At 67.7% G+C, this 55,454-nt stretch carries 50 protein-coding genes and 1 other RNA gene (1 of these 51 running past the window's edge); 24 read left to right on the top strand and 27 right to left on the bottom strand.

Annotated elements, in window-relative coordinates; translation table 11 throughout:
* The 4 genes from edd to LGM42_RS22950 form a co-directional block, all read left to right on the top strand.
* Window positions 1–1,626, top strand: partial view of a phosphogluconate dehydratase gene (gene edd, locus LGM42_RS22965; protein WP_059638116.1) — the 3' portion only. Its footprint begins 231 nt before the window's first position; the window shows 1,626 of its 1,857 coding nt (coding positions 232–1,857); its start codon lies beyond the left edge, outside the window; it ends in the stop codon at window positions 1,624–1,626.
* 19 nt (window positions 1,627–1,645) lie between these two features.
* Window positions 1,646–2,272, top strand: coding sequence for a bifunctional 4-hydroxy-2-oxoglutarate aldolase/2-dehydro-3-deoxy-phosphogluconate aldolase (gene eda / locus LGM42_RS22960; RefSeq protein WP_006483410.1), 627 nt, complete (start codon window positions 1,646–1,648; stop codon window positions 2,270–2,272).
* Between the two features lie 214 nt (window positions 2,273–2,486).
* Window positions 2,487–3,848 (top strand): GntP family permease, encoded by a 1,362-nt coding sequence (locus LGM42_RS22955; protein ID WP_059638118.1) that lies wholly within the window; start codon window positions 2,487–2,489, stop codon window positions 3,846–3,848.
* A 13-nt stretch (window positions 3,849–3,861) separates the two neighbouring features.
* Window positions 3,862–4,365 carry a gluconokinase gene (locus LGM42_RS22950; protein WP_059581058.1) on the top strand — a complete coding sequence of 168 codons (504 nt, stop codon included), beginning with the start codon at window positions 3,862–3,864 and terminating at the stop codon, window positions 4,363–4,365.
* Window positions 4,366–4,441: 76 nt separating this feature from the next.
* On the opposite strand, the gene LGM42_RS22945 is transcribed toward LGM42_RS22950, so the two are convergent.
* On the bottom strand, window positions 4,442–5,089 hold the full coding sequence (locus LGM42_RS22945) for a TetR/AcrR family transcriptional regulator (RefSeq protein WP_226233265.1): 648 nt from the start codon (window positions 5,087–5,089) through the stop codon (window positions 4,442–4,444).
* A 284-nt stretch (window positions 5,090–5,373) separates the two neighbouring features.
* Here LGM42_RS22945 and LGM42_RS22940 point away from each other — a divergent pair, with 284 nt between their 5' ends.
* Window positions 5,374–6,795, top strand: a complete 1,422-nt coding sequence (locus LGM42_RS22940; protein WP_060312646.1) for an NAD(P)/FAD-dependent oxidoreductase — start codon at window positions 5,374–5,376, stop codon at window positions 6,793–6,795.
* 78 nt (window positions 6,796–6,873) lie between these two features.
* On the opposite strand, the gene purB is transcribed toward LGM42_RS22940, so the two are convergent.
* Window positions 6,874–8,262 (bottom strand): adenylosuccinate lyase, encoded by a 1,389-nt coding sequence (gene purB, locus LGM42_RS22935; RefSeq protein ID WP_059581065.1) that lies wholly within the window; start codon window positions 8,260–8,262, stop codon window positions 6,874–6,876.
* 254 nt (window positions 8,263–8,516) lie between these two features.
* Here purB and LGM42_RS22930 point away from each other — a divergent pair, with 254 nt between their 5' ends.
* A complete protein-coding gene (locus LGM42_RS22930; RefSeq protein ID WP_059581067.1) occupies window positions 8,517–9,482 on the top strand; it encodes a LysR substrate-binding domain-containing protein in 966 nt (321 codons plus the stop codon).
* 7 nt (window positions 9,483–9,489) lie between these two features.
* Here the strand turns inward: LGM42_RS22930 and LGM42_RS22925 are convergent, their stop codons facing one another.
* Window positions 9,490–9,687 carry a hypothetical protein gene (locus LGM42_RS22925; protein WP_226233264.1) on the bottom strand — a complete coding sequence of 66 codons (198 nt, stop codon included), beginning with the start codon at window positions 9,685–9,687 and terminating at the stop codon, window positions 9,490–9,492.
* Window positions 9,688–9,780: 93 nt separating this feature from the next.
* On the opposite strand from LGM42_RS22925, the gene LGM42_RS22920 reads away from it, so the two are divergent.
* From LGM42_RS22920 to LGM42_RS22900, 5 genes are all read left to right on the top strand, one after another.
* Window positions 9,781–11,067, top strand: a complete 1,287-nt coding sequence (locus tag LGM42_RS22920; RefSeq protein WP_059581070.1) for a Glu/Leu/Phe/Val family dehydrogenase — start codon at window positions 9,781–9,783, stop codon at window positions 11,065–11,067.
* 275 nt (window positions 11,068–11,342) lie between these two features.
* The gene (locus LGM42_RS22915) at window positions 11,343–12,236 is read left to right on the top strand and encodes a glutamate/aspartate ABC transporter substrate-binding protein (RefSeq protein WP_059581206.1); all 894 of its coding nucleotides are present in this window, start codon (window positions 11,343–11,345) and stop codon (window positions 12,234–12,236) included.
* A gap of 84 nt (window positions 12,237–12,320) precedes the next feature.
* Window positions 12,321–13,061, top strand: coding sequence for an amino acid ABC transporter permease (locus tag LGM42_RS22910; protein WP_059581071.1), 741 nt, complete (start codon window positions 12,321–12,323; stop codon window positions 13,059–13,061).
* On the top strand, window positions 13,061–13,738 hold the full coding sequence (gene gltK, locus LGM42_RS22905; RefSeq protein WP_059581074.1) for a glutamate/aspartate ABC transporter permease GltK: 678 nt from the start codon (window positions 13,061–13,063) through the stop codon (window positions 13,736–13,738). The genes LGM42_RS22910 and gltK overlap by 1 nt, the downstream gene beginning before the upstream one ends.
* Window positions 13,735–14,460, top strand: coding sequence for an amino acid ABC transporter ATP-binding protein (locus LGM42_RS22900; RefSeq protein WP_059581077.1), 726 nt, complete (start codon window positions 13,735–13,737; stop codon window positions 14,458–14,460). The genes gltK and LGM42_RS22900 overlap by 4 nt, the downstream gene beginning before the upstream one ends.
* Before the next feature lie 82 nt (window positions 14,461–14,542).
* On the opposite strand, the gene LGM42_RS22895 is transcribed toward LGM42_RS22900, so the two are convergent.
* Window positions 14,543–19,774, bottom strand: a complete 5,232-nt coding sequence (locus tag LGM42_RS22895) for an autotransporter outer membrane beta-barrel domain-containing protein (protein WP_226233263.1) — start codon at window positions 19,772–19,774, stop codon at window positions 14,543–14,545.
* A gap of 616 nt (window positions 19,775–20,390) precedes the next feature.
* On the bottom strand, window positions 20,391–21,305 hold the full coding sequence (locus LGM42_RS22890; protein ID WP_059500989.1) for a class II glutamine amidotransferase: 915 nt from the start codon (window positions 21,303–21,305) through the stop codon (window positions 20,391–20,393).
* Window positions 21,306–21,510: 205 nt separating this feature from the next.
* Between LGM42_RS22890 and pyrC the strand changes: the two genes are divergently transcribed.
* The 3 genes from pyrC (at window position 21,511) to rnpB (ending at window position 23,886) form a co-directional block, all read left to right on the top strand.
* The gene (pyrC, locus tag LGM42_RS22885; protein ID WP_059638126.1) at window positions 21,511–22,575 is read left to right on the top strand and encodes a dihydroorotase; all 1,065 of its coding nucleotides are present in this window, start codon (window positions 21,511–21,513) and stop codon (window positions 22,573–22,575) included.
* Entirely contained in the window at window positions 22,572–23,462 is an 891-nt protein-coding gene (locus LGM42_RS22880) for a DUF3025 domain-containing protein (RefSeq protein ID WP_226233262.1), read from the top strand. Before pyrC ends, LGM42_RS22880 begins: the two co-directional genes overlap by 4 nt.
* Window positions 23,463–23,474: 12 nt before the next feature.
* An RNA gene (rnpB, locus tag LGM42_RS22875) (RNase P RNA component class A) lies at window positions 23,475–23,886 on the top strand.
* A 66-nt stretch (window positions 23,887–23,952) separates the two neighbouring features.
* On the opposite strand, the gene LGM42_RS22870 is transcribed toward rnpB, so the two are convergent.
* Both LGM42_RS22870 and LGM42_RS22865 read right to left on the bottom strand, forming a co-directional pair.
* Complete coding sequence (locus LGM42_RS22870; protein ID WP_012492957.1) at window positions 23,953–24,417, bottom strand: OsmC family protein; 465 nt, start codon at window positions 24,415–24,417, stop codon at window positions 23,953–23,955.
* Between the two features lie 410 nt (window positions 24,418–24,827).
* Complete coding sequence (locus tag LGM42_RS22865; RefSeq protein WP_059581090.1) at window positions 24,828–25,133, bottom strand: DUF1090 family protein; 306 nt, start codon at window positions 25,131–25,133, stop codon at window positions 24,828–24,830.
* A 311-nt stretch (window positions 25,134–25,444) separates the two neighbouring features.
* On the opposite strand from LGM42_RS22865, the gene rplM reads away from it, so the two are divergent.
* The 3 genes from rplM to erpA all read left to right on the top strand — a co-directional run bounded on the left by rplM (window position 25,445) and on the right by erpA (window position 26,877).
* A complete protein-coding gene (gene rplM, locus LGM42_RS22860; RefSeq protein ID WP_009687896.1) occupies window positions 25,445–25,873 on the top strand; it encodes a 50S ribosomal protein L13 in 429 nt (142 codons plus the stop codon).
* 11 nt (window positions 25,874–25,884) lie between these two features.
* Window positions 25,885–26,277: a 30S ribosomal protein S9 gene (gene rpsI / locus LGM42_RS22855; protein WP_011883283.1), complete on the top strand. Its 393-nt coding sequence runs from the start codon at window positions 25,885–25,887 to the stop codon at window positions 26,275–26,277.
* 228 nt (window positions 26,278–26,505) lie between these two features.
* Window positions 26,506–26,877, top strand: coding sequence for an iron-sulfur cluster insertion protein ErpA (erpA, locus tag LGM42_RS22850; protein WP_034187117.1), 372 nt, complete (start codon window positions 26,506–26,508; stop codon window positions 26,875–26,877).
* Window positions 26,878–26,984: 107 nt separating this feature from the next.
* Here erpA and LGM42_RS22845 read toward each other — a convergent pair whose 3' ends face one another.
* Window positions 26,985–28,133 carry an anhydro-N-acetylmuramic acid kinase gene (locus LGM42_RS22845; RefSeq protein WP_059638132.1) on the bottom strand — a complete coding sequence of 383 codons (1,149 nt, stop codon included), beginning with the start codon at window positions 28,131–28,133 and terminating at the stop codon, window positions 26,985–26,987.
* A gap of 142 nt (window positions 28,134–28,275) precedes the next feature.
* Here LGM42_RS22845 and tyrS point away from each other — a divergent pair, with 142 nt between their 5' ends.
* From tyrS to LGM42_RS22830, 3 genes are read left to right on the top strand one after another with little or no spacing between them, the layout of a single operon-like run.
* Window positions 28,276–29,517: a tyrosine--tRNA ligase gene (gene tyrS / locus LGM42_RS22840; RefSeq protein WP_226233261.1), complete on the top strand. Its 1,242-nt coding sequence runs from the start codon at window positions 28,276–28,278 to the stop codon at window positions 29,515–29,517.
* Window positions 29,514–29,972, top strand: a complete 459-nt coding sequence (dtd, locus tag LGM42_RS22835; RefSeq protein ID WP_006483442.1) for a D-aminoacyl-tRNA deacylase — start codon at window positions 29,514–29,516, stop codon at window positions 29,970–29,972. The genes tyrS and dtd overlap by 4 nt, the downstream gene beginning before the upstream one ends.
* A gap of 23 nt (window positions 29,973–29,995) precedes the next feature.
* Window positions 29,996–30,661 (top strand): histidine phosphatase family protein, encoded by a 666-nt coding sequence (locus LGM42_RS22830; protein WP_226233260.1) that lies wholly within the window; start codon window positions 29,996–29,998, stop codon window positions 30,659–30,661.
* A gap of 61 nt (window positions 30,662–30,722) precedes the next feature.
* Here the strand turns inward: LGM42_RS22830 and LGM42_RS22825 are convergent, their stop codons facing one another.
* The 10 genes from LGM42_RS22825 to LGM42_RS22780 all read right to left on the bottom strand — a co-directional run bounded on the left by LGM42_RS22825 (window position 30,723) and on the right by LGM42_RS22780 (window position 41,269).
* Complete coding sequence (locus tag LGM42_RS22825; RefSeq protein WP_226233299.1) at window positions 30,723–31,847, bottom strand: ParB/Srx family N-terminal domain-containing protein; 1,125 nt, start codon at window positions 31,845–31,847, stop codon at window positions 30,723–30,725.
* 147 nt (window positions 31,848–31,994) lie between these two features.
* A complete protein-coding gene (locus LGM42_RS22820; RefSeq protein WP_226233259.1) occupies window positions 31,995–32,948 on the bottom strand; it encodes an oxygenase MpaB family protein in 954 nt (317 codons plus the stop codon).
* Between the two features lie 24 nt (window positions 32,949–32,972).
* Complete coding sequence (ruvB, locus tag LGM42_RS22815; protein ID WP_059581103.1) at window positions 32,973–34,043, bottom strand: Holliday junction branch migration DNA helicase RuvB; 1,071 nt, start codon at window positions 34,041–34,043, stop codon at window positions 32,973–32,975.
* Window positions 34,044–34,151: 108 nt separating this feature from the next.
* A complete protein-coding gene (gene ruvA, locus LGM42_RS22810) occupies window positions 34,152–34,733 on the bottom strand; it encodes a Holliday junction branch migration protein RuvA (RefSeq protein ID WP_031402135.1) in 582 nt (193 codons plus the stop codon).
* 183 nt (window positions 34,734–34,916) lie between these two features.
* Entirely contained in the window at window positions 34,917–35,459 is a 543-nt protein-coding gene (gene ruvC / locus LGM42_RS22805; RefSeq protein ID WP_059638140.1) for a crossover junction endodeoxyribonuclease RuvC, read from the bottom strand.
* A gap of 154 nt (window positions 35,460–35,613) precedes the next feature.
* A complete protein-coding gene (gene purH / locus LGM42_RS22800; RefSeq protein ID WP_059581113.1) occupies window positions 35,614–37,179 on the bottom strand; it encodes a bifunctional phosphoribosylaminoimidazolecarboxamide formyltransferase/IMP cyclohydrolase in 1,566 nt (521 codons plus the stop codon).
* A gap of 44 nt (window positions 37,180–37,223) precedes the next feature.
* Window positions 37,224–37,457, bottom strand: a complete 234-nt coding sequence (locus LGM42_RS22795; protein WP_006476892.1) for a Fis family transcriptional regulator — start codon at window positions 37,455–37,457, stop codon at window positions 37,224–37,226.
* Window positions 37,454–38,521 carry a tRNA dihydrouridine synthase DusB gene (dusB, locus tag LGM42_RS22790; RefSeq protein WP_060312656.1) on the bottom strand — a complete coding sequence of 356 codons (1,068 nt, stop codon included), beginning with the start codon at window positions 38,519–38,521 and terminating at the stop codon, window positions 37,454–37,456. The genes LGM42_RS22795 and dusB overlap by 4 nt, the downstream gene beginning before the upstream one ends.
* A gap of 137 nt (window positions 38,522–38,658) precedes the next feature.
* Window positions 38,659–39,846 (bottom strand): UbiH/UbiF/VisC/COQ6 family ubiquinone biosynthesis hydroxylase, encoded by a 1,188-nt coding sequence (locus LGM42_RS22785; RefSeq protein ID WP_226233258.1) that lies wholly within the window; start codon window positions 39,844–39,846, stop codon window positions 38,659–38,661.
* A gap of 37 nt (window positions 39,847–39,883) precedes the next feature.
* Window positions 39,884–41,269 carry an aminopeptidase P N-terminal domain-containing protein gene (locus LGM42_RS22780; protein ID WP_226233257.1) on the bottom strand — a complete coding sequence of 462 codons (1,386 nt, stop codon included), beginning with the start codon at window positions 41,267–41,269 and terminating at the stop codon, window positions 39,884–39,886.
* Window positions 41,270–41,457: 188 nt separating this feature from the next.
* On the opposite strand from LGM42_RS22780, the gene LGM42_RS22775 reads away from it, so the two are divergent.
* Complete coding sequence (locus LGM42_RS22775; RefSeq protein WP_059581211.1) at window positions 41,458–42,069, top strand: glutathione S-transferase family protein; 612 nt, start codon at window positions 41,458–41,460, stop codon at window positions 42,067–42,069.
* Window positions 42,070–42,185: 116 nt separating this feature from the next.
* Here the strand turns inward: LGM42_RS22775 and LGM42_RS22770 are convergent, their stop codons facing one another.
* From LGM42_RS22770 to LGM42_RS22760, 3 genes are all read right to left on the bottom strand, one after another.
* Window positions 42,186–43,805 carry an FMN-binding glutamate synthase family protein gene (locus tag LGM42_RS22770; RefSeq protein ID WP_226233256.1) on the bottom strand — a complete coding sequence of 540 codons (1,620 nt, stop codon included), beginning with the start codon at window positions 43,803–43,805 and terminating at the stop codon, window positions 42,186–42,188.
* A 120-nt stretch (window positions 43,806–43,925) separates the two neighbouring features.
* Window positions 43,926–45,131 (bottom strand): tRNA 2-thiouridine(34) synthase MnmA, encoded by a 1,206-nt coding sequence (mnmA, locus tag LGM42_RS22765; protein WP_226233255.1) that lies wholly within the window; start codon window positions 45,129–45,131, stop codon window positions 43,926–43,928.
* Window positions 45,128–45,637: an NUDIX hydrolase gene (locus LGM42_RS22760; protein WP_059501004.1), complete on the bottom strand. Its 510-nt coding sequence runs from the start codon at window positions 45,635–45,637 to the stop codon at window positions 45,128–45,130. Before LGM42_RS22760 ends, mnmA begins: the two co-directional genes overlap by 4 nt.
* Before the next feature lie 282 nt (window positions 45,638–45,919).
* Here LGM42_RS22760 and LGM42_RS22755 point away from each other — a divergent pair, with 282 nt between their 5' ends.
* Genes LGM42_RS22755 through LGM42_RS22745 form a run of 3 tightly spaced genes read left to right on the top strand, consistent with a single transcriptional unit; the run spans window position 45,920 to window position 48,848 of the window.
* Window positions 45,920–47,059, top strand: coding sequence for a Re/Si-specific NAD(P)(+) transhydrogenase subunit alpha (locus LGM42_RS22755; protein WP_059581130.1), 1,140 nt, complete (start codon window positions 45,920–45,922; stop codon window positions 47,057–47,059).
* Between the two features lie 11 nt (window positions 47,060–47,070).
* Window positions 47,071–47,397: an NAD(P) transhydrogenase subunit alpha gene (locus LGM42_RS22750; protein WP_006476884.1), complete on the top strand. Its 327-nt coding sequence runs from the start codon at window positions 47,071–47,073 to the stop codon at window positions 47,395–47,397.
* Entirely contained in the window at window positions 47,394–48,848 is a 1,455-nt protein-coding gene (locus LGM42_RS22745; protein WP_059581136.1) for an NAD(P)(+) transhydrogenase (Re/Si-specific) subunit beta, read from the top strand. Before LGM42_RS22750 ends, LGM42_RS22745 begins: the two co-directional genes overlap by 4 nt.
* Before the next feature lie 103 nt (window positions 48,849–48,951).
* Here the strand turns inward: LGM42_RS22745 and LGM42_RS22740 are convergent, their stop codons facing one another.
* From LGM42_RS22740 to LGM42_RS22715, 6 genes are all read right to left on the bottom strand, one after another.
* Window positions 48,952–49,224 carry a T6SS amidase immunity protein Tai4 family protein gene (locus LGM42_RS22740; protein WP_226233254.1) on the bottom strand — a complete coding sequence of 91 codons (273 nt, stop codon included), beginning with the start codon at window positions 49,222–49,224 and terminating at the stop codon, window positions 48,952–48,954.
* Entirely contained in the window at window positions 49,218–49,358 is a 141-nt protein-coding gene (locus tag LGM42_RS22735; protein ID WP_226233253.1) for a hypothetical protein, read from the bottom strand. The genes LGM42_RS22740 and LGM42_RS22735 overlap by 7 nt, the downstream gene beginning before the upstream one ends.
* Window positions 49,359–49,764: 406 nt before the next feature.
* On the bottom strand, window positions 49,765–50,451 hold the full coding sequence (locus LGM42_RS22730) for a helix-turn-helix transcriptional regulator (RefSeq protein WP_059581139.1): 687 nt from the start codon (window positions 50,449–50,451) through the stop codon (window positions 49,765–49,767).
* Between the two features lie 73 nt (window positions 50,452–50,524).
* On the bottom strand, window positions 50,525–50,929 hold the full coding sequence (locus LGM42_RS22725) for a VOC family protein (RefSeq protein WP_059581142.1): 405 nt from the start codon (window positions 50,927–50,929) through the stop codon (window positions 50,525–50,527).
* 314 nt (window positions 50,930–51,243) lie between these two features.
* The gene (locus LGM42_RS22720; RefSeq protein WP_226233252.1) at window positions 51,244–52,545 is read right to left on the bottom strand and encodes a THUMP domain-containing class I SAM-dependent RNA methyltransferase; all 1,302 of its coding nucleotides are present in this window, start codon (window positions 52,543–52,545) and stop codon (window positions 51,244–51,246) included.
* Between the two features lie 158 nt (window positions 52,546–52,703).
* On the bottom strand, window positions 52,704–54,833 hold the full coding sequence (locus LGM42_RS22715; RefSeq protein WP_226233251.1) for a site-specific recombinase: 2,130 nt from the start codon (window positions 54,831–54,833) through the stop codon (window positions 52,704–52,706).
* Window positions 54,834–55,454: the final 621 nt, after the last annotated feature.

Raw genomic sequence — 55,454 nt, 5'->3', positions numbered from 1 at the left:
AACGAGATGTTGTCCGCGCACGCGCCGTACAAGAATTTCCCCGACATCATCAAGGCGGCCGCGCGCGAGAACGGCGGCGTCGCGCAGTTCGCCGGCGGCGTGCCGGCGATGTGCGACGGCGTCACGCAGGGCAACCCGGGCATGGAGCTGTCGCTGTTCTCGCGCGAGGCGATCGCGATGGGCACGGCGATCGCGCTCACGCACAACATGTTCGATGCGGCGCTCTGCCTCGGCATCTGCGACAAGATCGTGCCGGGCCTCTTGATCGGCGCGCTGCAGTTCGGCCACCTGCCGACCATCTTCGTGCCGGCCGGCCCGATGACGAGCGGGCTGTCCAATGACGACAAGGCGAAGATCCGCCAGCAATTCGCGACCGGCCAGGTCGGCCGCGACGCGCTGCTCGAAGCCGAATCGGCCGCCTATCACGGCCACGGCACCTGCACGTTCTACGGCACCGCGAACAGCAACCAGATGCTGATGGAGCTGATGGGCCTGCACCTGCCGGGCTCGGCGTTCATCCATCCGCACACCCCGCTGCGCGACGCGCTGACGGCCGAGGCCGCGCGCCGCGTGCTCGACCTGACCGTCGAGCGCGGCCAGTACACGCCGATCGGCCATGTGATCGACGAGAAGGCGATCGTCAACGGAATCGTCGCGCTGCTCGCGACGGGCGGCTCGACCAACCACACACTGCACCTGGTCGCGATCGCGCGCGCGGCCGGCATCCTGATCGACTGGAACGATTTCGACGAACTGTCGGCCGTCGTGCCGCTGCTCGCGAAGATCTACCCGAACGGCAAGGCCGACGTGAACCATTTCCACGCGGCGGGCGGTGTCGCGTTCCTGGTGCGCAACCTGCTCGAAGGCGGGCTGCTGCACGAGGACGTGACGACGGTCGCGGGCAAGGGCCTGTCGCACTACACGAAGGAGCCGAAGCTGATCGACGGCAAGCTGACGTGGGTCGACGGTACGGCCGAGAGCCACGATACGAAGGTGCTGCGCGGCATTCGCGACCCGTTCCAGCCGGACGGCGGCCTGCGCCTGATGCAGGGCCGGCTCGGCCGCGGCGTGATCAAGATTTCGGCGGTCGCGCCGGAGCACCGCAAGGTGACGGCGCCCGCGATCGTGTTCGACTCGCAGGAAGCCGTGCAGGAAGCGTTCGATCGCGGCGAGCTGAAGCGCGATTTCGTCGCGGTGGTGCGCTTTCAGGGCGCGCGCGCGAACGGCATGCCCGAGCTGCACCGTTTGACGCCGCTGCTCGGCGTGCTGCAGGATCAGGGCTTTCACGTCGCGCTGGTGACCGACGGCCGCATGTCGGGCGCGTCGGGCAAGGTGCCGGCCGTGATCCACGTGTCGCCGGAAGCGCTGCTGGCCGGCCCGATCGGCAAGGTGAAGACGGGCGACATGCTCGTGATCGACGCGGAAGCCGGCGTGCTCGACATCGAGGTCGACGACGCCGAATGGCTCGCGCGCCCGGTCGCGCAGCCGCAGCATCAGGCCGAGAACGAAGTCGGCTTCGGGCGCGAACTGTTCGGCGTGTTCCGCGCGGCCGCGGCGCCGGCCGAGCAGGGCGCATCGGTTTTCGGGACGCTGGTCGGCGAAACGGCCGTCGGCGTCGCCGCATGAATTTCAAGGAGCCAATTCAATGAAGACGATTGCTGAAATCGTGAAGCTGGGCCCGGTCATTCCGGTGCTCGCATTCGACTCGGTCGAGCAGGGCGAAAACGTGTCGCGTGCATTGCACGCGGGTGGCGTGAAGGTGCTCGAGATCACGCTGCGCACGCCGGCCGGCCTGGAGGCGATCCAGCGCGCGAGCCAGCTCGCGGACGACATCGTCGTCGGCGTCGGCACGATCACGAAGCCCGAGCACTGCGCGCAGGCGAAGCGCGCGGGCGCCACGTTCGGCGTGTCGCCGGGCCTGACGAAGGAACTGCACCTCGCGTCGCTCGACGCGGGCCTGCCGCTGCTGCCGGGCGTGATGACGCCGAGCGACATCATCCAGGCGCTCGAATTCGGCTACGACATCGTGAAGTTCTTCCCCGCGCAGCAGGCGGGCGGCGTGCCGATGCTGCAGGCGTTCCACGGCCCGTTCCCGGCGCTGAAGTTCTGCCCGACGGGCGGCATCACGGTCGACACCGCGCCGAACTTCCTGAAACTGCCGAACGTCGTGTGCGTCGGCGGCTCGTGGCTCACGCCGAAGGCCGCGCTCGCCGCGCAGGACTGGGCCGAAGTCACGCGCCTCGCGCAAGCAGCGAGCCAGTTGCCGCGCTAATACTTGTATCAAACGACGATTCAGCCCTCGGAAAACAAGCGTTAGTGCTTGTTTTACCGAGGGTTTTTGCTGATGGAACCGGTTCTATCCGCGGATCGCAAAGATAAGTAAAATTCAGCGTCCTGACGGGGGGGTACCCCCGTGTTTCGGAGACCTGCATAGCCGGGCATACTCGCAACGCGCCCGGTTCGAACAATTCTAGGAGGAGTGCCACATGGCGGCCGTCCAAGGCAGCATGCTGCTCGTATTCACGCTGATCGCGATTGCCGCGCTGATCCTGATGATCGCGCGCTACAAGATCTACCCGTTCCTGGTGCTGATCATCGTTTCACTCGGCCTCGGCCTCGTCGTCGGCATGCCGATGGACAAGATCGTCAAGTCGTTCGAGACGGGCACCGGCGGCACGCTCGGCCACATCGCGATCGTCGTCGGCCTCGGCACGATGCTCGGCAAGATGATGGCCGAATCGGGCGGCGCCGAACGGATCGCGACCACGCTGATCGACTGGTTCGGTGAAAAGAACATCCACTGGGCGATGATGTTCGTCGCGATCATCGTCGGCCTGCCGGTGTTCTTCGAAGTCGGCTTCGTGCTGCTGATCCCGATCGCGTTCAACGTCGCGAAGCGCACCGGCAAGTCGCTGCTCGTCGTCGGCCTGCCGATGGTGGCAGGCCTGTCGGTCGTGCACGGGCTGATCCCGCCGCACCCGGCCGCGCTGCTGGCCGTCCAGCAATACGGCGCCGATATCGGCAAGACGATCGCGTTCGGCCTGATCGTCGGCGTGCCGACCGCGATCATCGCCGGTCCGCTGTTCGCGCTGGTGATCTCGAAGTTCGTGAAACTGCCGGAAAACAACCCGCTCGCCGCGCAATTCGTCGATTCGCGTGCGGATGGCGGCAAGCGCGAACTGCCGAGCTTCGGCATCACGCTGTTCACGATCCTGCTGCCCGTCGTGCTGATGCTCGTCGGCAGCTGGGCCGACCTGGTGTTCACGCCGAAGTCGCTGCCGAACAACCTGCTGCGCTTTGCGGGCAACTCGGACGTCGCGCTGCTGATCGCCGTGCTCGTGAGCTTCTGGACCTTCGGCGCGAAGCAGGGCTTCAACCGCGATCAGATCCAGAAATTCTGCGGCGAGTGCCTGGCGCCGATCGCCGGCATCACGCTGATCGTCGGCGCGGGCGGCGGCTTCGGCGGCGTCCTGCGCGACAGCGGGATCTCGCAGCAGATCGTCGAGACCGCGAAGCACGCGCACCTGTCCCCGCTGCTGCTCGGCTGGTTCGTCGCGGCGCTGATGCGTCTGGCCACGGGCTCGGCGACGGTCGCGATGACGACGGCCTGCGGCATCGTCGCGCCGATCGCGGCGGCGGCCGGCACGACGGTCAGCCCGGAGCTGCTGGTGCTCGCGACGGGCTCGGGCTCGCTGATCTTCTCGCACGTGAACGACGGCGGCTTCTGGCTGATCAAGGAATATTTCGGGATGACGGTCGGGCAGACGTTCAAGACCTGGTCGCTGCTTGAAACCATCATCTCGGTGCTCGGTCTGAGCTTTACGCTGCTGCTGAGCCTGGTTCTGTAACAAGGGGTAGTCAATGATTCTGATCGCAATGGGCGTGTCGGGCGCGGGCAAGTCGCGAATCGGCGAAATGCTGGCGGAACGCCTGTCGTGCAGCTATACCGACGGCGACGCGTTTCACAGCGCGGCGAACAAGGAAAAGATGCACCACGGCATTCCGCTGACCGATGAAGACCGCTGGCCGTGGCTGCGCACGATTCGCGCGGCCATCGAGGAAAAGCAGCGCGCCGGCGAGACGGCCGTGTTCACGTGCTCGTCGCTGAAACGGTCGTACCGCGACGTGCTGCGCGGCACCGACACCGACGTGCGGTTCGTGTATCTGAAGGGTTCGTTCGAGGTGTTGCAAGAGCGCCTGAAGAGCCGCACCGGCCATTTCTTCGATCCGTCGCTGCTGAAGAGCCAGCTCGATACGCTCGAGGAGCCGGGCCCGGATGAAGCGATCGAGGTCAGCATCGAGCTGACGCCCGAACAGATCGTCGATCAGGTCATGCTGAAGATCGGCCTCGCGCATCAGCACTGAGCGCGGTTCGCGGCCATCGTCATGGAAAGGCGCCTTCATTCGGGCGCCTTTTTCGTTGGCGGCGCGTATGCCGATGTCAGGCCGCGCGCGCGCGTTGCGCGATGCCGTCGAGCAGCACGTCGAGCATCGTGTCGTGCACGACGGCCGGATCGAGCTGCGCATAGAGCGGGGCGGCCGACTTGACAAGCGGATGCGCGGTGTCGGACAGCGCGTGCATTTCCGCGAGCTCGACGTCGTTCGCGGCGCGCGTGAGGCCGCCCGCTTCGGCGGCGGCGAGGCCGATCACGGCCGCGTACCAGCCGACGCATACCGACGGCAGCGCCGCGCGCGGGATGCCGGCGTCGGTCAGCGCGCGATGCACGGCCTCGATGTGCGCGAGATCGGCCGGCCCCGTGCTCATGTGCCGCCGCAGCAGCGCGAAGGCGGCCGGGTAGCGCAGCGCGAGCGCGCGGTACTGGCGCGCGAGGTCGCGCAGCCGTTCGCGCCACGGCTGCGACGGATCGACCGGCACGAGCGAGCGCGACAGCGCATTCGCGATCGCGCGGCTCAGGCCGTCCTTCGACTTGAAGTGATACAGCACGCTCATCGGGTCGCAGCCGACCGATTGCGCGAGCTTGCGCACGCTGAACGCGGCCTCGCCGACGTCTTCGAGCAGCGCGAGCGCGGCCGCGACGATCGCGTCCTTGTCGAGGCCGCGCGGCCCCTGGGTGGGTGTGTCTTTCATCGAGGCAGGCTGGCAGGCGCGGCATCGCGCCGACTGTAAACTTGACGAAAGCTTATTCTACACTGTAGAATTATTTCTGCGGTGTAGAAATTGGGTGTCCCGGCACCTTTCAATACGTGCTTTCGCACAGTCCGGGATTCAGGCAGACGCGAGCGTGTCTGCCGTCAACACGGGCCATCGCGCCCTTATCTCGTTGACACCCAAGTGGAACCGGCTGCCCCACCCGCGAAGCCCCGAAGCAACGGGGCGCTTCGACAGGCGGCCAAGACCATGCAAGTGCAATCATGACTTCCAATCACAAGCCCCTGATCCAGGGCGAATCGCGTTTCGAGCAAACGCAACTGAATATCGAGAAAGACAACTGGAACTGGTGCGATCCGGCCCGCTACGACGGCGAGCGCCCGGCGAACTGGTACGAGGCGTCGCTGTCGCGCCATGAAAACAGCGCGCCGCTCGCGCAAGACGCCGTCTGCGACGTGCTCGTGATCGGCGCGGGGCTGCTCGGCGCATCGGCCGCGCTGCATCTCGCGGAAGCGGGCGTCGACACGATCCTCGTCGACAAGCATCACGTCGGCTCGGCCGCGTCGGGCCGCAACGGCGGCCAATTGACGCCCGGCCTCGCGCGCTGGGAAGCGGCCGACATGATCGAGAACCTGTCGCACGACGATGCGAAGCGGTTGTGGCGTTTCGCGTCGGCCGAGTCGATGGACCTGATCGACGGGATCGGCGCGCGTTACGCGCTCGATCTCGATCGCAAGCGCGGCCACGTCACCGCGGCGGTTCACCCCGGCCACATGAGCGCGCTGCTCGACGGCGCGGATGCGCGCCGCCATCTGGGCGATGCGGGCGTGACGCTCGTCGGCCGCCATCAGCTGCACGACGAATACGTGCGCTCGGGGCTGTATCACGGCGCGGCGATCGACGCGATCGGCGGGCAGATCCATCCGCTCGCGCTCGTGCGCGGCCTCGTGCACGGCTTCCGGCTGAACGGCGGCGCGCTGTTCGAGGGCACCGAGGTGCTGGAGCTCGACGAGACGCCCGCGGGCGTCGTCGCGACGACGCCGGGCGGCACGATCACCGCGCGCCGCGGCGTCGTGCTCGCGCTGCACAACACGACGTTCCGCCTGCTCGACGACGGCGCGGCGACCACGGTGCCGTTCTTCACGTACGTGAGCGTGACGGCGCCGCTCGACGTCGACGTCGCGACGCTGATGCCGGCAGGCATGCCGGTGTACGACACGCAGTTCCAGATCGACTACTACCGGCCGGTGCGTGGCAATCGCCTGCTGTTCGGCGGGCAGGGCACCGGCAGCTGCTGGGCGCAGTCGGACGTGAACGCGTACTTGCTGACGCGGCTGAACACGGTGTTTCCGCAGCACGACGGCGGCTTCGCGCTCGACTACTGCTGGAGCGGCGTCAGCGACTTCACGCTGAACGGCGCCACCGACAGCCGCAAGACCGACGGCCGCGTGCCGATGTACATGGTGCAGGGCTGGAGCGGCCACGGCGTCGCGCAGACGGTGCGGATCGGCAAGGCGATCTGCGACGATTTCGTGGGCCGCAACGACGATTTCTCGATGCTCACGGGCATCGATCATCGCGCGATTCCGCTCGGCCGGCAGCTGTCGCCGATCGCGATCCCGGCCGCGAAGGCGGCGATGAGCGTGATGAGCGCGCTGAACCCGGGGCGGATGATTTCGTTCTGACCGGCTGCGGCAGGCAACAAAAAAGCCCGATGCGAATCGCTTCGCATCGGGCTTTTTTTCGTCCGGCGACGGCGGCGCTTACGCGATCCGCTTCGCGAGTTCGACGGCCTTGCCGATGTACGACGCCGGCGTCATCGCCAGCAGGCGATCCTTCGCATCCTGCGGGATCGCGAGCGTGCCGACGAATTCCTGCAGCGCTTCGCGCGTGATGCCCTTGCCGCGCGTCAGTTCCTTCAGTTGCTCGTACGGGTTCTCGATGCCGTAGCGGCGCATCACCGTCTGCACCGGCTCGGCAAGCACTTCCCAGCAGTTGTCGAGATCTTCGTTCAGGCGCTGCGGGTTCACTTCGAGCTTGTCGAGGCCGCGGATCAGCGAGTCGTACGCGAGCAGCGAGTAGCCGAGCGCGACGCCCATGTTGCGCAGCACCGTCGAGTCGGTCAGGTCGCGCTGCCAGCGCGACACCGGCAGCTTGTCGGCGAGGTGGCGCAGCGTCGCGTTCGCGAGGCCGAGGTTGCCTTCCGAGTTCTCGAAGTCGATCGGGTTCACCTTGTGCGGCATCGTCGACGAGCCGATTTCGCCGGCCTTCGTCTTCTGCTTGAAGTAGCCGACCGAGATGTAGCCCCACACGTCGCGGTCGAGGTCGAGCAGGATCGTGTTCGCGCGTGCGACCGCGTCGAACAGTTCGGCCATGTAGTCGTGCGGCTCGATCTGGATCGTGTACGGGTTGAACGTGAGCTTCAGGCGGTTTTCGATCACGTCGCGCGAGAACGCTTCCCAGTCGAATTCCGGATACGCGGACAGGTGCGCGTTGAAGTTGCCGACCGCGCCGTTCATCTTGCCGAGGATCTCGACCTTCTCGATGCGCGCGATCGCGCGGGCGAGGCGCGCGGCGACGTTCGCGAGCTCCTTGCCGAGCGTCGTCGGGCTGGCCGGCTGGCCGTGCGTGCGCGACAGCATCGGCTGGTCGGCATGCGCGTGCGCGAGCGCGACGAGGCGCTGGTGGACCGTGCGCAGCGCCGGCAGGATCACGTGTTCGCGCGCGCCGGCGAGCATCATCCCGTGCGACGTATTGTTGATGTCCTCGGACGTGCACGCGAAGTGGATGAACTCGCTCGCCTTCTCGAGTTCGGCCTGGCCCTTCACCGATTCCTTCAGCCAGTATTCGACGGCCTTCACGTCGTGGTTCGTCACGCGCTCGATTTCCTTGATGCGCGCGGCGTCGTGCGCGGTGAAGCGCTCGGCGAGCTGCAGCAGGAATTGCTCGGAGGCTTCCGAGAAGCGCGGGACTTCGGCGAAGCCGGCGCGCGACAGCGCGATCAGCCAGTGCACCTCGACGGTGACGCGGTGGCGCATGAAGGCGGCTTCGGAGAGCCAGTCGCGCAGCGCCTCGGTCTTGCTGGCGTAGCGGCCGTCGATGGGCGAGAGCGCGGTGAGGGCGAAAAGCGTATCGGGACGAGTGTCGGACATGATCGGGCAGGGCCTTTTGGGGCCGGGGCGAACGAGGGGAGGAGAATCCGGCATTTTACCATCGGCGCGCGTCGCTCCCGACCGAATCGGTCCGGTCGCGGGCGCCACGGTCGAGCGATGCGCACGCGGCGCGCGCATGGCCGGCCGGCAGCCGCGCGCCGGCGCGTCGGGCCGGCCGCCCAAGCCGCCGGCCGGGCCCGCCCGCCGGTAGAATGCAGGCTTCTTCCCGACCGCCGCCCGCCGCGCCCGCCTGCATGGAACTGAAATGGCTCGAAGACTTCGTCTCGCTCGCGGAAACGCGCAGCTTTAGCCGGTCCGCCGAGCTGCGGCACGTGTCGCAGCCGGCGTTTTCGCGGCGCATCCAGGCGCTCGAGGCATGGCTCGCGACCGAGCTGATCGATCGTTCGGTCTATCCGACGCGGCTCACGCAGGCCGGCCAGATCTTCTACGAGCAGGCGCTGACGATGCTGTCGCAGGCGCACGAGGCGCGCACGCTGCTGCGCGGCCACGTCGGCGCGCCGGTGCCGACGATCGAATTCGCGGTGCCGCACACGCTGTCGCTCACGTATTTCCCGCGCTGGCTCGAACGGATCGAGGCGAAGATGGGCCAGGTCCACACGCGGCTGCGCGCGCTGAACGTGCACGACGCGGTGCTGTCGCTCGTCGAGGGCGGCTGCGATCTCGTGATGGGCTACCACCACCCGAGCCACCCGGTCGCGCTCGACCCGGCCCGCTACGACATGCTGGTCCTCGGCAGCGAGCCGATCAGCCCGTTTTCCGCGCCCGGCCGCGCGGGCCGGCCGCGCCATACGCTGCCGGGCGCGGCCGACGCGCGCGTGCCGTACCTGTCGTATACGCCGAACGCGTATCTCGGCCGGATGACCGAAGTCATCATCGCGAACGCGCCCACCCGGCTGTTTCTCGATCGCGTGTACGAAACCGACATGGCCGAAGGGCTGAAGGCGATGGCGCTCGCCGGCCACGGCGTCGCGTTCCTGCCGCACAGCGCGGCCGACGATGCGGTCGCGGGCGGCCGGCTGATCCGCCTCGACCGGTCGGCGCGCGGCGGCGCGCATCCGTTCACGCTGACGATGGAGATCCGGCTGTACTGCGACAAGCTCGCGCTGCAGGGTGACGATCCGCGGCAGAAGCTCGTGCGTGCGCTGTGGGACGTCGTGCGCGACGAACTGCGCGAGACTGCCGGCGACACCGCCGGTTGACCGACGATTAACCGCCGACGGTTAATCCGCCCGGCCGCCCGGCCGCCCGGCCGCCCGGCTGACGGCGGCTTTGCGGCGCCTGTCGGACGGTCGTCCGCGGGCCTGCCCGTGCCTGGCCAATCCGGTTTTCCACGAACACGATGGCCGGCCGATCGCCGGCGTTCTTGCGCAAATCGACCGCGGATTTGCGGAAAATCGCGATCATGCAAGAAACGCATAATCGAATAAACAAACGGCATTGGATAAAAAAAACGGCTTTTTCGACAATGGGCGCAATCCGTTGAACGTTGGAGCTTCCATGTCTTCGCAACAGCAGTCCATCCCGTCCTACCTGCACGCCGACGATCTCGGCCCGTGGGGCAACTACCTTCAGCAGGTCGATCGCGTCGCGCCGTACCTCGGTTCGCTGTCGCGCTGGCTCGAAACGCTGAAGCGTCCGAAGCGCATCCTGGTCGTCGACTGCCCCATCGAGCTCGACAACGGCACCGTCGCGCACTTCGAGGGCTACCGCGTGCAGCACAACGTGTCGCGCGGCCCGGGCAAGGGCGGCGTGCGCTACCACCAGGACGTGACGCTGTCGGAAGTGATGGCGCTGTCGGCATGGATGTCGGTGAAGAACGCGGCCGTGAACGTGCCGTACGGCGGCGCGAAGGGCGGTATCCGCGTCGACCCGCGCAAGCTGTCGCGCGGTGAGCTCGAGCGCGTGACGCGCCGCTACACCAGCGAAATCGGCATCATCATCGGCCCGAACACCGACATTCCGGCGCCGGACGTCAACACCAACGAACAGGTGATGGCGTGGATGATGGACACGTACTCGATGAACCAGGGCCAGACGTCGACCGGCGTCGTGACCGGCAAGCCGATCGCGCTCGGCGGTTCGCTGGGCCGCAAGGAAGCGACGGGCCGCGGCGTGTTCGTCGTCGGCTCGGAAGCGGCGAAGAAGAAGGGCCTCGAGATCGAAGGCGCGCGCATCGCGGTGCAGGGCTTCGGCAACGTCGGCGGCATCGCGGCGAAGCTGTTCCAGGAAGCGGGCGCGAAGGTGATCGCGGTGCAGGATCACACGGGCACGATCTACCAGCCGGCCGGCCTCGATTCGAACAAGCTGCTCGACCACGTCGCCCGCACGGGCGGCGTCGCGGGCTTCGAAGGCGCGGAGCCGATGCCGAACGACGAGTTCTGGACGGTCGAGACCGACATCCTGATCCCGGCGGCGCTGGAAAACCAGATCACCGAGAAGAACGCGGCGAAGATCCGCACGAAGATCATCGTCGAAGGCGCGAACGGCCCGACGACGACGGCGGCCGACGACATCCTGAGCGCGAACGGCGTGCTCGTGATCCCCGACGTGATCGCGAACGCGGGCGGTGTGACGGTGTCGTACTTCGAGTGGGTGCAGGATTTCTCGAGCTTCTTCTGGACGGAAGACGAGATCAACCACCGCCTCGAGCGCGTGATGCGCGAAGCGTTCGCCGGCGTGTGGGCGGTCGCGGAAGAGCACAAGGTGACGGTGCGTACGGCGGCGTTCATCGTCGCGTGCAAGCGCATCCTGATGGCGCGCGAAATGCGCGGCCTCTACCCCTGATCGGGCGTCCCTGACCGGGCGTCCCTAACCGGGCGTCCCTAACCGGGCGTCCCTGATCAACGACCATGATCGATTCATGATGCAATCTACCCGATTGCGGAAATGAACCCTCGCGGGCGATGCCGAATCCGGCATCGCCCGCGCGCGCATTCGGGGCGCCCGAAGCCGGGAGGACGGCTTCTCGCAGGGCGATTCGTAGTGCGGTTAACAACCAGTACTTTCAAAAATATTACTTTGATACACTGGCGCGGGTTTTAGCCAAGGAGATGACCAAAATGAAATACCACAAGGCAGTCCTGATGGTCGCGGCGCTTTGCGCGTTCGCAAGCGGCGCGCATGCTCAGGAGACGGGCACGCTGAAGAAGATCAAGGACACCGGCGTGATCGCGCTGGGCCACCGCGAATCGTCGATTCCGTTCTCCTATTACGATCAGAACCAGCAGGTGGTCGGCTATTCGCGCGAATTCCAGATGAAGATCGTGGACGCGGTGAAGAAGAAGCTGAACCTGCCGAACCTGCAGGTGAAGAACATCCCCGTCACGTCGCAGAACCGCATTCCGCTCGTGCAGAACGGCACGGTCGACATCGAGTGCGGCTCGACGACCAACAACCTCGAGCGCCAGCAGCAGGCCGCATTCTCCGACACGATCTTCGTGATCGGCACGCGCCTGATGACGAAGAAGGATTCGGGCGTCAAGGATTTCGCCGACCTGAAGGGCAAGACGGTCGTGACGACGGCCGGCACGACGTCGGAGCGCCTGCTGCGCAAGATGAACAACGACAAGCAGCTCGGCATGAACATCATCAGCGCGAAGGATCACGGCGATTCGTTCAACACGCTGGAATCGGGCCGCGCGGTCGCGTTCATGATGGATGACGCGCTGCTCGCGGGCGAGCGCGCGAAGGCGAAGCAGCCGGGCGAGTGGGTGATCGTCGGCACGCCGCAATCGGAAGAGGCTTACGGCTGCATGATGCGCAAGGGCGACGCCGACTTCAAGAAGGTCGTCGACGACGCGATCTCGCAAGTCGAGAAGTCGGGCGAAGCCGCGAAGATCTACGCGAAGTGGTTCGAGAACCCGATCCCGCCGAAGGGGCTGAACCTGAACTTCCCGCTGTCCGATTCGATGAAGAAGCTGTACGCGAACCCGAACGACAAGGCGCTCGACTGACCAAGCGGCCGTTGACGCAGAAATGACGCTACTGAAACGGAAGAGGCCATGCTTCTTCCGTTTCTTTTTGCTGGAGTCTTGCCCATGTCTTACCACTGGAACTGGGGCATCTTTCTGAGCCCCGTGTCGACCGGCGAGCCGACGACCTATTTCGGCTGGCTGCTGTCCGGCTTCTGGGTGACAATCGAGGTGTCGCTCGTCGCCTGGGTCATCGCGCTGATCGTCGGATCGCTGTTCGGCGTGCTGCGCACCGTGCCGAACAAATGGCTCGCCGCGATCGGCACCGTGTACGTGTCGATCTTCCGGAACATCCCGCTGATCGTGCAGTTCTTCGTCTGGTATCTCGTGATACCCGAGTTGCTGCCCGCGTCGATCGGCACGTGGATCAAGCAGTTGCCGCCCGGCACGCAGTTCTTTACCGCGTCGATCGTCTGTCTCGGCCTGTTTACGGGTGCCCGCGTATGCGAACAGGTGCGCTCGGGCATCAATGCGCTGCCGAAGGGCCAGCGCGCGGCCGGCCTCGCGATGGGCTTCACGCAATGGCAGACGTATCGCTATGTGCTGCTGCCCGTGGCGTACCGGATCATCGTGCCGCCGCTCACGTCGGAATTCCTGAACATCTTCAAGAACTCCGCCGTCGCGTCGACGATCGGCCTGCTCGATCTGTCCGCGCAGGCGCGCCAGCTCGTCGACTACACCGCGCAGACCTACGAGTCGTTCATCGCGGTCACGCTCGCGTACGTGCTGATCAATCTCGTCGTGATGGCGTTCATGCGCTGGATCGAAGGCCGTACGCGGCTGCCCGGCTATATCGGAGGCAAGTGATGCATCAGTTCGACTGGAGTAGTATTCCCGGCGCGCTGCCGACGCTGTGGTCGGGCGCGATCGTCACGTTCAAGATCACGCTGATCGCGATCGTGGTCGGGATCGTCTGGGGCACGCTGCTGGCGCTGCTGCGGCTGTCCGGCGTGAAGCCGCTCGCGTGGTTCGCGAAAGCGTACGTGACGGTGTTCCGCTCGATCCCGCTCGTGATGGTGCTGCTGTGGTTCTTCCTGATCGTGCCGCAGGTGCTGCAGGGCGTGCTCGGGCTGTCGCCGACGATCGACATCCGCCTCGCGTCGGCGATGGTCGCGTTCTCGTTGTTCGAAGCCGCGTATTATTCCGAGATCATCCGCGCCGGCATCCAGGCGGTGCCGCGCGGGCAGGTGAATGCCGCGTTCGCGCTCGGCATGAACTACGCGCAGGCGATGCGCCTCGTGATCCTGCCGCAGGCGTTCCGCGCGATGGTGCCGCTGCTGCTCACGCAGGCGATCGTCCTGTTCCAGGATACGTCGCTCGTGTACGTGATCAGTCTCGCGGACTTCTTCCGCACGGCCGCCAACATCGGCGATCGCGACGGCACGACCGTCGAGATGGTCCTGTTCGCCGGCGCATGCTATTTCGTGATTTGCTCGTTGGCGTCTGCTCTCGTCAAGGGTCTCCAGAAAAAGGTCACAAGATGATTTCCATCAAGAACGTTTCGAAGTGGTACGGCCAGTTTCAGGTCCTTACCGAATGCACGACCGAGGTCAAGAAAGGCGAAGTGGTCGTCGTGTGCGGCCCGTCGGGCTCCGGCAAGTCGACGCTGATCAAGACCGTGAACGGCCTGGAGCCGTTCCAGCAGGGCGAGATCCTCGTGAACGGCCAGTCGGTCGGCGACAAGAAGACGAACCTGTCGAAGCTGCGCTCGAAGGTCGGGATGGTGTTCCAGCATTTCGAGCTGTTCCCGCATCTCTCGATCACCGAGAACCTGACGCTCGCGCAGATCAAGGTGCTCGGCCGCGGCAAGGACGAAGCGGCGGAGAAGGGCATGAAGCTGCTCGATCGCGTCGGCCTGAAGGCGCATGCGCACAAGTTTCCGGGCCAGTTGTCGGGCGGCCAGCAGCAGCGTGTCGCGATCGCGCGCGCGCTGTCGATGGACCCGATCGCGATGCTGTTCGACGAGCCGACGTCCGCGCTCGATCCGGAAATGATCAACGAAGTGCTCGACGTGATGGTCGAACTCGCGCAGGAAGGGATGACGATGATGGTCGTCACGCACGAGATGGGCTTCGCGAAGAAGGTCGCGCATCGCGTGATCTTCATGGACAAGGGCGCGATCGTCGAGGACGACCGCAAGGACGATTTCTTCTCGAATCCGAAATCGGAACGCGCGAAGGACTTCCTCGCGAAGATCCTGCACTGAGCGTTCGCGCGTTTTCGCGCGCACCCATGCGAAAACCGCCCGGCACGTAGCCGGGCGGTTTTTTTTCGTCCGCCGCCGGGCGTTACCAGCTGTACCGGTAGCCGACCTGCCCGACGATCCCGCGCCGGTAATCGCCGCCGATGTTGCGCGCGATCTTCGCATTCGCGTACAGCTCGCCCGACTTGCCGAAGCCGGCGGTCACGCCGACGCCGAGCTCGTACCAGGTGCGCCCGAGATGCGTCGCGAACGGCGTGCCGCCGACCACGGTCTGCCCCGGCGACAGGAAGTCGTGCAGCACGTCGGCCGTGAAGTACGGCGTCGCGGCGCCGCCGCCCGCGTCCGACTGGAGGTTCGGCCGGAAGATGCGCACGCCGACGCGGCCGCGCAGCGCATTCGACGTCGTGCCCGATACGGCCGACACGTTGTCGTTGAACCCGTTCAGCTTCAGGTACTGAACCATCAATTGCGCCTGCGGCTCGACCGCGACCGGCAGCGTGCCGATCGCGAACGGTTTGCCGACTTCCTGCGACAGCGCGACGCCGAAGCCGTTCTGCGACGCTTCGTTGCCGTAGCTGTCACGATAGCGGTTGCCGTAGTGCGTGACCTGGCCGACGCTGTCGAAGTAGGTGCCGTCGGACAGGTAGCGCGTCCAGTAGCCGCCGACGCTCTGCGCGTGCATCTCGACCGAGCCCGTCGACGTCGACAGGGTGGGCGAGCCGGCGCGCGCCATGTCGCTGAAGCTCGCGTTCGACACGCCGATGCTGGCCGTCACGCCCGCATGCGTGCTGCCGGCGCCGTCCGGCGCCTGGTCGAGGGTCCAGTCCTTGCCGAACTGCGCGAAGAACGTGCGCTCGTCGGCGGAGAAACGGCCCGCGTTCGCATCCAGGCTCTGGCCGCCGATGCGCCCCCACACGCCGTCGCGATTGCCCGGCGCCTGCTTCTCGACGTTGTAGATGTCGCCGACGCGCTCGTGCAGCCTGCCGAGCGTCGAAAAGCCGTAGTCGGCGTTCAGCAGCGGCGTCATCGCGTAGCCGGAGACGCCCGGACGATACGCGAGCGCGCCGCCGTTGCCATTCCCGTTTCCGTTGGTGCCGCCGTCGCCGCCGCCGGACGGGTGGATCGGGTCGCCGGGGTCGGTCGGGTCGAGCTGCGAACGCAGGTACCAGCCGTTCGCATCGCCTTGCCCGCCGCGATAGAGCCGGTATTCGTACGCGCCGGCCTGTACCGGGCCGGCGAGATGGAACGCGGACGCGGCGGTCGTGCCGCCGTTGGCCGTGACGACCACGGGAATCCCGTCGCCGGTCGTCTGCGCGCCGGTGCCGGCCGTGTTGGCGATCTTCAGGCCGGTCGTGCCGCTCGCCGCGCCGCCGTTCACGATCAGCCGGTCGGTCGGCGACGCGTCGGCGCCGAGATACGTGTTCAGCGCGATCGTGCCGCCGTTGCCGACGTAGCCGCCGGTCGTCAGCGTCTTGTAGCTGCCCGTCAGCGTCGGCGAGCCGGTCGGCGCGGCGAACGCGACGAGGCCCGCGTTGTTCAGGCTGCTCAGCACCGAGCTGCCCGTCATGCGCCACGTGCTCGTGCCGTCGACGGTCAGCGCGACCGGGTCGATCTTCCCGGTCAGCGTCGTGCCGTTCGCGAGGAACACGTTGCCGGTGCTCGACGCGTCGGAGACGATGTCGCCCGCGAGGTTCACCGCCGATGCGTCGAACGTCACGTTGCTGCCGTTCGCGAGGTTCAGCAGCGTGCCGTTGCCGGCCGTCACGACCGTGCCGTTGCGCACCGCGATGTCGGCCGTGCCGCCGCGCGCGGCGAAGGCCGGCCCGGTGACGGACGTCACGCTGCCGCCGTCGACGAGCACCGAGCTGGTCGCGCCGTTCGCGAGCGTGTCCGACGTCAGTACGCCGGCCGTCGCGCCCGTGAGCGTCGTGCCGGTCAACGCGAGCACGCCGCCGCTGTTCGCGGTTGCGCCGTTGCCGGCCGCGCTGGCGAGCGACGAACCCGTATCGGCGATGCGGCCGCCGTTTTGCGCGACGATGGTGTCGGCCGCATTGCCCGACGCGGCGACTTTCGCACCCGACAGCAGGGCCGTCGCGCCGCCGTCCATCACGATCGCATGGGCGTTCGCGCCGGTCGTCGCGACGGTCGTCCCGTTGGCCGCGAGCGTGGAATCGGCGCCTGTCACGGACAGGCCGCGCGCGTCGGCGCCGGTCGTGCGGACGACCGTGGCCGCATCGGTCGCGATGCGCGCGCCGGCACCGGTCGACGTGAGGCCGGCGGCGCCGTTGCCGGTCGTGGCGACCTGCGTGCCGGACAGCGCGATCGTTGCATTCGCACCGAGGTTGCGGATCGCGCTGCCGGATCCGCTAACCGCGATCGACGTCGCGCCGGCCGCGATGCCGCCGCCCGTGACGGTCGAGTCGATCAGCACGCCGTCGGCGCTGCCGTTCGCGGTGACGGTGCCGGCGCCGGACAGCGCGACCGATGCACCGGCCCCCGTCAGGCGCACGCCCGCGACGCCGTCGTCGGCTTCGATCGAGCCTGCGTTGGCGAGCGTGGCCGATGCGCCTTGCACGAGCGCGCCGGTGCCGTTGGCGATGCGGATCGTCGACGCGTTGTTTACCGTGCCGAGCGTGCCGGCCACGACGCCCGTCGAGCCGGCGCCGGTCAGCAATATCGTGCCGCGATTCTCGAGCGTGCCGAGGTTCTGCGCGATGAAACCGGTCACGCCGGCGGTCGACGACGTGACGGCGGCGTGGTTGGTGAGCGTCGTCGTGACCGGCGCGCCGGCATTCGCGCCGGCGAGGTCGTGCGCCTGGCCGTCCACCACGCCCGCGGTCGCGCCGGCCGCGTTCAGGTTGATCGTCGCACCGGCGTCGATCGAGCCCTTCGCGCCGCCTTCGACCGCGATCGCGATGCCGCTCGCGCCGTTGACGTTGTAGACCGCGCTGCCGGTCGACAGCGTGGTGCCGGCGTCGGTCGCGAGTACGCCGCGCGCCCGCTGGCCGTTGACGTCGGTCGTCAGCGTGCCGGCCGTCGATGCGCCGGTGTAGGTCGCGCCGCCCGCGACGCGGAACAGCGTCGAATCGTCGGTGTCGACGCCCAGATGCTGCGCGGCGACGTTGATCTTCGAGCCCGCGCCGTACGCATAGAAGCCGATCTGGTTCGTGCCCGACATGAAGGCCGGCACCGCGTCGGCGCCGACGTTGATCGTCGCGCCCGAGCGTGCATGCACGCCGATGGCGCCGGTGCCCGTCAGGTCGAGCGCGCCGTCGAGCGTGGCCGTGGCGCGCGGCCCTTCGGCCCAGACGCCGTAATTGCGCGTGCCCGAAGCGGGATCGAGGCCGCCGGCGACGTCGATCGCGCCGGTCGACGTCGCGGCCGTCGCGTTCGCGCCGGTCCCGACGACCATGATGCCGATGCCGTTCACGCCATTCAGCGTGATCGTGCCCGTGTTGGTCACGGTCGCGGCGGTGTCGACGGCCAGCATGCCGACGTTGGCGAGCGGCGTGCCGGGCGCGGCGCCGTTGACGACGATCGCGCCCGCGTTGGTCAGCGTGCCGGAGCTCGAGCCGATGCTCGCCAGCGCGGCGCCGTTTTGCGTCTGCGTGCCGATCACGATCGTGCCGAGATTGCTCGCGGTGCCCGACGCGCCGAGCAGGATGCCGTACGCGTGCGCGGCGAGCGCGACGTCATTTGCCGTCTGGCCGGGCGCGTACTGCGCCGAGCGGCCGAGATAGATCGTGCCGCCGGCTTCGTTCGTGAAGCGGCCGCCGGCGACGAGGCCGCCGATCACCTGGCTGTCGAGCGTCGTCGCATTGACGCCGACATTGATCGTGCCGGCGTTCGACGCCGTTGCGCCGTCCGTCACGGCGACCGCGTAGTTCTGCAGGTCGGGCCGGTTGCCGTCCAGCGTCCACGCGCCGACGTTCATCACGCCGTTGTTGACGAACGACGTGCCCGCGCCGTTCGCGAACACGCCGGCGCCTTCGGTGTACGCGTTGTAGTTGAAGTTGTTCGGCGGCGCGCTGCCGCTCGTGTCGAAGTCGTCGCCGGACGCGTACCCGGACGAAATCACGCCGTTGTTGACGCCGCTTGCGCCGCTCAGCAGGCGCACCAGCGTGAAGTCGCCCGACAGGCGGCCGTCGTTGATGAAGTGCGCGCCGTTTTCCGCGAGGACGGCCGAGCTCGACACGATCGTGTTGGTGCCGCGAAAGTCGATCTGGCCGTCCTTGCCGATCTGCAGCGTCGCGTTCGCGCCCGTGCCGTGCATCACCGACAGGAAATCGATCGGCAGCGTGTTCTTGTCGCCCGCGGACACGTCGTTCCGATACTGGAAGGCTTGCTGCGAGAACGTGACGGCCTGGCTAAACGCGCTGTCGTAGGCGGCCTGCGAGCCGAGCGCGCCGCTTTGCACCGAGCGCACGAGAAAATCGTTGTACGCGGCGAGCGACGCGGCGTCGGTCACCTGCCACGTGCTACCGTCGAATGCGGTGAAGGTGCCCGCGTAGGCCGGCACGTCGAGCTGGCGGGTGCCGACCGCGCCGCCGTCCGCCAGGTAGTCGCCGGTGGTGAACCGGATCTGGTTGCGCGAATTCCAGTTGACGGTGCTTGCCGCGGCACCCGTGCCGTCCGCGACGGTAAGGTCGGTCGCCTTCGCGGCCATCGAGATCGCGTTGCCCGGCGCATCGGGGGCATTCGCCGCATTGCCGATCGACACGTTGAGCGTACCGCCGGTGGCGGCGACGGTGCCGATGCGCGTGTTCACATACTGATCGCCGTTCACGTCGTGGTAGACGGGCACCTCGGTCGCGCCGGCCGTCGACGCGGAGAACGCGGACGAATCGTAGGTCGCGACCGACGTGTGGGTGCGGGTGATCGAGTCGGGCGTGCTGACGCTGTGCGTCTTGCCGCCGAGCGACAGCAGCGGCTGGTTCGGGTTGCCCGACACGAGGGTCGTGCTGCCGATCGGCGTGAGCGCGTAGCCCGGGTCGCCGGCGGCGGCGCTCCATGCGCCCGACACGCCGACGGTATCGCCGCCGGACACGGTGGCGGAGCCGGCCAGGTTGTCGTTGACGGTCGGGCTGAAACCGTCGAGCGCGCAGGTGCCGCCGTTCGCGATGGCCGTACCGCCGCCGCACGTCGATGCATGCGCGGCGCCGACCGACAGCGCGGTCAGCAACGCGCCGAGTGCCGCCGCGCGACGGCCCGTGCCCGATTCGGCGCCCGAGCGCTTGCCGCGCGCGCGAGTCGTTTCCGCCACCGCGACCCAGCAGCCGGCGGCTTCGCTCCATATCGATCGAAATGAGTGATTCACGACATACCCCTCTTTCTTCTTTTTGACGTGGTATTCGCCGCCATTCGGCGAATTCGCATTCCGCGGTGGAGAAATGATCCGAAGGGGGCGTGCGGCGGCTATGGCTGCGTGTCGCGCCAATCGTGTTTCGTTGACACCGAGGATGGGCGGAGTCTACTGATTCGAGTGGCCGTCGATTATCGATAAGCCGGAAACTGTAATGATGCGAACCGTAATGCGTGGTATTTTTGATTTGTGTGGTTAATCGAACCGAAAGCCGTGGTGGGGGCGGCGGTTGGGGCGGTGCGTGAAAATCCGGAAGGGTTGCAGGAGTAGGTGGGATAGCGCACGGTTCCCGCAGGGGCGATACGCTAAAATGCCGACGCGGGATCCTGTTTTAATTGAGGGTTATTTATTTGATTCCCTCTGCTATTTTACTTTCGCTCGTCAATTAATAAAATCAAGCGAATGTCGTGCGGCATCGGGCGATTGCGCCGGTCGGCGGCCGAAATGAAACCGTATTGGCTGGAGCGGGCGATTTGCGCCGATGGCGGGCGTGGCCGGTTGCGCGGCATGAAGTCCGCGCAGCAGGCAGGAAACGAGCAGAAAGCAGGCGCGGCCGGTACCGCACCGGGTTTCAGAAATCGATCGCGTCGTCGGAGTCGCCGTCGGCCGCGGTGGCGAGCGCTTCGCGAACCGCCGTGCGCGGCGCCGATGCCGACGCGTCGAGCGACGGGTTGCGCAGCTTCTCGAGCACGCGCTCGGGCACCGGAATCCGCATCCGCGCGGCGACGTCGCCGCACTGGAACATGATCAGCTCGCCCGGCTCGAATGCGGTCCAGACCTCGTTGTCGGTGAGCGGCTGCGTCGCGATCACCGCGACGCGATCCTCGGGCGTCGTGTATTTCGCGAAATCGATCGACAGGTCTTCGTCGACGAGATGCGCGGTCGAGAACGGCCAGCGCCGCACGAGGTAGTGCAGCCGCGTCGAGCAGTGCGCGAAGAGCGCCTGGCCGTTCGACATCAGGAAGTTGAACACGCCGTGATCGGTGATGCCGCGCGTCAGTTCGCCGACCCGCTCGAACAGCTCGGGCAGCGGCGGCTGCGCGCCGGGAAAGGCCTCGCGCAACCCCTGCATCAGCACGCAGAACGCCTGTTCGCTGTCGGTCGTGCCGACCGGATGGTAGACGCTGCCGTCCATGTCCGGCGCGTAGTCCTGCAGGTCGCCGTTATGCGCGAAGATCCAGTGCCGGCCCCACAGCTCGCGCATGAACGGATGGCTGTTCTCGAGCAGGATGTGCCCTTGCGTCGCCTTGCGGATGTGCGCGATCGTGTTCTTGGACTTGATCGGGTAGCGTTTCACCATTTCGGCGATCGGCGACGTGGCCGATGCCTGGTGATCGATGAAGAGGCGACAGGCCTTGTCCTCGAAGAACGCGATGCCCCAGCCGTCGGCATGGTGATCGGTGAGCCCGCCCCGGGCCGCGAAACCTGTGAAGGAGAATGTGACGTCCGTCGGCGCGGCGCAGTTCATTCCAAGGAGTTGGCACATTTTACGTGGGGCGGCAGGCTGAAGCGGGGGGTAACGAACCGGGCGAACCCCGGTACAATGCGGCTTCTAGCATATCACCGAGCCCTGAGCGGTAAAAAGCGGATTCCGCTGGCCAAAGGCCCCGTGTTGCGGTTTGCCGTCAGTCGGCCCGCGCACGCGCGTTCCGGCCCCGCCGATGGCAAGCCCGTTCCTCACGACGCCTCCTATGACTGCCTCGAACGCTTCTTCCCCGGCGACGCTTTCGCTCGCCCGTCCCGACGACTGGCACCTGCACCTGCGAGACGGCGACATGCTTGCCGCCGTGCTGCCGCACACCGCCCGCCAGTTCGGCCGCGCCATCGTCATGCCGAACCTGAAGCCGCCCGTCACGACCACCGCGCAGGCGCAGGCCTATCGCGAGCGCATCCTCGCCGCGCTGCCGGCCGGGATGACGTTCGAACCGCTGATGACGCTGTACCTGACCGACAACACGCCGCCCGACGAAATCCGCCGCGCGCGCGAAAGCGGCTTCGTGCACGGCGTGAAGCTGTACCCGGCAGGCGCCACGACGAATTCCGACCACGGCGTCACCGATCTCGCGAAATGCGCGAAGACGCTCGAGGCGATGCAGGAAACCGGCATGCCGCTGCTCGTGCACGGCGAGGTGACCGATGCGTCGATCGACCTGTTCGACCGCGAGAAGGTGTTCATCGACCGCGTGATGACGCCGTTGCGCCGCGATTTCCCGGGCCTGAAGGTCGTGTTCGAGCACATCACGACGAAGGACGCGGCCGATTACGTGCGCGATGCCGACGCGGCGCCCGGCCTGCTCGGCGCGACGATCACCGCGCACCACCTGCTGTACAACCGCAACGCGCTGTTCGTCGGCGGGATTCGCCCGCATTACTACTGCCTGCCGGTGCTGAAGCGCGAGACGCATCGCGTGGCGCTGGTCGAGGCCGCGACGTCGGGCAACCCGCGCTTCTTCCTCGGCACCGACAGCGCGCCGCACGCGCGCGGCGCGAAGGAAACCGCGTGCGGCTGCGCGGGCTGCTATACGGCGCTGCACGCGCTCGAACTGTACGCGGAAGCGTTCGACACGGCCGGCGCGCTCGACAAGCTGGAAGGCTTCGCGAGCTTCTTCGGCGCCGATTTCTACGGGCTGCCGCGCAGCGCGGAGACGGTCACGCTGCGCCGCGAGGCATGGGAGCTGCCGCGCGAGATCTTCGCGGGCGACACGCCGGTCGTGCCGCTGCGCGGCGGCGAGACGATCGGCTGGAAGCTCGTGTGAGCGGCGCGCCGCCGCGCGGATCCGGCCCCGCGGCCGGGCGCCCGGCGGCGGATTTCGCGCGGATCGACTGGTCCGCGCCGTGGCTCGCGCCGTACGCGGAGCCCGGCCGCGTGTGGCAGGCGGCCGCCCGTGCGGGCGAGGCCGCGCTGCTCGATGCGTTGAACGGCGCGTTGGCCGGCGTGTCGCGAGGCGGCGATCGCGTCACCGGTCGCGGCAGGCCGCTGCGCTTCGTGCCGCAGGCCGGGCTGCCGCCCGGCGTCGCGTACGAGACCCATATCGCGGGCACCGGCGGCGTGCCGACCCGCCACAATCTTCACGACTTCTTCAACGCGCTCGTCTGGTTCGCGTACCCGCGCACCAAGGCCGCGCTGAACGCCCGCCAGGCCGCCGCGATCGACGCGGCGGGCGGCGTCGGCCCCGTACGCGGCACGTTGCGCGATGCACTCACGCTGTTCGACGAGAATGGCGCGCTGTTCGTCACCGCCGAGCGCGCGCTCGCCGATGCGCTGCGCGGCTTCGACTGGGCGCGGCTGCTGGTGGCCGCGCGCGGTGCGTGGGGCACGCGCTGCGAGGCGCGGCTCGTCGGCCACGCGCTGCTCGAACAGCTCGTCGCGCCTTACAAGTCCTGCACTGCGCATGCATGGATCGTCGAAGTGAGCGCCGACTATTTTTCATGGCCCGACGCGCAACGGATCGCGCACGTCGACGCGCGAATCGCCGCCGAACTCGCGACGCACGCGCTGACGCCCCGCGATTTCGCGCCGCTGCCGGTGCTCGGCGTGCCGGGCTGGTGCGCGGCGAACGCCGACCCCGCGTTCTACGACGATCCGGCCGTGTTTCGCCGCGGCCGCCGCTCGCGCGCTGCCGACGGCGGCGCGCAGTGCTAGAATGCGCGTCGCAAAGCAGGCCAGGCAGTCGCGGCCTCGACGTCTTCGGGCGCGCGGGGGCGAGGAAAGTCCGGACTCCACAGGGCAGGGTGATGGCTAACGGCCATCCGTGGCGACACGCGGAACAGGGCAACAGAAAGCAAACCGCCGATGGCCCGGCGCAAGCCGGGATCAGGTAAGGGTGAAACGGTGCGGTAAGAGCGCACCGCGGCGACGGCGACGTTCGCCGGCACGGTAACCTCCACCCGGAGCAATTCCAAGTAGGCAGGCGCGCATCTTCGGATGCAGGACGGGGCCCCCGTCTCGTCTGCGGGTAGGAAGCTTGAGCGCGTCAGCAATGGCGCGCCTAGAGGAATGACTGCCACGCGTTGCGCGCTTCGGTGCGCAGCGTGCACAGAATCCGGCTTATCGGCCTGCTTTGCCGTTCGAATGCGAAAGGGCCGGCGCTCCCACGGGGCGCCGGCCCTTTTTTCATGCGCGCGCCCTGTGCTCAGGCGGCGACGATGTCGAACGAATGCGTGAGTTCGGCCGTCTTCGCGATCATGATCGACGCCGAGCAGTACTTGTCGTGCGACAGGTTGATCGCGCGCTCGACCGTGGCCGGGTTCAGGTTGCGGCCGGTGACCGTGAAGTGGAAATGCACCTTCGTGAACACCTTCGGATCCTCGCTCGCGCGCTCGGCCTTCAGCGTGACCGAGCAGCCGGTCACTTCCTGGCGGCTCTTCTTCAGGATCAGCACGACGTCATAGGCCGTGCAGCCGCCGGTGCCGAGCAGCACCATTTCCATCGGACGCGGCGCGAGGTTGTGGCCGCCGCCTTCGGGCGCGCCGTCCATCGTGACGAGATGGCCGCTGCCGGTCTCGGCGGAAAACGCCATGCCGTCCTGACCCATCCAGCTTACTTTGCATTCCATGCTTGCACTCCAGCGTTGCCTGATTCGGATTCGATCCGGCATTGTAGCCCGTGGCGCAACGGTCGGCTGATGCGCTGCACGACGTGCAATGCCCGTGCCTCGCGAGCGGAGCGACGCGTGGCGATTTCCCTGTCGGATTTAGGGGTTTTGCTCTAGGTGCGGACAGTTTTAGGTCATGTCTGACGTATTTATACCTTTGATTTTCAAGAGAAATTTGTTTTTGTGAACGCGTCGACTAATATCTCGTATCGTGAGATTTGATTTCGCCATGCAAATTTTCTTGTGAAATCGGCGGGGCATTCATATAATGAGCCTCATTGGTTGTCGCGCTGCGGCAACCTCCGAATGTCTCCTCCACCCTCCTCCTAAGGTGGATTAAGCCCGAACCAGCCGTTCGGGCTTTTTTTCGTCCCATGCAAACGTCGGCGCACGGGTTGCGCGCGCCGCGATCGTCACGCCGGCTGTCGCGCGGCCGGCTGCGACGTCGCGTCGGGCGGCGTGCCGCGCGAGCCGGCATCGGTCGCCGGCGCATGGGCGGCCGATGCGTCGCCGTGGCCGCGTGCGCAGAAGTGGCGCACGCGTTCGCGCACCGCGCGCAGGCGCGCGATGCGGTCTTCGGCGTGGGCGGTTCGGGCTTCGGCGATGCGTGCATCGAGCGCCTCGAGCTTGGCTTCGCAGCCGGAGCCGGCGGCGACGGCGGGCGCCGCCGCGGCCACCAGGGCGGCCGCGAGGAAGGGCGTGAGTCGTTGTTTCATCATGCTGGTTTGTTGTTTTTCGGGTTCGGCCGGTCTGGCGCGGCAAGGTCATGTGCCGCGCGCCGATGGGTGCCGCCTCAGGCGCTCGGTTCGCCTGGCTTGTCGGGGCACGATCGAATTTTGGCCCATTTCGGCCGCCGCGAACACGGGGCGTGGATTCTCTTTGACCACGCAGCCGTATTTCCTTTATAATTCAGGGCTTTTCCGCATTCATGCCCACGGAAAAAGAACAGGGAGAGCCTGCACCGCGCCTCGAAGCGCACACAGACAAGCAGGAAGAACACATCGGGCAAAGCATTTTTTTTGGATCGATCATGAAGACGTTTTCCGCAAAAGCCCATGAGGTGACGCGCGAATGGTACGTGATTGACGCGACGGATAAGGTTCTCGGCCGTGTTGCCAGCGAAGTGGCACGCCGTCTGCGCGGCAAGCACAAGCCTGAGTTCACCCCGCACGTCGACACTGGTGATTTCATCATCATCATCAACGCGAGCAAGTTGAAGGTCACGGGCAACAAGACGCTGGACAAGAAGTACTACCGTCACTCGGGCTACCCGGGCGGTATCTATGAAACGACGTTCGGCAAGATGCAGGAACGCTTCCCGGGCCGCGCGCTCGAGAAGGCGGTCAAGGGCATGCTGCCGAAGGGCCCGCTCGGCTACGCGATGATCAAGAAGCTGAAGGTCTACGCAGAAGCGACGCATCCGCATTCGGCTCAACAGCCGAAGGCGCTCGAGATCTAAGGGGAGCCCACATGATCGGTAACTGGAACTACGGCACGGGCCGCCGCAAGAGCGCAGTCGCACGTGTCTTCATCAAGGCTGGCAAGGGCGACATCATCGTCAACGGCAAGCCCATCGCTGACTACTTCTCGCGCGAAACGTCGCTGATGATCGTGCGCCAGCCGCTGGAACTCACGAACCACGGCCAGACGTTCGACATCAAGGTCAACGTCAACGGCGGCGGCGAAACGGGTCAGGCAGGCGCAGTGCGCCACGGCATCACCCGTGCACTGATCGACTACGATGCGACGCTGAAGCCGTCGCTGTCGAACGCAGGCTTCGTCACGCGCGATGCACGTGAAGTCGAGCGTAAGAAGGTCGGTCTGCGCAAGGCACGCCGCGCGAAGCAGTTCTCGAAGCGTTAATTCCGCTTCATGGCCTCGCCGCTTCCGGGCGGCGTCCGCCGGAAAACCGCCAGCTTTCACGCTGGCGGTTTTTTTATGCCCGCTGGTTTACCCACGCCCGGGCCGCCGTGGCGGCCGCCCGTGCAGGCACGCTTGACGAAATCGACAAGAACCTATTGATTTCATGGACATCAGCACGATCTTCTGATCGGCCCTACAATAGCGGCTAAAGCTTTTTGGAGAGTTCGAATGAACGCTGTTACCGAATCCGCAGCAACGACGACCGATATGCCGCTGCCGTTCGTCTTCACCGACGCCGCGGCCGACAAGGTCAAGCAATTGATCGACGAAGAGGGCAATCCCGACCTGAAGCTGCGCGTGTTCGTGCAGGGTGGCGGCTGCTCGGGCTTCCAGTATGGCTTCACGTTCGACGAGGAAGTCAACGAGGACGACACCGTGATGGACAAGAACGGCGTCCAGCTCCTGATCGACTCGATGAGCTACCAGTACCTGGTCGGCGCCGAGATCGACTACAAGGACGACCTCAACGGCGCCCAGTTCGTGATCAAGAACCCGAACGCGACCACCACCTGCGGGTGCGGTTCGTCGTTCTCGGTCTGAGCGCACGACAGATCCGCGCCGGTTCGCCGGAATGAAAAACGGGGCTTCATGCCCCGTTTTTTAATGCGTGCTCGTCCTGCACCGCCCGCGACAGGCTGGGTACCGCATCAGCGCGGATAGAGCGCGCCGAGCACGCGGTTGGCGGCCGCGCCGGTGACCGTCGCGAGATTGCCGGGCTGGCGCGCGGTGAAGCGGTACGCAAGCCACGCGAACGCGAGCGCTTCGACCTGCTGCGGCGGCACGCCGAGCGCGGCCGTCGTATCGACGCTCGCCGGCACGCCGGCCTCGCCTAGCGCGTGCCGAAGCGCGTCGAGCAGCACCGGATTGCGTGCGCCGCCGCCGCAGACGAAAACGGCCTTGCAGCCCGGTGCGTGCTGCGCGATTTCGCGCGCCACCGACACGGCGGTGAGCGCGGTGAGCGTGGCCTGTACGTCCTCCGGCGCCACCTGCGGGAACGCGGCGAGCTTCGCATCGAGCCACGCGGGATTGAACAGGTCGCGCCCGGTGCTCTTCGGCGGCGGCGCGGTGAAATACGGTTCGTCGAGCAGCGCATCGAGCAGCGCCGCGTGGATGGCGCCGCGTGCGGCGAACTTTCCGCCGTCGTCGTACGGCTTGCCCAGATGGCGGGTCGCCCATGCGTCGATCAGCGCATTCGCGGGGCCGCAGTCGAAGCCGCGCACGTCGCCGCCCGCGCCGGGCAGGATCGTGATGTTGCTGATCCCGCCGAGATTGCACACGACCCGCGTTTCGCCCGGCGCGCCGAACACCGTCGCGTGGAAGGCCGGCGCGAGCGGCGCGCCGTGGCCGCCGGCCGCCACATCGCGGCTGCGGAAATCGGCGATCACGTCGACCTGGGTCAGCTCGGCAAGCAGCGCCGGATTGTTGAGCTGGCGCGTATAGCCGCGCTCGGGGCGGTGGCGCACCGTCTGGCCGTGCACGCCGATCGCGCGGATCTCGTCGCGCGACAGCCCGGCCGTGCGCTGCAATTCATGGCAGCACACCGCATAGCGCGCGACGAGCGCATTCGCCGCGAGCGATTCGCGGTCGATCTCGTTGTCGCCGGGCTGCTGCAGCGCGAACAGCGCGTCGCGCAGCGATTGCGCGAAACCGACGAACGCTTCGGCGAGCACGACCGGCGCGCGGCCGGCCTCGAAGCGCACGGCGACACCATCGACGCCGTCCATGCTGGTTCCCGACATCAGCCCGAAGTAGATGCCGTCTGCCGGATCGGCATGCTGCGGCTGTCGTTGCGGCACGTTGGATTCTCCTGGATCGTGCGGCGCGGGCCGGTGCCGCGCGCCTTGCGCCCGATTATCCGCGCAACGCGACGCGTCGTTAAGCGATGCGCGCGCAAGTTATGGGAAAATCCCTGTTTTTGCGACATTCTTCCTGGCACCGATGAGCACCGAACCCAGTTCCAAGCCCGTTTTCCCGATCACCGACGAAGTCCGGCATGCGCTCGCCGTCACGAAGCGCGGCGTCGACGAGCTGCTGATCGAGGAAGAGTTCGCGCAGAAGCTCGCGCGCAGCGCCGCCACCGGCACGCCGCTGCGCATCAAGCTCGGCCTCGACCCGACCGCACCGGACATTCACATCGGCCATACGGTCGTGCTGAACAAGATGCGGCAGCTGCAGGACCTCGGTCACACGGTGATCTTCCTGATCGGCGATTTCACGTCGCTGATCGGCGATCCGTCGGGCCGCAACGCGACGCGCCCGCCGCTCACGCGCGAGCAGATCGAATCGAACGCGAAGACCTACTTCGAGCAGGCCGCGCTCGTGCTCGATCGCGACAAGACCGAGATCCGCTACAACAGCGAATGGTCGATGCCGCTCGGCGCGGACGGGATGATCAAGCTCGCGTCGCGCTACACGGTCGCGCGGATCCTCGAACGCGAGGATTTCACGAAGCGCTTCCAGGGCGGCGTGCCGATCTCGATCCACGAATTCCTGTACCCGCTGATGCAGGGCTACGATTCGGTCGCGCTGAACGCCGATCTCGAGCTCGGCGGCACCGACCAGAAGTTCAACCTGCTGGTCGGTCGCGAACTGCAGAAGCAGTACGGCCAGGAACAGCAGTGCATTTTGACGATGCCGCTGCTCGAAGGCCTCGACGGCGTCGAGAAGATGTCGAAGTCGAAGGGCAACTACGTCGGCATCAGCGAGAAGGCGACCGACATGTTCGGCAAGCTGATGAGCATCTCGGACACGCTGATGTGGCGTTACTTCGAGCTGCTGTCGTTCCGCAGCCTCGACGAGATCGCCGGCTTCAAGCGCGAGGCCGAAGGCGGCCGCAACCCGCGCGATTTCAAGGTGCTGCTCGCGCAGGAAATCGTCGCGCGGTTCCACTCGCAAGCCGACGCCGAGCGTGCGCTGGAAGACTTCAACCACCGCGCGAAGGGCGGCGTGCCGGACGACATTCCGTCGGTCACGCTGGCCGGCGCGCCGCTGGCGATCGGCCAGTTGCTGAAGCAGGCCGGCCTCGTGCCGTCGACGAGCGAAGCGCTGCGCAACATCGAGCAGGGCGGCGTGAAGATCGACGGCGCGACCGTGTCGGACAAAGGCCTGAAGGTCGAGGCCGGCGAGTTCGTCGTGCAGGTCGGCAAGCGCCGCTTCGCACGCGTCACGCTGACCGCATGATCGCGCTGATCCAGCGCGTGACGCGCGCCGACGTCCGCGTCGGCGGCCGCACGACGGGCGAGATCGGCGCGGGCCTGCTCGCGCTGGTCTGCGCGGAGCGCGGCGATACCGAGGCCGCGGCCGACAAGCTGCTCGCGAAGCTGCTCGGCTACCGCGTGTTCAGCGACGCAGCCGGCAAGATGAACCTGCCGGTGTCGAACATCGACGGCGAAGGCCGCGCAGGCGGCCTGCTGCTCGTGTCGCAGTTCACGCTCGCGGCCGATACCAACAGCGGGCTGCGTCCGAGCTTCACGCCGGCCGCGCCGCCCGACGAAGGCGCGCGGCTGTTCGACTATTTCGTCGCGGCCGCGCGGGCGCGCCATCCCGTCGTCGAGACGGGCGAATTCGGCGCCGACATGCAGGTGTCGCTCGTCAACGACGGCCCCGTGACGTTCTGGCTGCAAGTGCGGCCCTGATTCTTTCCCGGAGGCGCACCGCGATGGCCACCACGCAGATTCTTTTCATCCGCCATGGCGAGACGGCCTGGAACCGCATCAAGCGCATCCAGGGGCATATCGACATCCCGCTGGCCGACACGGGCCTCGCACAGGCGCAGCGGCTGGCGGCGCGGCTCGGACGGGAGGCGCGCGACGGCGCCCGGATCGATGCGGTGTATTCGAGCGACCTGATGCGCGCGCAACAGACCGCCCAACCGTTCGCCGGTGCGCTCGGGCTGCCGCTGCTGCTGCGCGAAGGGTTGCGCGAACGCTCGTACGGCGCGTTCCAGGGGCACAACAGTACCGAGATCGAGGCGCTGTTTCCGGACGCGTATGCGGCGTGGCAGACGCGCGATCCGGGTTTCGCGCCGGAGGGCGGCGAGTCGCAGCGTGCGTTCTATCACCGCGTGCTGCATGCGCTCGAACCGATCGTCGCCGCGCATCCGGGCGGCCGGATCGCGTGCGTCGCGCACGGTGGCGTGCTCGATTGCGTGTATCGCTTCGCGAACGGGATCGAGCTGTCGGCGCCGCGCAACTATCAACTGCTCAACACCAGCATCAACGTCGTCGATTACGTCGATGGTCGCGCGCAGGTCGTGCGGTGGGCCGACGTGTCGCATCTCGAAGCCGCGAGCGACGATGACGACGGGTACCGCAAGGTGCTCTGAGCACGCCAATCGCGTCCGGCGTGGCCGGCTCCCGGGGTCGTGCTTTCTTCCGGCGTGACCCTTACTGCGGCAGCCCGTGACGCGTCTTGTAGTCGAGCGCGTACGCGATCTTGCCGGGCTTGTCGGCCGTGATCGGCTGGCGCAGCTTGTCGAATTCCCCCTTGCTGTATTTCTTCCCGCCGTTGATCGCATCGGCGCGCCCGAGGTCGGCGCCCGTCTTGCCGTCGATCACCGGGTCCGTGGCCGCGACCATCCGCGCAGACGCATTCCAGACCGCATTCAGGTAGCCCGTGTCGGCCTTCGCCGGATCGGGATCGGTCGTGCCGCCGCGCGTCAGGTCGTAGCTCGCCAGCGCGAACGTGCCTGGCTGCGCCCGCAGCCAGTCGGCCCAGTAGAACTCGAGGTAGTCGGTTGCTTGCGCGGGTTTGCTGTAGCCGATGTCGCGCGTGAAATAGACGAGCGACCGGTAGCGGTCGTTCGTCATCCCGCGCGTCAGGCCGAGGCCGCTCGGCAGTTGCGCGGTCGCGATCGGCTTGCCTTCGCCGTCCTTCAGGCGCAGATAGCCGCGGCTTTGCATCTGCTGCCAGAACGCGTCGCCCGAGTAGTCGCCGAGGTTGTCCTTGACGACGACGTGCACGTGCAGCGCCGGGCCGCCGTCGGGCGTCTCGTAGTAAGTCGACAGGCCGTGGTGGCCGTCGGTCAGGTACAGCGTATCGCCGTTCGGGCCGATCACGACGGGGTTCAGCACCGAGCGGTCGCGGGCGGTCGCGTCGGTCGTCGCGCACGTGTAGCTGGCCGGATCGCGCAGCGACGATCGGGTCGTGTAACCGCCCGATGCGATGCCGCCGAGGCCCTCGTCCGCGCAGAAGTCGTCGAACTTCTTGTCGGGCTGCAGTTCGTAGCGGCCGAGCTTGTAGTAGATCTGGTCGTAGCCGATCGCACCCTGCGTCGGATGGAGATCGCCTATGGTCACGTCGAGCAGATCGCCGGCGCGGGCGGCTTTCCATTTGCCCGGTTGCGGCGTGGTGGTTGCGGGCGGCGTGGGAGCCGGCGTCGTCGTGCTGCCGGACGGCAGTTGCGCATCCGTGCGCGCGACGGCGGCGACATCGTCGCCTCCGCACGCGGCGAGGGCGAGGACGCCGGACAGGCTGGCGGCAAGGGCGAAACGGATCGGCAGGCGTGGCATCACGGGCATCGGGTGTCGTAGCGGGTAGGCGGAACTCCGCGCGGGCCACGGGCGTGCGTGACGAGCCCGACGTGCGACCGTGCGCGAGCGTGTCAGCTTGCCACAGGTATTTGACGGTAAATTGAAATGATCAGAAGAAGCGGATCGTCAGCCGGGCGGGGCGCCGTCGGACGGGGCGGCCGTCGCGCGGCGGCGCGCACGCTTCGACGCGCCGTTGACGAGCGCCCAGCGCAGCACGGGCGCGACCGCGCGTATGCCCGGCCGGACCAGCGCGCGCCGCACCGGCGCGAAGGCCCACACGCCGAGCATGCGCTGCGCCCACGGCGGCAGCAGGTCGATTCCGGCATGCATCACCAGCGACGCGGCAGGCCGCAGCGCCGGCTTCGCGACCGGCACATTCAGCAGGATGGACATCACGTCGAACGTGCGCGGCCCGGCTTCGAGTTCGGGCAGCATGCGCGCGAGATAGGCCGCCACCTCGGCGCGCGAACGCGGCACCGCTTGGGCGCCCAGCAGCTCGGCGATCAGCGCCGTCTCCGCGTAATAGCGGTCCTGCAGTTCGCCCGCCAGCGCCGGATTCACGTAACGCAGATGCGCGGCGAGGAAGCTCGATACTTCCGCGACATGCACCCAGGTCAGCAGCGCGGGATCGTCGGCGCGGTACGGCCGGCCGTCCGGCGCGTTGCCCGAGATGTGCGCGTGGATCGCCTTCACGCGCTCGATCAGCGCGAGCGCGTCCGCGCGGCTGCCGAACGTCGTCCCCGTGATGAACGTGGCGGTGCGCCGCAGACGGCCGAGGATATCGGTGCGGAACGACGAATGATCCCAGACGCCCGCGAGCGCGAGCGGGTGGAGCGCCTGCAGCAGCAGCGCGGCGATGCCGCCTGTCATCATCGACGTGAAATCGGCATGCACGCGCCAGCAGACGGCGTCGGGGCCGAACAGCCCAGGGTCGCCGGGCGGTGAAGAGAGATCGATCGACGGGCCGCCGCCGCCCACCGTCAGGTGCGTGATGCCGGCCACGAGCCGCTTGCGGATCGGCTCGGCCCAGCGCGGGCCCGGCGCGGGTGCGGTGGGGTGGTGGCTGGGCGGCGTCGTCATGGCGGGTGCGACTCGGGCGACGGACTACTTCCCGTCCGGAGTATCCCACTCGTCGCGTTCGGTGCGGCGGGCCTCGGGCACCGACAGCCCGAAGTGGCGATACGTGAGCAGCGTCGCGACGCGCCCGCGCGGCGTGCGCTGCAGGAAGCCCTGCTGGATCAGGTACGGTTCGAGCACGTCCTCGATCGTGTCGCGCTCCTCGCCGATTGCCGCCGCGAGGTTGTCGATGCCGACCGGGCCGCCGTCGAACTTGTACAGGATCGCTTCGAGCAGCTTGCGGTCCATCAGGTCGAAGCCGACCGGATCGACGTCGAGCATCGCAAGTGCGGCATCGGCGACGGCCGCGGTGATCTGGCCGTCGGCCTTCACTTCCGCGAAGTCGCGCACGCGGCGCAGGAGCCGGTTGGCGATCCGCGGCGTGCCGCGCGAGCGCTTCGCGATTTCCAGCGCGCCGTTCGGATCGATCTGCGCATTGAGCAGCGACGCCGAGCGCCGCACGATGCGCGACAGTTGATCGGCGTCGTAGAACTCGAGGCGCGCGACGATCCCGAAACGATCGCGCAGCGGGTTGGTCAGCATCCCCGCGCGAGTGGTCGCGCCGACCAGCGTGAACGGCTGCAGGTCGAGCTTCACGCTGCGCGCGGCTGGGCCTTCGCCGATCATGATGTCGATCTGGTAATCCTCGAGCGCCGGATACAGGATTTCCTCGACGACCGGCGACAGCCGGTGGATTTCGTCGATGAACAGCACGTCGTTCGCTTCGAGGTTCGTCAGCAACGCGGCGAGATCGCCCGCGCGCTCGAGCACGGGCCCCGACGTCTGGCGCAGGTTCACGCCCATCTCGCGCGCGATGATGTGGGCGAGCGTCGTCTTGCCGAGACCCGGCGGCCCGAACAGCAGCACGTGGTCGAGCGGCTCGGAGCGGCGTTTCGCGGCTTCGATGAAGATCTCGAGCTGGCCGCGGACCTTTTCCTGGCCGACGTAGTCGTCGAGCTGGCGCGGCCGCAGCGCCCGTTCGAACACCTCCTCGTGCGACGAGGCGGGCGTGGCGGCGATGATCCGCTGCTCGGTGGCGAGTTTGTCGGTTTCAATCATGCGGCCATTGTACCGCGCGACGGAGCCCGGGCCACCTGGCCGAATGGCCGACTGGCGCGCGCCGCGCGGCGGCGCGACACTGGCTTCGACGGCCGGATCGACCGCGCGTTACGCCTTCGACAACGCCTTCAGCGCGAGCTTGATGCCTTCGGACACGCCGGTGCCGGCCGGCACGTTCTTGATCGCGGCAAGGCCTTCCTTCTCGGAGTAGCCGAGCGCCAGCAGCGCGTTGAGGATGTCGGTCGCGTGGTCGGACGGCGAAGCCGCGCCGGCGAGCGCGCCGAGGTCGGCGCCGAGCTTGCCCTTCAGCTCGAGCAGCAGGCGCTCGGCCGTCTTCTTGCCGATGCCGGGCAGGCGCGTGAGGCGTGCGGCGTCCTGCATCGTCACGGCCTGTGCGAGCTCCTGCACGCTCATGCCGGACAGCACCGCGAGCGCCATGCGCGCGCCGATGCCGGTGATCTTCAGCAACTCGCGGAAGGTCGTGCGTTCCTGCGGCGTCAGGAAGCCGTACAGCAGGTGCGCGTCTTCGCGGACGATCTGCTGCGTGAGCAGCACGATGCGCTCGCCCGTTTGCGGCAGGTTGTAGAAGGTGCTCATCGGCACGTCGATTTCATAGCCGACGCCGTTGCAGTCGACGAGCAGATGAGGCGGGTTCTTTTCGAGCAGGATGCCGGCGATGCGACCGATCATGGAGGACGGGATGCGAGGGAGAAAGCGCGAGTGTAGCGCACGCGCGGCGCAATGCCGATGGGCGCGGCCATCCGGCCGAAGCGGCGCGTGTCGCGGGCATGTCGGGCGTGGGTGAAACGATCGAGGCGGCAAACGCAGCCCGCGCAGTCGAGCCGACGCGCGCGGCCGCGGTGCGCGGCAGCGTCAGCCGACCAGCCTGCCGCGCCGCACGCGCAGCCCTTTCTGCGCGAGCGCCGGCGCGAGCCCGCCCAGCGTGCTGAGCGTGTTGCCGCCGTGCGCGTGGCAGATCGCCATGCCGAGCGCGTCGGCGGCGTCCGAGCCCGGCTGGCCGGACAGATTGAGCAGCCGCGTGACCATGTCCTGCATCTGCGTCTTGGTCGCGCGGCCGTAGCCGACCACGGCCTGCTTGAGCTGCAGCGCCGTGTATTCGGCGACCGGCAGCCCGCCCGCGACGAGCCCGCAGATCGCGGCGCCGCGTGCCTGGCCGAGCAGCAGCGTCGACTGCGGGTTCACGTTGACGAACACCTTTTCGATCGCGGCCTGGTCGGGCGCGTGTTCGCGCACGATCGTCGAGATGCCCTGGAAGATCGTGCCGAGCCGGGTGGCCAAGTCGGCCGTCGGCGTGCGGATCACGCCGCTCGTGACATAGGCGAGCCGGTGGCCGCTGACGTCGATGACGCCGAAGCCGGTGACGCGCAGGCCGGGGTCGATGCCGAGAATTCGCATGAGTGAGGAGAGTGGCGTGATGCAGCGATACTACAACGAATGGGGCGGCAAGCCGGTCGCGCGGTCGCGCGCGAAGGCGCCGCGCAATAAAAAACCCGGCGGAGGTGATGCCGCCGGGTTCCGGTACAGCGGCCGCGCGGGCCGCATGCGGCGATCAGTGACGGAAGTGGCGCACGCCCGTCAGGATCATCGCGATGTTGTGCTCGTCGGCTGCCGCGATCACTTCGTCGTCGCGCATCGAGCCGCCCGGCTGGATCACGCAGGTCGCGCCGGCCGCCACGACCACGTCAAGGCCGTCGCGGAACGGGAAGAACGCATCCGACGCGACGGCCGAGCCGGCGAGCGTCAGCCCCGCGTTCTGCGCCTTGATGCTCGCGATACGGGCGGAATCGACGCGGCTCATCTGGCCGGCGCCGACGCCGAGCGTCATGCCGTTGCCGCAGAACACGATCGCGTTCGACTTCACGTACTTCGCGACGCGCCATGCGAACAGCAGGTCGTCCATTTCCTTCGGCGTCGGGTGGCGCTTCGTGACGACGCGCAGCTCGTGCGGCTGCACGTTCTTCGAATCGAGCGACTGCACGAGCAGGCCGCCGCCCACGCGCTTCAGGTCGAATGCGTTGTGGCCGTCGCCCAGTGCGATTTCCAGCAGGCGCACGTTCTGCTTCGCGGCGAACACCTGCTTCGCGGCGTCGGAGAACGACGGCGCGATCAGCACTTCGACGAATTGCTTCGCCACCGCTTGCGCGGCCGCTTCGTCGACTTCGCGGTTGAACGCGATGATGCCGCCGAATGCGGAGGTCGGGTCGGTCTGGAATGCCTTCGCGTACGCGTCGGCCGAGTCGTTGCCAACCGCGACGCCGCACGGGTTCGCATGCTTGATGATCACGCAGGCCGGCGCGTCGAACGTCTTCACGCATTCCCACGCCGCATCCGAATCCGCGATGTTGTTGTACGACAGTTCCTTGCCCTGCAGCTGGCGGTAGTTCGCCAGCGCGCCGGCCGGCGCCGCGAGGTCGCGGTAGAACGCCGCGCTCTGGTGCGGGTTCTCGCCGTAGCGCAGGTCCTGCACCTTGTCGAACGCCAGGTTCAGCGTGGCCGGGTACGTGCTGCGCGATGCGTGCTTCAGCTCGTCGGTCAGGCTGGTCAGGTAGTTCGTGATCGCGCCGTCGTATTGCGCGGTGTGCGCGAACACCTTCGTCGCGAGACGGAAGTTGGTCGGGTAGCCGACGGTGTTGCCGTTCGCCTTCATTTCATCGAGCACGACCGCGTAGTCGGCCGGGTCGACCACGACCGTCACGTCGCGGTGGTTCTTCGCGGCCGAGCGCAGCATCGTCGGGCCGCCGATGTCGATGTTCTCGATCGCGTCGGCGAGCGTGCAGTCGTCCTTCGCGATCGTCGCGACGAACGGATACAGGTTCACGACGAGCAGGTCGATCGTCGGGATGCCGTGCTGCTCCAGCGCCTGCATGTGCTCGGGCAGGTCGCGGCGGGCGAGGATGCCGCCGTGCACCTTCGGGTGCAGCGTCTTCACGCGCCCATCGAGCATTTCCGGGAAGCCCGTGTAATCGGCCACTTCGGTCACGGGCAGGCCGGCGTCGGCGAGGAGTTTCGCGGTGCCGCCCGTCGACAGCAGCTTGACGCCGAGGTCGGACAGCGACTTCGCGAAGTCGACGATGCCGGTCTTGTCGGAAACGGAAATGAGCGCTTGCTTGATCATGATGGAACCACCAATAGCCAGGGAAACGGGGACGGGACGGCCGCCTACAGCAGGCCGTGCTGCTGCAGCTTCTTGCGCAGCGTATTGCGATTGATGCCGAGGTACTCGGCGGCGAGCGACTGGTTGCCGCCGGCCTGTACGAGCACGACCTCGAGCATCGGCTTTTCGACGCAGGACATCACCATTTCATAGACGTCGTGCGGATTGGAGCCGTCTAGATCCCGGAAATACACGTCCAGGCTCTCGCGGACACATTGTTCGATGTTGTGCTTGCTCATGCTGCTAACTGGTTATGGTCGTCCGGCTCGCCCGGGCCGTTTTCCGCTTCGTCATCGACGTAGACGAGGTGGTCCGACAGCGCTTTTTGCGCCTCGAAGAATGCATTGACGGCGGCGAGCTGCTCGCGGGTGGAATCGAGCGTGTTCATTCGGTGCCGGAACCCGTTGGCACCGGAAAGGCCGCGAGTGTACCAGCCGATGTGCTTGCGCGCAGTACGGACGCCGGTGAATTCGCCATAGAAAGCGTAGTGGTCTTCCAGGTGTTCGTTCATCACGTGCTGGATCTCGTCGATCCGCGGCGGGGGCAGCAGCTCGCCGGTTTGCAGGAAATGATCGATTTCGCGGAACAGCCACGGCCGGCCTTGCGCGGCGCGACCGATCATCAGCGCGTCGGCGCCGGTTGCGTCGAGCACGGCCTTCGCCTTGGCGGGCGACGTGATGTCGCCGTTCGCGACGACCGGAATCCGCACGGCCGCCTTCACGGCCGCGATGGTGTCGTACTCGGCGTCGCCGCGGTACAGGTCGGCGCGCGTGCGGCCATGCACGGTGAGCATCGAGATGCCGGCCGCTTCGGCCAGGCGCGCGACCGTGATCGCGTTCTTGTGCTCGCGGTCCCAGCCGGTGCGGATCTTCAGCGTGACGGGCACCGCATCGGGCCCGGTGCCGACCGCCGCGACGACGGCCTCGACGATCCGCTGCACGAGCGGCTCGTTCTGCAGCAGCGCGGAGCCGGCCGCGACGTTGCAGACCTTCTTTGCCGGGCAGCCCATGTTGATGTCGATGATCTGCGCGCCGTTGTCGACGTTGTAGCGGGCCGCTTCGGCCATCATCGCCGGATCGGCGCCGGCGATCTGAACCGCGATCGGCTCGACCTCGCCTTCGTGGTTCGCGCGCCGCATCGTCTTCGCGCTCTTCCACAGCTGCGCGTTGGACGCGACCATCTCGGACACCGCGTAACCGGCCCCTAGCCGCTTGCACAGCTGGCGGAACGGACGATCCGTCACCCCGGCCATCGGGGCGACGAACAGGTTGTTACGCAATACGTGAGGGCCGATAACGGGCATCGCAATGGCGCCGCCCGCGACACGCGCGGGCAGGGGAAGGGAAGGCGGAAAACGGGCATTTTACCGTATTCCCATGCCCCGCCGATTTGACCCGGTTTGCCTGGTGTGCCCGGAGGGGCCGTACGGTGCGCCGCGTGTCAGTTGCGCTGGCCGAACATCATCTGGCGAGCGATCGCCTTCTTGAGCGGCGGCACGAATTCGAGCGCGGTGAGCGCCGCGCCGCGCAGCAGCGGAAGCGGGCCCGAGTCGATCGTAAACAGGCGCGCCAGCGTGTCGGTCGCGCCGATCGTGAGGCGCCGGTCGAGCGCGCGGCGCGCGTTGAAGGTCGCGAGCGCGGTCGCTTCGAAGCCTTGCGCGGAGAGTGCGTCGACGAGCGTATGCGCATCGCGCAGCCCGAGGTTGAGCCCCTGGCCCGCGACCGGATGCAGCGTTTGCGCGGCGTTGCCGACGATCGCGATGCGGCCGCTCACGAGCGTTTGCGCCGCGCTCAGCCCGAGCGGGAACGACGCCCGCCCCGCGATCGCGACGAACCGGCCCATCCGCTCGCCGAATGCCGCGCCGAGCTCGCGCAGGAACGCGTCGTCGGGCAGCGCCGCGCGGCGTGCGGCCTCGTCGGGCGTACAGCACCACACGAGCGAGTAGTCGGCCTGACGCGGCCCGCCGAGCGGCAGCAGCGCGAGCGGGCCTTCGTGCGTGAAGCGCTCCCACGCGACGTTCGGGCGCGGTGCCGATACCGTGACCGTCCCGACGATCGCGGTCTGCCCGTAATCGCGGCGATGCTTGCCCGTATCGGCGTGCCGTTCATGAAACAGCCCGCCTTCGGCATTGATGACGATGCGCGCGCGCAGCGTGCGTTCGCCCTGAGGGCCGTCGAGCGTCAGCGTGACGCCGTCGGCGTCCTGCTGCGGCGTGCGTGCGGTGGTCGACGTGAGCCAGTCGACGCGCGTGCCGCGCACGGTGCCCGCGAGCGCCTGCACGATCGAGCCGTAACGCACGACGTAGCCGAGCGCGGCGAGCGCGTGTTCGTCGCGGTCGATCAGCGTGCGGCCGAAATGGCCGCGTTGCGACACGTGGATATGTTCGATCGGCGTGGCGTCGGCCGGCCACGCGAGCGTGTCGAGCAGCACGCGGCTGCCGTGCGATACGGCGATCGCGCGCGGGTCGTTCGCGCTCGCGGCAGGTTCGCGCGCGTCGATCAGCGCGATCGACGCATGCTGGGTCGCGCTGCGGCGTGCGAGCCAGCCGGCGAGCGCGAGTCCGACGGGGCCCGCGCCGACGATGGCGAGGTCGTAATCCGGCGTGGCCGGCGAGGAAGCGGTCGTCATCTTGATTCGTGAAACGGAGGTAACGGTCGGCGGCCGGTCATGCGTCCGCGCGCATCAGCGCCTCGATCTCGTCGGCCGCGACCGGCACGCCGCGCGTGATCAGTTCGCAGCCGTGCTCGCGCACGATCGCGTCGTCCTCGATGCGGATGCCGATGTTCCAGTACTCGGGCGGCACGTCGTCGGCCGCGCGCACGTACAGGCCGGGCTCGACGGTGAGCGTCATGCCCGGCTTCAGCGTGCGCCACGGCAGCGCGCCGTTCGCGTCGCGCGCGGCGAGCCGCTCGCGATAGTCGCCGCAGTCGTGCACGTCCATCCCGAGCCAGTGGCCGGTGCGGTGCATGTAGAAGCGCGTGTATGCGCGCTCGGCGATCACGTCGTCGACGTTCGAGAAGCGCGTTTTCGGGATGATGCCGGTATCGAGCAGCCCCTGCGCGAGCACGCGTACGGCCGCATCGTGCGGCGCCTCGAACGGCACGCCCGCGCGCGTCGCGTCGATCGCGGCCTGCTGCGCGGCGAGCACGATGTCGTACAGCGTGCGCTGCGCGGGCGAGAAGCGGCCGTTGGCCGGGAACGTGCGCGTGATGTCCGATGCATAGCCGTCGAGTTCGCAGGCGGCGTCGATCAGGATCAGGTCACCGTCCCGCGCGGCCGCGTTGCCGGCCGGGTAGTGCAGCACGCACGCATTCGCGCCGGCCGCGACGATCGACCCGTACGCGGGCGCCTGCGCGCCGTGCTTGCGGAACAGGTACAGCAGCTCGGCCTCGAGTTCGTATTCGCGGATGCCGGGGCGGCACGCCTGCATCGCGCGGCGGTGCGCGAGCGCGGAGATGTGCGCGGCGCGCATCATGATCGCGAGTTCGTGTTCGTCCTTCACGAGCCGCATGCCGTCGAGCAGCGGCGTGAGGTCGAGCAGCGCGTCCGGCGCGGCGACGCCCGTGCGTGCCTGCGCGCGCACCGCGTCGATCCAGCCGGCGAGCTGGCGCTCGAACTCGGCCGACGCGCCGAACCGGTAATGCACGGTGCCCGCATCGGCGAGCAGGCGCGGCATTTCGGTGTCGATCACGTCGACCGCGAAGGCCGCGTCGAAGCCGAACGCGTCGCGCGCGGCATCGGGCCCGTAGTGAAAGCCTTCCCAGATTTCGCGGTCGACGTTCTTGGCGCGGCAGAACAGGATCGATTCCGGCGCGCCGTGCGGCGCGGCCGCGTTCAGCACGAGCACGGCATCCGGCTCGGCGAAGCCCGTCAGGTAATGGAAGTAGCTGTCGAACCGGTACGGGTAGGCCGTGTCGCGGTTGCGCAGCATTTCCGGCGCGGTGGGGACGATGGCGACGCCGCCGCCCGCGGCACGCAGTGCGGCAAGCACGCGTTCACGGCGCTGGCGGTAGACGTCGACGGCGATGGCGGTATCGAGGGGCGCGTTCATTCGTGCGATTGTAGCGCCGCGCGCCGCGGTGCGTGAGTGTGGGGCCGGAAGCCGCGCCGGCCGGGCCGCGCGTGGCGGCTGTTGCAAACCATCCACAGGCCGGACGGCCGATTTTCTACCCGGCCGCGCGGGCCGGTTATGATCGGCGACAACGTATACTCGCGGCGGTTCCCTTAAAAAGGCAGATGATGAAATTAATCGGTTCGCTCAGCAGCCCGTACGTCCGAAAGGCGCGGATCGTGCTTGCCGAAAAGAAGATCGACTACAAGCTGGAGCTCGAGAACGTGTGGGCGCCGGATACGAACATTCACGCGTCGAATCCGCTCGGCAAGGTCCCGTGCCTCGTGATGGAGGATGGCGCCGCGGTGTTCGATTCCCGCGTGATCTGCGAATACGTCGATACGCTGTCGCCGGTCGGCAAGCTGATTCCGCCGTCGGGCCGCGAGCGCGTCGAAGTGCGCTGCTGGGAGGCACTGGGCGACGGCGTGCTCGACGCGGCCGTCGCGATCCGTCTCGAACACACGATGCGCGACGAAGCGCAGCGCAGCGCGAGCTGGATCGCGCGCCAACAACGCAAGATCGACGACGCGCTCGTCGCGATGTCGCAGGGTCTCGGCGGCAAGACGTGGTGCGTCGGCAATCATTACACGCTCGCCGACATCGCACTCGGCTGTGCGCTCGGCTATCTCGACTTCCGGATGCCCGAGCTCAACTGGCGCGATCGCCACCCGAACCTCGACAAGCACTTCGTGAAGCTGCAACAGCGACCGTCGTTCGCCGATACGCTGCCGCAGAACTGAGCCGCGGCCCGGCCTTCACGCATTCGCCAGACGAAAGAAAAGCAAAAGCGCCCCGCGGGGCGCTTTTGCTTTTGCGGCGCGGGCCGGCCGCCGTCGTAACGGGGCTGCCGTGCGCTTTACTCGATTGACGCGTACACGGCTTCGCCGAGCGTGAACGAATCGCTGCGCGCGATCGGCCACCACTTGTCGTACAGCGAGAAGCCGCAGGTCTGGCCGTCGAGCAGCGCACCGGGTTTCAGGTATTTCAGCAGTTGCGACATCAGCCGCACTTCGTGCGGCGCGACCCGCTGCACGATGTGGTGCGCGCGCAGCTCGGACGGATGCGCGAGGCCGGCCGCCTGCACGAGTTCCTGCAGCGCATGCAGCGTATTGCGGTGGAAGTTGTACACGCGCTCGGCCTTGTCGGGCACGACGAGCGCGCGCTGGCGCACCGGGTCCTGCGTCGCGACGCCGGTCGGGCAGCGGTCGGTATGGCAGTGCTGCGCCTGGATGCAGCCGACCGCGAACATGAAGCCGCGCGCCGAGTTCACCCAGTCCGCGCCGATCGCGAGCGTGCGCGCGATGTCGAACGCGGTGATGATCTTGCCGCTCGCGCCGATCTTCACGCGGTCGCGCACGCCGATCCCGACGAGCGTGTTGTGCACGAGCAGCAGCCCTTCCTGCAGCGGCACGCCGACGTGGTCGGTGAATTCGAGCGGCGCCGCGCCCGTGCCGCCTTCCGCGCCGTCGACGACGATGAAGTCGGGCACGATGCCCGTCTCGAGCATCGCTTTCGCGATCCCGAAGAATTCCCACGGATGGCCGATGCACAGCTTGAAGCCGGTCGGCTTGCCGCCGGACAGCGTGCGCAGCCGTTCGACGAATTCGAGCAGCCCGCGCGGCGTCGAGAATTCCGAGTGCGTCGCGGGCGAGATGCAGTCCTTGCCCATCGGCACGCCGCGCGTCTCCGCGATTTCCGGCGTGATCTTCGCGGCCGGCAGCACGCCGCCGTGGCCGGGCTTCGCGCCTTGCGACAGCTTCACCTCGATCATCTTGACCTGCGGATCGGCGGCCTGCTTCGCGAACTTGTCCGGGTTGAACGTGCCGTCGTCGTTGCGGCAGCCGAAGTAGCCGGACGCGATTTCCCAGATGATGTCGCCGCCGTTCTCGCGGTGGTACTTCGACAGCGAGCCTTCGCCGGTGTCGTGCGCGAACCCGCCTTTCTTCGCGCCGAGGTTCAGCGAGCGGATCGCGTTCGCGGACAGCGAGCCGAAGCTCATCGCCGAGATGTTGAAGATCGAAATGTCGTACGGCTGCGCGCGATTCGCGCCGACGCGGATACGGAAATCGTGGTTCGGCAGCTTCGTCGGCGCGAGCGAATGGCTGATCCATTCGTGCGCGACGGCCTTCACGTTCAGCTCGGTGCCGTACGGGCGGTTGTCGGCGACGTTCTTCGCGCGCTGGTAGACGAGGCTGCGCTGCGCGCGCGAGAACGGTTTTTCGTCGGTGTCGTCCTCGACGAAGTACTGGCGGATTTCAGGCCGGATGAATTCGAACAGGAAGCGGAAGTGGCCCCACAGCGGGTAGTTCCGCAGGATCGCGTGGCGATCCTGGTTCAGGTCGTACAGGCCGAGCGCGACGAGGGCGATGGGGATGACGATCCACAGCCAGGAAAGGCGGTGGACCGACGCGAGTGCGGCCGCGGCGACGAGCAGCAGGACGGCGCACCACATCGCGAGGTAGCGTCTGGAAAGCATGGGGGACTCCGTAAGAATCTTGAGATACCGCCATGCGTACGCTGCGAAGGCGGCGCGCCGGCCGCGACGGAATCGTGTTCCGCCGGGCGCGGCGTGCCGCAAGTCTAAACCGAATGGGTGTCAGCGTGCTTCGGCGAGCGCCGGCGCGTGGGCCGCCGCCGCAGCCTGACCGGGCTGGCCGGTCGCCGCGGATTCGATGATGCCGCCGCCCAGACAGATCTCGCCGTCGTACAGCACGGCCGACTGGCCGGGCGTGACGGCCCACTGCGCATCGTCGAACGCGAGCGAGAAGCGCGCCTCGCCTGCCGGGCCGGCTGCCGCGGCGTCGATCGCGGCCCGACCTAGCGCGGCCCGACCTGTCGCGGCCCGACCGAATACGCACGCCGCATCGGCCTGCCGGTAGCGCGTCTTCGCGCCGCACGCGAAGCCGTCCGCCGGCGGCTCGCCGGCGACCCAGCTCACGTTGCCGGCGACGAGCTCGCGCGACAGCAGCCACGGATGATCGTGGCCCTGCACGACGTACAGCGTGTTCGACGCGATGTCCTTCGCGGCGACGAACCACGGCTCGCCGCTGCCGCTCTTGCTGCCGCCGAGCCCGATGCCCTTGCGCTGGCCGAACGTGTAGAACGCGAGGCCGATGTGCTCGCCGACCACCTTGCCGTCGGGCGTCTTCATCGGGCCGGGCTTCGTCGGAAGATAACGGTTCAGGAAATCGCGGAACGGCCGTTCGCCGATGAAGCAGATGCCGGTCGAATCCTTCTTCTTCGCATTCGGCAACCCGATCAGCGCGGCGATCTCGCGCACCTTCGTCTTCGGGATCTCGCCGAGCGGGAACATCGTCTTCGACAGCTGCGCCTGGTTCAGCCGGTGCAGGAAGTACGACTGGTCCTTCGTGTGATCGAACGCCTTCAGCAGTTCGAAACGCCCGTCGCGTTCGCGCACGCGCGCATAGTGGCCGGTCGCGATCATTTCCGCGTCGAGCGACATCGCGTGGTCGAGGAACGCCTTGAACTTGATCTCGGCGTTGCACAGCACGTCGGGGTTCGGCGTGCGGCCGGCCGAGTATTCGCGCAGGAATTCGGCGAACACGCGATCCTTGTATTCCGCCGCGAAGTTGACGGCTTCCACGTCGATGCCGATCAGGTCGGCCACCGACACGACGTCGATCCAGTCCTGGCGCGTCGAGCAGTACTCGCCGTCGTCGTCGTCTTCCCAGTTCTTCATGAACAGGCCGACCACGTCGTAGCCCTGTTCCTTCAGCAGCCACGCGGTCACCGACGAATCGACGCCGCCCGACATGCCTACCACTACACGGCGCTTGCTCATTTGCCGACCGCCTGACGTTCGAATGCCTCGGGGCGCGGGGCGACCGAGTGCGTGTGTACGAAATCGAGCGGAATGCGCCGCCCGGCGAGATAGTCGTCGACGCAGCGCATCACCGCGGGCGAACGATGGCGCTCGCTGCAGGCGCGCAGCTCGTCGGCCGTCATCCACAGCGTGCGGACGATGCCGTCGTCGAGCACGTGGCCCGCGACCGGTTCGCCGGCCGTGCCGCAGAACGTGAAGCGCAGGTAGGTCGCGCCGGCGCTGCCGGGGCGGTCGTAGTGCGCGAGATAGACGCCGACGAGTGCGTCGGGCGTGAACGGGTGCGCGGTTTCCTCCAGCGTTTCGCGGATCACCGCGTCGGCCAGCGTTTCGCCGGCTTCGAGGTGACCGGCCGGCTGGTTGATGCGCAGGCCCGTCGAGGTTTCTTCCTCGATCACGAGAAAGCGGCCGGCGCGCTCGACGAGCGCGGCGACCGTCACATGCGGGGTCCAGATTTCGGGTTTCATGGTTCGGCATTTTACCGGTTGCGCCCGAACGCTGCCGGCCGTTCCGTTAGACGAATCCGACCCTTTCGGATTCGTCGGCCCCGGCGGGACATGGCGGCGCGGATCAAACCGACGTCGCATTCGAGCACGATCGTGCGGAAAGTGCTGGCGGGGCCATCGCTTTCGGTTAAAGTGCAGCGTGAACGCCGTTGCTCGTGAGCCGGTAAGTCAGCCTGTCCGGCTCGTTGCGCAGTAAAAAGATCGCAAGAAAAGAAATACTGACAATGACTGGAGGAACTGACGATGCATATTGGAGTGCCTGCTGAAACGCGGGCCAACGAGGCGCGTGTGGCCGCGACGCCGGAAACCGTGAAGAAATACGCGGCGGCCGGCCATCGGGTCAGTATCGCGAAAGGGGCCGGCACCGCGGCCAGCTATCCCGACGAAGCCTATGCGGCCGCCGGCGCCGAATTGACCGACCAGTCGGCCGCTTTCGACGCCGACCTCGTGCTGAAGGTCCAGGCGCCCACCGACGCCGAACTGCCGTCGCTCAAGCGCGGCACCGTGCTGGTCGGCATGCTTGAGCCGTTCAATGGCGAGCAGGCGGCGAAACTCGCCGCGGCCGGCGTGACCGGCTTCGCGCTCGAGGCCGCGCCGCGCACGACGCGCGCGCAGAGTCTCGACGTGCTGTCGTCGCAGGCGAACATCGCCGGCTACAAGGCCGTGCTGGTGGCCGCGTCGCTGTATCCGCGGTTCATGCCGATGCTGATGACGGCCGCGGGTACCGTGAAGGCGGCGCGCGTGCTGATTCTCGGCGCGGGCGTCGCGGGCCTGCAGGCGATCGCGACCGCGAAGCGGCTGGGCGCCGTGATCGAGGCGTCCGACGTGCGGCCGGCCGTGAAGGAGCAGATCGAGTCGCTCGGCGCGAAATTCCTCGACGTCCCGTTCGAAACCGACGAAGAGCGCGAAGCCGCGCAGGGTGTCGGCGGCTATGCGCGCCCGATGCCGCCGTCGTGGCTCGGCCGCCAGGCCGCGCTCGTGCACGAGCGCGCGAAGCAGGCCGACATCGTGATCACCACCGCGCTGATTCCGGGGCGCCCGGCGCCGACGTTGATCTCGGTGGAGACCGTGCAGTCGATGAAGCCCGGCGCGGTGCTCGTCGATCTCGCGGCCGGCCGCGGCCCGGAATTCGACGGCCGCAAGGGCGGCAACTGCCCGCTGACCGTCGCCGACCAGGTGATCGTGCACAACGGCGTGACGATCGCCGGCTACACGAACCTCGCGTCGATGGTCGCGTCGGACGCGTCGGCGCTGTACGCGCGCAACCTGCTCGATTTCATGAAGCTGATCGTCACGAAGGAAGGCACGCTGAACATCGACCTGACCGACGACATCGTCGCCGCGACGCTGCTGTGCCGCGACGGCGAAGTCACGCGCAAATAACGGAGGAGACCATGGAAGTCATCAATCACACGGTGATCAACGTGATCATCTTCGTGCTGGCGGTGTACGTCGGCTACCACGTCGTCTGGAACGTCACGCCGGCGCTGCATACGCCGCTGATGGCCGTGACCAACGCGATCTCGGCGATCGTGATCGTCGGCGCGATGCTCGCGGCGGCGCTCACCGTCGGCGCGACCGGCAAGTTCTTCGGCACGCTCGCCGTCGCGCTCGCGGCCGTCAACGTGTTCGGCGGCTTTCTCGTGACGAGGCGCATGCTCGAGATGTTCCGCAAGAAGGAGCCCAAGCGTGTCGAGGGCGGCAAGGAGGGCGCGCGATGAGCATGAACGTCGTTACGCTGCTGTACCTTGTCGCGTCGGTGTGCTTCATCCAGGCGCTGAAGGGCCTGTCGAACCCGAAGAGCGCGCGGCGCGGCAACCTGTTCGGGATGGTCGGGATGGCCATCGCGATCCTCACGACGATCGCGCTGATCGTCAAGCAGGCCGCGTGGCTCGGCGCGAACCTGCCGCTCGGCCTCGCGCTCGTGCTCGGCGCGCTGATCGTCGGCGGCGGCGTCGGGGCATTCGTCGCCGCGCGCGTCGAGATGACGAAGATGCCGGAACTCGTCGCGGCGATGCACTCGCTGATCGGTCTCGCGGCCGTGTGCATCGCGTATGCGGTGGTGTCGGAGCCGGAAGCGTTCGGGCTCGTGCCGCAGGACGCGGTGTCGTCGAGCTTCATCCCGTACGGCAACCGCGTCGAGCTGTTCATCGGCACGTTCGTCGGCGCGATCACGTTCTCCGGTTCGGTGATCGCGTTCGGCAAGCTGTCGGGCAAGTACAAGTTCCGGCTGTTCCAGGGCGCGCCGGTCGTGTACGCGGGCCAGCACCTGATCAACCTGATGCTCGCGATCGCGATGCTCGGCTTCGGCATCCTGTTCTTCATCACGCAGGCGTGGCTGCCGTTCATCATCATGACGGCGATCGCGTTCGTGCTCGGCGTGCTGATCATCATCCCGATCGGCGGCGCGGACATGCCGGTGGTCGTGTCGATGCTGAACTCGTACTCGGGCTGGGCCGCGGCCGGCATCGGCTTCTCGCTGAACAACGCGATGCTGATCATCGCCGGTTCGCTGGTCGGCTCGTCGGGCGCGATCCTGTCGTACATCATGTGCCATGCGATGAACCGCTCGTTCTTCAACGTGATCCTCGGCGGGTTCGGCGGGGAAGCGGCGGCCGGCGGCGCGGGTGGCGCGCAGGAGCAGCGGCCGGTGAAGTCGGGTTCGGCCGACGACGCGGCGTTCATGCTCGGCAACGCGGAATCGGTCGTGATCGTGCCGGGTTACGGGCTCGCCGTCGCCCGTGCGCAGCACGCGCTGAAGGAGCTGACCGACAAGCTGGTCGAGAAGGGCATCGACGTGAAGTACGCGATCCACCCGGTCGCCGGGCGGATGCCGGGGCACATGAACGTGCTGCTCGCGGAAGCGGAGGTGCCGTACGAGATCGTGCACGAGATGGAGGACATCAACGGCGAATTCGGCCAGGTGGACGTGGTGCTCGTGCTCGGCGCGAACGACGTCGTGAACCCGGCGGCGAAGAACGATCCGAAATCGCCGATCGCGGGGATGCCGATCATCGAGGCGTACAAGGCGCGCACGGTGATCGTCAACAAGCGCTCGATGGCGGCCGGCTACGCGGGCCTCGACAACGACCTGTTCTACATGGACAAGACGATGATGGTGTTTGGCGATGCGAAGAAGGTCATCGAGGACATGGTGAAGGCCGTCGAGTGACGGCAAGGCGGCGCGCCGGCTGCATTCATGACGGAGCGAATGCGGTCGCGCGCATGCCATGACATGTGCAATGCAGGGGGCGCACGTATTGGCCCCCGCCGCGCTAGCGCGCTTTTGTCAGCCGATCGGAAAGCGCGTCGAGTTCCCGACTGTGGAAGAGGTCGATGCACTTCATCGTATTGAACGACGCTGGAATCGACCCGCTGTATTGTCGTTCGACATACCGTTGCGGGAGCGCGCGGAGCGCGTCGTAGGCCTCGATTGGCTGATCGCCGAATTCCAGATAGGCGCTTGCGGTGGCATTGGCGTCGTCACGATCGCGGGTATCGTGCGCGATCCCGGCAAGGCAAACACCGAGTGCCCAGTTCTTCAGCAACGTTTTTTGCGAATACCGTTCGACAGCATGGCGAGCATCGGGGCCGCGACCGTGGCTCGGGGTGCCGCCGTGACGGAGCCGATTGCGAGAGCCATCGCGAGCGCGAGCCGCGGGTCTTTCAGCGCAATACCCATATCGATGCGGTTTCCGGAATCCGTGTCCTGACTTCATCGACTGAAACTTTGACTCTCATGAAGGCGTGCCATCCACTGGAGAATGACGGTCTCGACATGTTGTTAATCCAATCGGAATTGACTGAGAGGCGCGAGCCGATTCCTCAAATCCTCAGGATCATGGGCGGATCGTGCCGTGAAAAAATCGACAAGCAAGCTCGATTGTGCGCAGTGTGCTGACGATCCAGAAAATGGACGTGTATGAAAAATCTCGCCGGTTTCGTTGATTGTGCGACGAACGGTTCCGTCCGACCGCTTCGTTCCAAGAAGCGGTCGGTACGGAAATTCGAATGAAAACGAGAGAGATTCGAAAGTGACGGCGCCGATTTTCCCGGCGCCGTTTTCCATCCCGCGACGGCCCGATGCGTCACTTCATCGGCGCTTCCGCGATCCGCATGTAGTCGGCGATCCGCCGGCCTTCCATGTCCGGAAACTGCTCGTGCACGGTGATGTCGCCCATCCGCGCGATGTCGAAGGTGCGGAAATCGCCGCGCAGTTCGCACCACGCGCCGATCGTCCAGCGCCCGCCCCAGTAGACGAGCCCGAGCGGCCATACGCGGCGCTGCGAATGCGCGCCGAGCCGGTCGCGATAGGCGAAGCTGACGATGTGGCGCGTGTCGATCGCCTGGTGGATCGCGTCGACCTTCGCGCAAAACGTCTCGTCGATGTGGAACGACGGCGCGAACACGGGCAGGCGGTCGAGCGCCGTGCGCTTGTCGGCCGGCATCGCCGACGCGATCTTCGCGAGCGCCGAGCGCGCGCCGCTCGCGAAGCGCGCACCGCCCCAGGTTTCGAGCATCCGCGCGCCCGTGGCGAGCGCCGCCAGCTCCTCGGCCGTGAACGTGAGCGGCGGCAGGCTCGCGTTGCGGTTCAGCCGGTAACCGATGCCGGCTTCGCCTTCGATCGGCACCCCTGACAGTTGCAGGTCGCGCACGTCGCGATAGACCGTGCGCGGCGACACCGACAGCCAGTCGGCCAGTTGCTGCGCGGTCGTGAGACGACGCCCGCGCAACAGCTCGGCGATCTGGAACAGACGGTCGGCACGGCGGGTCATGACGGCACCTCGATTCCTCTGGCTACGGGGACTTCGCGATGATAGCGCCGCGCCGGCCCGCTGACCGCTGCGCTCAGTGGCATTTCGGCGCGTGCAGGCCGACGCGGTTGCCTTCCGTGTCGATCAGGTAGCCGACGTAGCCGTAGTTGTTCGGCAGCTCGACGACCGAGCCCTGCACGACGCCGCCCGCGCGCTTCGCGCGTTCGAGCGCGGCGACGACCGATTCGCCGGCGTTCAGGTAGACGAGCACGCCGTTCGCGCTCGGCTTCATCTGCTGCGGATCGAACACGATGCTGCCGCCCGTGCTCGACGCTTCGTGATCGAACATCGCCATCGGCACGCCGCCGATGACCTCGCGCTGCAACGTGGTTTGCAGCACGGTTTCGTAGAAGCGGATCGCACGGTCGAAATCGAGGGACGGAATGTCGAACCACGCGATCGCGCGTTCCAGGGTTGCGGTTGCAGTTGCGGACGTCATGACGAGCTCCTTGTTGTTCGGGTTGTTCTGGACGGAAACCAGCCTTGCATTGCGCCGGGATTGCAGTGTGAGCGGGGGCTCCTGACAGCGTGCTGTCAGTAGTGATGGCGGTGCTGACAAAAGGGCCCCGTCGACCGCATCGGCGGCGTGCGCCCGGGCGGCGGCGCGTACGGGGCCGGGCGGGCGGAGCGGGCGCGGCCCCGCTTGCATCGGTGCCGCGCAAAACAAAACGCCCGGCGGATGCCGGGCGTCATCGGAGTGTCAGCAGGCGGCAGCGGCCGCCGCGACGTTCGCGCGAGTTCGGCGCGTCAGGGTCAGGCGTCGCCTTCCTGTGCGGCCGGGCGCGCCTTCACGCTGCCTGCGATCAGGTCGAAGCGGAACAGCCGGCATTCGAGCGCGCCGTTGAACAGCGGCGTCTTGGCCGATTCGCGCAGCCGCAACTGGCCCGGCAGCGAACGGTCGGACGTCAGCAGGAACGCCTGCCAGCCCGTGAAGCGCTGCTTCAGCGCATCGCCGAGCGCGTTGAAGAACTCGCTGTCCGGCGCGTCGGTGTGCGTGCGGCGGAACGCGTCGTCGTTGCCGCGGTTGCGGCCGGTCTCGCGCACCTCGCCGCGCGCGCTGCGGCCGCGCACTTCGATCCGCTCGCCGTACGGCGGGTTCGCGAGAAGGATGCCCGGCCCGTCGCACGGCGGCGTCATCCCGCGCGCGTCGACCTGCTTGAGCCACACCGACGGCACGCCCGCGCGCTCGAGGTTCGCGCGTGCCTTCTCGAGCATGTCGCCGGAGATGTCGCTGCCGTACACGCCGAGCGCTTCGCCGCGCTGGGCCCGCGCCGCGCGCTTCGCGTCGAGCGCCGGGACCTTCAGCCCCTGCCACGCGGTGATGTCGTACTGCTTGAGCTTTTCGAAGCCGAACCGGCGCTCGACGCCCGGCGCCACGCCGAGCGCGATCTGCGCGGCTTCCGCGAGGAACGTGCCGCTGCCGCACATCGGGTCGTACAGCGCGGTGCCGGGCTTCCAGCCCGTCAGCCGCAGGATGCCGGCCGCGAGGTTCTCGCGCAGCGGCGCCGCGCCCTTGTCGAGGCGCCAGCCGCGCTTGAAGAGCGGCTCGCCCGACGTGTCGAGGTACAGCGTGCATTCGCCCGCGGTCAGGAACGCGAACACGCGCACGTCCGGCGCACCGGTGTCGATGCTCGGGCGCGAGCCGGTTTTCTCGCGCATCCGGTCGCAGATCGCGTCCTTCACGCGCAGTGTCGTGAATTCGAGGCTTTTCAGCGGCGACTTGATCGCGGTGATGTCGATGCGCAGTGTCTGCGTCGACGCGAACCAGCGTTCCCACGGCTGCTCGAGCGCGAGCGCGTAGACGTCCTGCTCGTTGCGGTACGGGCCGTGCGCGATCTTCAGCAGGATCCGGCTCGCGATCCGCGAATGGAGGTTGGCGGCCATGCCGGCGGCCCAGCCGCCGCTGAAATGGACGCCGCCCGGCACCTGCGCGCCCGCGGTGAACGGCGCGCCGTTCAGGTAGCGGCCGGCGATTTCGGCCAGCTCGGCGGCAAGCGCCGCTTCGAGGCCGCGCGGGCAGGGGGCGAAGAATTCGAACAGGGTGGGCGAGGACATAAGGCGGGTGAGGACGTGCAAAAGTCCACTATTGTACGCGGCGCGGGCGACCGGGGCCGGCGTTTCGGCGCGGCGGCGCCGGCGCAACCGCCGTTCGCGCGCGCCGGCAGGGGCGGCGAGGCAGGGAGGCCGGCCGGGCGCCGCCGCCTCGCCGCCGGTCAGTGCGCGCCCGGCTGGCCGACGCGCGTGCTCGGATTGCCGGCCGGCCAGAACAGCGCCAGCGGATTCGACAGCATCGTGCGGACGATCGCCGCGACGAGCGCGCGCACCTTGGTCGGGCGCAGGCTGCGCGAGCGCACGGCCATCGTGAACGCGAGCGCGAAGCTCACGAGCACGTTGAGGATCGCCATGCTGAGCACGCCGGCGGCGGCCCACCACAGCTCGGGCGTGCCGAGCGCACCCTTGCCCAGTACGCCGAGCGCGACGCCGATCGAGCCGGCCGACAGCGTCACGTGCCGCACCTCGAACGGGAACATGAACACGGTGACGATCGCCGGAACGAGGCCGAGCATCAGGCCGAGACCGACGTTCGCGACCACGCCGGCGACGTTCGACCGGCAGAAGTGCGCGAGCTTCGCGGCGCCGGCCGCGCCGAGCGTGAGGCGCAGCCGGCGGTTGTACGTGAGCGCGTCGCCGACCCGGTGCAGCACGAACCAGTTGTCGGCCCAGCCCGCGAGCAGGCTCGACGCCCACAGCAGCACGCCCGTCAGCGCCGCGTAGAACGGCGTCGGGCCCAGCAGCGAGAACGAATGCAGCGTCGCGTGCGCCTTCTCCGGCGAAATCACGTTCGTGTGCAGCACGTTGGCCGCGAACAGCTGCACGAGCAGGCACACGGGCAGCACGACGAGCACGTTGCCGGAAATCGCGGCCGCCTGCGTGCGGATCAGCGCGATCACCGATGTGACGAACGCCTTCACGCCTTCGTCGTGGCCGGTGTCGTCGAGCTCGCGCGCGAGCGTCGGCGCGGTCATCGCGGGCTGCTTGGTCGCGAGCGTGAAGTGCAGGAAGTGCATCAGCATGAAGCTGGCCGCGTAGTTGATGCCGGCGAGCAGCCCTTCGAGCATCGACTGCAGGTGCGCGCCGGTGATCGCGAACTTCACGCATACCGTCGCGACGGTGACGAGGCCGCCGCCCGCGGCCATCCGCAGCATCTTCAGGTACTCGGCGCGGCCGCGCGAGATGTAGTGTTCGCCGGTGTCCGCGTTGGTCTCGACGAGCTTGCGCGCGAACAGCGAGAAGTTGCTGCGCACGAGGTGCGCGACGCTCTGGCTGTTCTGGTTCGCGTCGACGAGCTCCGCCGTCAGGTGCGCCATTCCGTGCAGGTCGTCGCGCGCCATCCACGCGTTGAGCAGCGTTTCCGCGCGCAGGATGCGCATGCGCATCCGCTCGACCTGGAACACGATGTCGACCGACACGCCGTTGCGGTACAGGTGCGCGAACACGTCGTCGACGGCGATCCGGCATTCGTCGAGCAGCACGCGCAGGTAGTTCACCTCGTGCAGCAGCTTGCTCGGGTCGCCGCCGTCCTCGACGGCCGCATGCGCGGTCTCGACCGCGAGCATCGCGCGCGTCAGGCGGTAGAACGGCTGCGATTCGAGCGGCTGGCGTTCCAGCGGCTTGCGCGCGTCGTCGTCGGACAGCCGGCTGCGCACCGTCTGCGACAGGCCCGTCGAGCTGATCTGGCAGGTCAGGTTGTGCAGCGCGGCCAGCAAGTCGCGCGAGAACGAGCCGGGCTCGTGGCGCTCTTCGTCGGTGACGTCGAACGACAGCAGTTGGGCGAGGCGCGCGAGCAGGTCGTCGGGCAGCGCGTCGATCCATTTCGCGTCCTCGGGCGCGGGGAACATCAGCGTGAACAGCGCCGACAGCTCGCGGCGGTTCGGCGCGGGCGGGATCAGCGACGAGTCGATCCGCTCGAACAGCGCGCCGAAGAAGCCCGAATGCACGGGCATGCCGGCGTCGCACAGCAGCGAGATGCCGTCGCACTCGCGCAGGATGCCGCGCAGGATGCGCGCGGCGTGCGCTTTCCACGCGGGGTTGCGATCGAGCACATGGAACAGGTAGCGCAGCCGCGCATGGGCCGGATACGCGCGCGTGTCGGCGTCGCGCGCGGCCGGCGCGTCCTGCACCGTACCGTTGCGGCGCAGCCAGTGCGCGAGCTCGATCAGCCATTCGCTGCGCTCGGCGTACGACGCGTCGGCGTCGGCGTGCGCGAGCAGCGCATCGAGCTGGTGACCGGCATTGCGCGACGCGCGCCACTTCTTGATCAGGGTCGTCAGGGAACGAAACATAAACGGAATAGCGAAAGCCCGGGACGGGCGGGTTCGGGATGCCGGCCGGGAAAACGGCGCGGCGCCGGTGAGCACGGGTGAGACGGGGCCGGTGGCCGGACGACGCGCGGCGACCCGCGATGCGGCTGCCCCGCCGCGGTGCACGCGATTCGCGTGCGGGCGCCGGGAGGCACGGCGGTCGGGCTGAACGCGGCCCGGCGCCGCTGGCTGGCGCGCACGACGAACGGCGCAAGCCTGAAAGTGCGTAGGATCGTCAATCGGGCCGGAAAACGCAAGCCGACCGCTTGGCATGGCGCGGGTTCCGCCGGCTTTGACAAAGAATGTAAATGGCCGTCCGGCCGTGGGGCGCGGTAAGCGAGGGCGGCTGCGGCGGCATGCTGCCGGCGTTCGGCTTTCGGCGCGTGCGACCGGACGCGCCGCGCCGTTCGACACCGCGCACGCGAACGCCGCGCCGTGTCGAACGTTCGCGCCCGTGCCGCCTGCGTTCGCTTATGCGCCCGACTTGCCCGCCGCGCCGGCGTCGCCGCCGGACGTCGGGTTGGCCGGGCACGGCACGACCGGCGCCGCGGCCGTCTTGCCGCCGGCAGCCGGCGCGGCCGCCGCGGCGCCGCGGGCGGCCAT

The sequence above is a fragment of the Burkholderia sp. AU39826 genome (assembly GCF_020419965.1).
In the GTDB taxonomy this organism is placed as follows: domain Bacteria; phylum Pseudomonadota; class Gammaproteobacteria; order Burkholderiales; family Burkholderiaceae; genus Burkholderia; species Burkholderia semiarida.
Note: the sequence above shows the minus strand (reverse complement) of the source record. Positions and strands in the feature narration are given on the sequence as shown.

What these genes read in the sequence shown, in the direction of transcription:
- ruvC (WP_059638140.1), bottom strand. Translation starts at nt 35,459, where the DNA reads ATGCGAATTCTCGGCATCGACCCCGGCCTGCGCGTCACCGGCTTCGGC.
- LGM42_RS22830 (WP_226233260.1), top strand. Translation starts at nt 29,996, where the DNA reads ATGGCCACCACGCAGATTCTTTTCATCCGCCATGGCGAGACGGCCTGG.
- gltK (WP_059581074.1), top strand. Translation starts at nt 13,061, where the DNA reads ATGCATCAGTTCGACTGGAGTAGTATTCCCGGCGCGCTGCCGACGCTG.
- tyrS (WP_226233261.1), top strand. Translation starts at nt 28,276, where the DNA reads ATGAGCACCGAACCCAGTTCCAAGCCCGTTTTCCCGATCACCGACGAA.
- LGM42_RS22915 (WP_059581206.1), top strand. Translation starts at nt 11,343, where the DNA reads ATGAAATACCACAAGGCAGTCCTGATGGTCGCGGCGCTTTGCGCGTTC.
- LGM42_RS22950 (WP_059581058.1), top strand. Translation starts at nt 3,862, where the DNA reads ATGATTCTGATCGCAATGGGCGTGTCGGGCGCGGGCAAGTCGCGAATC.
- LGM42_RS22760 (WP_059501004.1), bottom strand. Translation starts at nt 45,637, where the DNA reads ATGAAACCCGAAATCTGGACCCCGCATGTGACGGTCGCCGCGCTCGTC.
- rplM (WP_009687896.1), top strand. Translation starts at nt 25,445, where the DNA reads ATGAAGACGTTTTCCGCAAAAGCCCATGAGGTGACGCGCGAATGGTAC.
- ruvB (WP_059581103.1), bottom strand. Translation starts at nt 34,043, where the DNA reads ATGATTGAAACCGACAAACTCGCCACCGAGCAGCGGATCATCGCCGCC.
- LGM42_RS22725 (WP_059581142.1), bottom strand. Translation starts at nt 50,929, where the DNA reads ATGACGTCCGCAACTGCAACCGCAACCCTGGAACGCGCGATCGCGTGG.
- LGM42_RS22750 (WP_006476884.1), top strand. Translation starts at nt 47,071, where the DNA reads ATGGAAGTCATCAATCACACGGTGATCAACGTGATCATCTTCGTGCTG.
- LGM42_RS22940 (WP_060312646.1), top strand. Translation starts at nt 5,374, where the DNA reads ATGACTTCCAATCACAAGCCCCTGATCCAGGGCGAATCGCGTTTCGAG.
- LGM42_RS22735 (WP_226233253.1), bottom strand. Translation starts at nt 49,358, where the DNA reads ATGGGTATTGCGCTGAAAGACCCGCGGCTCGCGCTCGCGATGGCTCTC.
- LGM42_RS22715 (WP_226233251.1), bottom strand. Translation starts at nt 54,833, where the DNA reads ATGTTTCGTTCCCTGACGACCCTGATCAAGAAGTGGCGCGCGTCGCGC.
- LGM42_RS22945 (WP_226233265.1), bottom strand. Translation starts at nt 5,089, where the DNA reads ATGAAAGACACACCCACCCAGGGGCCGCGCGGCCTCGACAAGGACGCG.
- LGM42_RS22745 (WP_059581136.1), top strand. Translation starts at nt 47,394, where the DNA reads ATGAGCATGAACGTCGTTACGCTGCTGTACCTTGTCGCGTCGGTGTGC.
- eda (WP_006483410.1), top strand. Translation starts at nt 1,646, where the DNA reads ATGAAGACGATTGCTGAAATCGTGAAGCTGGGCCCGGTCATTCCGGTG.
- LGM42_RS22920 (WP_059581070.1), top strand. Translation starts at nt 9,781, where the DNA reads ATGTCTTCGCAACAGCAGTCCATCCCGTCCTACCTGCACGCCGACGAT.
- LGM42_RS22870 (WP_012492957.1), bottom strand. Translation starts at nt 24,417, where the DNA reads ATGCCGGATCGAATCCGAATCAGGCAACGCTGGAGTGCAAGCATGGAA.
- pyrC (WP_059638126.1), top strand. Translation starts at nt 21,511, where the DNA reads ATGACTGCCTCGAACGCTTCTTCCCCGGCGACGCTTTCGCTCGCCCGT.
- ruvA (WP_031402135.1), bottom strand. Translation starts at nt 34,733, where the DNA reads ATGATCGGTCGCATCGCCGGCATCCTGCTCGAAAAGAACCCGCCTCAT.
- LGM42_RS22900 (WP_059581077.1), top strand. Translation starts at nt 13,735, where the DNA reads ATGATTTCCATCAAGAACGTTTCGAAGTGGTACGGCCAGTTTCAGGTC.
- LGM42_RS22785 (WP_226233258.1), bottom strand. Translation starts at nt 39,846, where the DNA reads ATGACGACCGCTTCCTCGCCGGCCACGCCGGATTACGACCTCGCCATC.
- LGM42_RS22720 (WP_226233252.1), bottom strand. Translation starts at nt 52,545, where the DNA reads ATGTCCTCGCCCACCCTGTTCGAATTCTTCGCCCCCTGCCCGCGCGGC.
- dtd (WP_006483442.1), top strand. Translation starts at nt 29,514, where the DNA reads ATGATCGCGCTGATCCAGCGCGTGACGCGCGCCGACGTCCGCGTCGGC.
- LGM42_RS22780 (WP_226233257.1), bottom strand. Translation starts at nt 41,269, where the DNA reads ATGAACGCGCCCCTCGATACCGCCATCGCCGTCGACGTCTACCGCCAG.
- LGM42_RS22925 (WP_226233264.1), bottom strand. Translation starts at nt 9,687, where the DNA reads ATGATCGCGATTTTCCGCAAATCCGCGGTCGATTTGCGCAAGAACGCC.
- purH (WP_059581113.1), bottom strand. Translation starts at nt 37,179, where the DNA reads ATGATCAAGCAAGCGCTCATTTCCGTTTCCGACAAGACCGGCATCGTC.
- LGM42_RS22755 (WP_059581130.1), top strand. Translation starts at nt 45,920, where the DNA reads ATGCATATTGGAGTGCCTGCTGAAACGCGGGCCAACGAGGCGCGTGTG.
- LGM42_RS22730 (WP_059581139.1), bottom strand. Translation starts at nt 50,451, where the DNA reads ATGACCCGCCGTGCCGACCGTCTGTTCCAGATCGCCGAGCTGTTGCGC.
- purB (WP_059581065.1), bottom strand. Translation starts at nt 8,262, where the DNA reads ATGTCCGACACTCGTCCCGATACGCTTTTCGCCCTCACCGCGCTCTCG.
- LGM42_RS22910 (WP_059581071.1), top strand. Translation starts at nt 12,321, where the DNA reads ATGTCTTACCACTGGAACTGGGGCATCTTTCTGAGCCCCGTGTCGACC.
- LGM42_RS22930 (WP_059581067.1), top strand. Translation starts at nt 8,517, where the DNA reads ATGGAACTGAAATGGCTCGAAGACTTCGTCTCGCTCGCGGAAACGCGC.
- dusB (WP_060312656.1), bottom strand. Translation starts at nt 38,521, where the DNA reads ATGCCCGTTATCGGCCCTCACGTATTGCGTAACAACCTGTTCGTCGCC.
- LGM42_RS22795 (WP_006476892.1), bottom strand. Translation starts at nt 37,457, where the DNA reads ATGAGCAAGCACAACATCGAACAATGTGTCCGCGAGAGCCTGGACGTG.
- LGM42_RS22775 (WP_059581211.1), top strand. Translation starts at nt 41,458, where the DNA reads ATGAAATTAATCGGTTCGCTCAGCAGCCCGTACGTCCGAAAGGCGCGG.
- LGM42_RS22770 (WP_226233256.1), bottom strand. Translation starts at nt 43,805, where the DNA reads ATGCTTTCCAGACGCTACCTCGCGATGTGGTGCGCCGTCCTGCTGCTC.
- LGM42_RS22865 (WP_059581090.1), bottom strand. Translation starts at nt 25,133, where the DNA reads ATGATGAAACAACGACTCACGCCCTTCCTCGCGGCCGCCCTGGTGGCC.
- mnmA (WP_226233255.1), bottom strand. Translation starts at nt 45,131, where the DNA reads ATGAGCAAGCGCCGTGTAGTGGTAGGCATGTCGGGCGGCGTCGATTCG.
- LGM42_RS22890 (WP_059500989.1), bottom strand. Translation starts at nt 21,305, where the DNA reads ATGTGCCAACTCCTTGGAATGAACTGCGCCGCGCCGACGGACGTCACA.
- rpsI (WP_011883283.1), top strand. Translation starts at nt 25,885, where the DNA reads ATGATCGGTAACTGGAACTACGGCACGGGCCGCCGCAAGAGCGCAGTC.
- LGM42_RS22825 (WP_226233299.1), bottom strand. Translation starts at nt 31,847, where the DNA reads ATGCCACGCCTGCCGATCCGTTTCGCCCTTGCCGCCAGCCTGTCCGGC.
- LGM42_RS22820 (WP_226233259.1), bottom strand. Translation starts at nt 32,948, where the DNA reads ATGACGACGCCGCCCAGCCACCACCCCACCGCACCCGCGCCGGGCCCG.
- LGM42_RS22955 (WP_059638118.1), top strand. Translation starts at nt 2,487, where the DNA reads ATGGCGGCCGTCCAAGGCAGCATGCTGCTCGTATTCACGCTGATCGCG.
- erpA (WP_034187117.1), top strand. Translation starts at nt 26,506, where the DNA reads ATGAACGCTGTTACCGAATCCGCAGCAACGACGACCGATATGCCGCTG.